The 57,671-nt window shown below is 61.5% G+C and carries 54 protein-coding genes (2 of these 54 cut by a window edge); 45 read left to right on the top strand and 9 right to left on the bottom strand.

Going from position 1 to position 57,671, the window contains the following annotated elements; translation table 11 throughout:
* Positions 1-727, bottom strand: partial view of a Stk1 family PASTA domain-containing Ser/Thr kinase gene (pknB, locus tag JMA46_RS05325; RefSeq protein ID WP_207344276.1) — the 5' end (the start) only. It extends 1,316 nt beyond the left edge of the window; 727 of the gene's 2,043 nt are visible here — the first part of the coding sequence; it begins with the start codon at positions 725-727; the stop codon falls past the left edge of the window.
* Between the two features lie 319 nt (positions 728-1,046).
* On the opposite strand from pknB, the gene JMA46_RS05320 reads away from it, so the two are divergent.
* The 8 genes from JMA46_RS05320 (at position 1,047) to JMA46_RS05285 (ending at position 8,720) form a co-directional block, all read left to right on the top strand.
* Positions 1,047-1,481: a hypothetical protein gene (locus JMA46_RS05320; RefSeq protein ID WP_207344274.1), complete on the top strand. Its 435-nt coding sequence runs from the start codon at positions 1,047-1,049 to the stop codon at positions 1,479-1,481.
* Positions 1,478-2,404 carry a hypothetical protein gene (locus tag JMA46_RS05315; RefSeq protein WP_207344272.1) on the top strand — a complete coding sequence of 309 codons (927 nt, stop codon included), beginning with the start codon at positions 1,478-1,480 and terminating at the stop codon, positions 2,402-2,404. The genes JMA46_RS05320 and JMA46_RS05315 overlap by 4 nt, the downstream gene beginning before the upstream one ends.
* Before the next feature lie 64 nt (positions 2,405-2,468).
* Positions 2,469-3,692 (top strand): V-type ATPase 116kDa subunit family protein, encoded by a 1,224-nt coding sequence (locus JMA46_RS05310; protein WP_207344270.1) that lies wholly within the window; start codon positions 2,469-2,471, stop codon positions 3,690-3,692.
* On the top strand, positions 3,689-4,117 hold the full coding sequence (locus tag JMA46_RS05305) for an ATP synthase subunit C (protein WP_207344268.1): 429 nt from the start codon (positions 3,689-3,691) through the stop codon (positions 4,115-4,117). The genes JMA46_RS05310 and JMA46_RS05305 overlap by 4 nt, the downstream gene beginning before the upstream one ends.
* Before the next feature lie 253 nt (positions 4,118-4,370).
* Positions 4,371-4,892: a V-type ATP synthase subunit E family protein gene (locus tag JMA46_RS05300; protein WP_207344266.1), complete on the top strand. Its 522-nt coding sequence runs from the start codon at positions 4,371-4,373 to the stop codon at positions 4,890-4,892.
* Entirely contained in the window at positions 4,880-6,628 is a 1,749-nt protein-coding gene (locus JMA46_RS05295) for a V-type ATP synthase subunit A (protein WP_207344264.1), read from the top strand. The genes JMA46_RS05300 and JMA46_RS05295 overlap by 13 nt, the downstream gene beginning before the upstream one ends.
* Entirely contained in the window at positions 6,625-8,076 is a 1,452-nt protein-coding gene (locus JMA46_RS05290) for a V-type ATP synthase subunit B (RefSeq protein WP_247647067.1), read from the top strand. The genes JMA46_RS05295 and JMA46_RS05290 overlap by 4 nt, the downstream gene beginning before the upstream one ends.
* Positions 8,073-8,720, top strand: coding sequence for a V-type ATP synthase subunit D (locus tag JMA46_RS05285; RefSeq protein WP_207344258.1), 648 nt, complete (start codon positions 8,073-8,075; stop codon positions 8,718-8,720). Before JMA46_RS05290 ends, JMA46_RS05285 begins: the two co-directional genes overlap by 4 nt.
* 138 nt (positions 8,721-8,858) lie before the next feature.
* Here the strand turns inward: JMA46_RS05285 and JMA46_RS05280 are convergent, their stop codons facing one another.
* Positions 8,859-10,181, bottom strand: coding sequence for a LysM peptidoglycan-binding domain-containing protein (locus tag JMA46_RS05280; RefSeq protein ID WP_207344256.1), 1,323 nt, complete (start codon positions 10,179-10,181; stop codon positions 8,859-8,861).
* 174 nt (positions 10,182-10,355) lie between these two features.
* Between JMA46_RS05280 and JMA46_RS05275 the strand changes: the two genes are divergently transcribed.
* Positions 10,356-10,709: an Rv2175c family DNA-binding protein gene (locus tag JMA46_RS05275; protein ID WP_207344249.1), complete on the top strand. Its 354-nt coding sequence runs from the start codon at positions 10,356-10,358 to the stop codon at positions 10,707-10,709.
* A gap of 94 nt (positions 10,710-10,803) precedes the next feature.
* Here JMA46_RS05275 and JMA46_RS05270 read toward each other — a convergent pair whose 3' ends face one another.
* Both JMA46_RS05270 and JMA46_RS05265 read right to left on the bottom strand, forming a co-directional pair.
* Positions 10,804-11,898: a polyprenyl synthetase family protein gene (locus JMA46_RS05270; RefSeq protein ID WP_207344300.1), complete on the bottom strand. Its 1,095-nt coding sequence runs from the start codon at positions 11,896-11,898 to the stop codon at positions 10,804-10,806.
* A 97-nt stretch (positions 11,899-11,995) separates the two neighbouring features.
* Entirely contained in the window at positions 11,996-12,580 is a 585-nt protein-coding gene (locus tag JMA46_RS05265; RefSeq protein ID WP_207344247.1) for a hypothetical protein, read from the bottom strand.
* Positions 12,581-12,800: 220 nt separating this feature from the next.
* Between JMA46_RS05265 and dinB the strand changes: the two genes are divergently transcribed.
* From dinB to nrdR, 26 genes are all read left to right on the top strand, one after another.
* On the top strand, positions 12,801-13,958 hold the full coding sequence (gene dinB / locus JMA46_RS05260) for a DNA polymerase IV (protein WP_207344299.1): 1,158 nt from the start codon (positions 12,801-12,803) through the stop codon (positions 13,956-13,958).
* 243 nt (positions 13,959-14,201) lie between these two features.
* A complete protein-coding gene (locus JMA46_RS05255) occupies positions 14,202-14,579 on the top strand; it encodes a DUF3040 domain-containing protein (protein WP_207344298.1) in 378 nt (125 codons plus the stop codon).
* 402 nt (positions 14,580-14,981) lie between these two features.
* Positions 14,982-15,413, top strand: a complete 432-nt coding sequence (mraZ, locus tag JMA46_RS05250; RefSeq protein ID WP_207344245.1) for a division/cell wall cluster transcriptional repressor MraZ — start codon at positions 14,982-14,984, stop codon at positions 15,411-15,413.
* Between the two features lie 366 nt (positions 15,414-15,779).
* Positions 15,780-16,778 carry a 16S rRNA (cytosine(1402)-N(4))-methyltransferase RsmH gene (gene rsmH / locus JMA46_RS05245; protein ID WP_207344243.1) on the top strand — a complete coding sequence of 333 codons (999 nt, stop codon included), beginning with the start codon at positions 15,780-15,782 and terminating at the stop codon, positions 16,776-16,778.
* The gene (locus tag JMA46_RS05240; protein WP_207344242.1) at positions 16,775-17,521 is read left to right on the top strand and encodes a hypothetical protein; all 747 of its coding nucleotides are present in this window, start codon (positions 16,775-16,777) and stop codon (positions 17,519-17,521) included. The genes rsmH and JMA46_RS05240 overlap by 4 nt, the downstream gene beginning before the upstream one ends.
* A gap of 61 nt (positions 17,522-17,582) precedes the next feature.
* Positions 17,583-19,433: a penicillin-binding protein 2 gene (locus JMA46_RS05235; RefSeq protein WP_348770062.1), complete on the top strand. Its 1,851-nt coding sequence runs from the start codon at positions 17,583-17,585 to the stop codon at positions 19,431-19,433.
* A gap of 16 nt (positions 19,434-19,449) precedes the next feature.
* On the top strand, positions 19,450-21,135 hold the full coding sequence (locus JMA46_RS05230; protein WP_348770061.1) for a UDP-N-acetylmuramoyl-L-alanyl-D-glutamate--2,6-diaminopimelate ligase: 1,686 nt from the start codon (positions 19,450-19,452) through the stop codon (positions 21,133-21,135).
* Positions 21,128-22,657 (top strand): UDP-N-acetylmuramoyl-tripeptide--D-alanyl-D-alanine ligase, encoded by a 1,530-nt coding sequence (gene murF / locus JMA46_RS05225; protein WP_207344241.1) that lies wholly within the window; start codon positions 21,128-21,130, stop codon positions 22,655-22,657. Before JMA46_RS05230 ends, murF begins: the two co-directional genes overlap by 8 nt.
* On the top strand, positions 22,654-23,766 hold the full coding sequence (mraY, locus tag JMA46_RS05220; protein ID WP_207344240.1) for a phospho-N-acetylmuramoyl-pentapeptide-transferase: 1,113 nt from the start codon (positions 22,654-22,656) through the stop codon (positions 23,764-23,766). The genes murF and mraY overlap by 4 nt, the downstream gene beginning before the upstream one ends.
* Positions 23,748-25,277: a UDP-N-acetylmuramoyl-L-alanine--D-glutamate ligase gene (murD, locus tag JMA46_RS05215; RefSeq protein ID WP_207344239.1), complete on the top strand. Its 1,530-nt coding sequence runs from the start codon at positions 23,748-23,750 to the stop codon at positions 25,275-25,277. The genes mraY and murD overlap by 19 nt, the downstream gene beginning before the upstream one ends.
* Positions 25,277-26,548, top strand: a complete 1,272-nt coding sequence (gene ftsW, locus JMA46_RS05210; protein ID WP_348770060.1) for a putative lipid II flippase FtsW — start codon at positions 25,277-25,279, stop codon at positions 26,546-26,548. Before murD ends, ftsW begins: the two co-directional genes overlap by 1 nt.
* Entirely contained in the window at positions 26,545-27,693 is a 1,149-nt protein-coding gene (gene murG, locus JMA46_RS05205; RefSeq protein WP_207344238.1) for an undecaprenyldiphospho-muramoylpentapeptide beta-N-acetylglucosaminyltransferase, read from the top strand. The genes ftsW and murG overlap by 4 nt, the downstream gene beginning before the upstream one ends.
* Positions 27,690-29,132, top strand: a complete 1,443-nt coding sequence (gene murC / locus JMA46_RS05200) for a UDP-N-acetylmuramate--L-alanine ligase (RefSeq protein WP_207344237.1) — start codon at positions 27,690-27,692, stop codon at positions 29,130-29,132. Before murG ends, murC begins: the two co-directional genes overlap by 4 nt.
* Before the next feature lie 241 nt (positions 29,133-29,373).
* The gene (locus JMA46_RS05195; protein WP_207344236.1) at positions 29,374-30,234 is read left to right on the top strand and encodes a cell division protein FtsQ/DivIB; all 861 of its coding nucleotides are present in this window, start codon (positions 29,374-29,376) and stop codon (positions 30,232-30,234) included.
* A 332-nt stretch (positions 30,235-30,566) separates the two neighbouring features.
* On the top strand, positions 30,567-31,739 hold the full coding sequence (gene ftsZ / locus JMA46_RS05190; protein ID WP_207344235.1) for a cell division protein FtsZ: 1,173 nt from the start codon (positions 30,567-30,569) through the stop codon (positions 31,737-31,739).
* Between the two features lie 74 nt (positions 31,740-31,813).
* Positions 31,814-32,563: a polyphenol oxidase family protein gene (locus tag JMA46_RS05185; protein WP_207344234.1), complete on the top strand. Its 750-nt coding sequence runs from the start codon at positions 31,814-31,816 to the stop codon at positions 32,561-32,563.
* Positions 32,564-32,626: 63 nt separating this feature from the next.
* Complete coding sequence (locus JMA46_RS05180; RefSeq protein ID WP_207344233.1) at positions 32,627-33,409, top strand: alanine racemase; 783 nt, start codon at positions 32,627-32,629, stop codon at positions 33,407-33,409.
* Positions 33,410-33,505: 96 nt separating this feature from the next.
* Positions 33,506-34,027, top strand: a complete 522-nt coding sequence (sepF, locus tag JMA46_RS05175; protein WP_207344232.1) for a cell division protein SepF — start codon at positions 33,506-33,508, stop codon at positions 34,025-34,027.
* A gap of 190 nt (positions 34,028-34,217) precedes the next feature.
* Positions 34,218-34,508: a YggT family protein gene (locus tag JMA46_RS05170; RefSeq protein WP_207344231.1), complete on the top strand. Its 291-nt coding sequence runs from the start codon at positions 34,218-34,220 to the stop codon at positions 34,506-34,508.
* 141 nt (positions 34,509-34,649) lie between these two features.
* Complete coding sequence (locus tag JMA46_RS05165) at positions 34,650-35,369, top strand: DivIVA domain-containing protein (protein ID WP_207344230.1); 720 nt, start codon at positions 34,650-34,652, stop codon at positions 35,367-35,369.
* A gap of 166 nt (positions 35,370-35,535) precedes the next feature.
* Positions 35,536-36,090, top strand: coding sequence for a signal peptidase II (gene lspA, locus JMA46_RS05160; protein WP_207344229.1), 555 nt, complete (start codon positions 35,536-35,538; stop codon positions 36,088-36,090).
* Positions 36,083-37,006, top strand: coding sequence for an RluA family pseudouridine synthase (locus JMA46_RS05155; protein ID WP_207344228.1), 924 nt, complete (start codon positions 36,083-36,085; stop codon positions 37,004-37,006). The genes lspA and JMA46_RS05155 overlap by 8 nt, the downstream gene beginning before the upstream one ends.
* Positions 37,007-37,241: 235 nt before the next feature.
* Positions 37,242-40,805, top strand: a complete 3,564-nt coding sequence (gene dnaE / locus JMA46_RS05150) for a DNA polymerase III subunit alpha (protein ID WP_207344227.1) — start codon at positions 37,242-37,244, stop codon at positions 40,803-40,805.
* On the top strand, positions 40,805-41,341 hold the full coding sequence (locus JMA46_RS05145) for a hypothetical protein (protein WP_207344226.1): 537 nt from the start codon (positions 40,805-40,807) through the stop codon (positions 41,339-41,341). Before dnaE ends, JMA46_RS05145 begins: the two co-directional genes overlap by 1 nt.
* Positions 41,342-41,447: 106 nt before the next feature.
* Positions 41,448-42,776: a histidinol dehydrogenase gene (hisD, locus tag JMA46_RS05140; protein ID WP_207344294.1), complete on the top strand. Its 1,329-nt coding sequence runs from the start codon at positions 41,448-41,450 to the stop codon at positions 42,774-42,776.
* A gap of 93 nt (positions 42,777-42,869) precedes the next feature.
* Positions 42,870-43,346 carry a transcriptional regulator NrdR gene (nrdR, locus tag JMA46_RS05135; protein ID WP_207344225.1) on the top strand — a complete coding sequence of 159 codons (477 nt, stop codon included), beginning with the start codon at positions 42,870-42,872 and terminating at the stop codon, positions 43,344-43,346.
* Here the strand turns inward: nrdR and ppgK are convergent.
* The gene (ppgK, locus tag JMA46_RS05130) at positions 43,336-44,130 is read right to left on the bottom strand and encodes a polyphosphate--glucose phosphotransferase (protein ID WP_207344224.1); all 795 of its coding nucleotides are present in this window, start codon (positions 44,128-44,130) and stop codon (positions 43,336-43,338) included. The two genes, nrdR and ppgK, sit on opposite strands and share 11 nt — an antisense overlap.
* A gap of 46 nt (positions 44,131-44,176) precedes the next feature.
* A complete protein-coding gene (map, locus tag JMA46_RS05125) occupies positions 44,177-45,055 on the bottom strand; it encodes a type I methionyl aminopeptidase (protein ID WP_207344223.1) in 879 nt (292 codons plus the stop codon).
* A 114-nt stretch (positions 45,056-45,169) separates the two neighbouring features.
* Between map and JMA46_RS05120 the strand changes: the two genes are divergently transcribed.
* Complete coding sequence (locus JMA46_RS05120; RefSeq protein ID WP_207344222.1) at positions 45,170-45,343, top strand: SPOR domain-containing protein; 174 nt, start codon at positions 45,170-45,172, stop codon at positions 45,341-45,343.
* 27 nt (positions 45,344-45,370) lie between these two features.
* On the opposite strand, the gene panB is transcribed toward JMA46_RS05120, so the two are convergent.
* The gene (panB, locus tag JMA46_RS05115) at positions 45,371-46,303 is read right to left on the bottom strand and encodes a 3-methyl-2-oxobutanoate hydroxymethyltransferase (RefSeq protein ID WP_207344221.1); all 933 of its coding nucleotides are present in this window, start codon (positions 46,301-46,303) and stop codon (positions 45,371-45,373) included.
* Positions 46,304-46,467: 164 nt separating this feature from the next.
* On the opposite strand from panB, the gene glnA reads away from it, so the two are divergent.
* Together glnA and JMA46_RS05105 are read left to right on the top strand one after the other, a co-directional pair.
* A complete protein-coding gene (gene glnA / locus JMA46_RS05110; protein WP_207344220.1) occupies positions 46,468-47,808 on the top strand; it encodes a type I glutamate--ammonia ligase in 1,341 nt (446 codons plus the stop codon).
* An 8-nt stretch (positions 47,809-47,816) separates the two neighbouring features.
* Complete coding sequence (locus JMA46_RS05105; protein ID WP_207344219.1) at positions 47,817-50,930, top strand: bifunctional [glutamine synthetase] adenylyltransferase/[glutamine synthetase]-adenylyl-L-tyrosine phosphorylase; 3,114 nt, start codon at positions 47,817-47,819, stop codon at positions 50,928-50,930.
* On the opposite strand, the gene JMA46_RS05100 is transcribed toward JMA46_RS05105, so the two are convergent.
* A complete protein-coding gene (locus tag JMA46_RS05100; protein WP_207344218.1) occupies positions 50,927-52,408 on the bottom strand; it encodes an arylsulfatase in 1,482 nt (493 codons plus the stop codon). The genes JMA46_RS05105 and JMA46_RS05100 overlap by 4 nt on opposite strands.
* Before the next feature lie 132 nt (positions 52,409-52,540).
* The gene (locus JMA46_RS05095) at positions 52,541-52,750 is read right to left on the bottom strand and encodes a hypothetical protein (RefSeq protein ID WP_207344217.1); all 210 of its coding nucleotides are present in this window, start codon (positions 52,748-52,750) and stop codon (positions 52,541-52,543) included.
* A 121-nt stretch (positions 52,751-52,871) separates the two neighbouring features.
* Between JMA46_RS05095 and JMA46_RS05090 the strand changes: the two genes are divergently transcribed.
* The 7 genes from JMA46_RS05090 to JMA46_RS05060 form a co-directional block, all read left to right on the top strand.
* Complete coding sequence (locus JMA46_RS05090; RefSeq protein ID WP_207344216.1) at positions 52,872-53,030, top strand: hypothetical protein; 159 nt, start codon at positions 52,872-52,874, stop codon at positions 53,028-53,030.
* 280 nt (positions 53,031-53,310) lie between these two features.
* Positions 53,311-54,774 (top strand): amino acid ABC transporter substrate-binding protein/permease, encoded by a 1,464-nt coding sequence (locus JMA46_RS05085; protein WP_210768565.1) that lies wholly within the window; start codon positions 53,311-53,313, stop codon positions 54,772-54,774.
* Positions 54,771-55,511: an amino acid ABC transporter ATP-binding protein gene (locus JMA46_RS05080; RefSeq protein ID WP_207344215.1), complete on the top strand. Its 741-nt coding sequence runs from the start codon at positions 54,771-54,773 to the stop codon at positions 55,509-55,511. Before JMA46_RS05085 ends, JMA46_RS05080 begins: the two co-directional genes overlap by 4 nt.
* 138 nt (positions 55,512-55,649) lie before the next feature.
* Positions 55,650-56,561: a glutaminase gene (locus JMA46_RS05075; RefSeq protein WP_207344214.1), complete on the top strand. Its 912-nt coding sequence runs from the start codon at positions 55,650-55,652 to the stop codon at positions 56,559-56,561.
* Positions 56,558-57,157 carry a GNAT family N-acetyltransferase gene (locus JMA46_RS05070; RefSeq protein ID WP_247647066.1) on the top strand — a complete coding sequence of 200 codons (600 nt, stop codon included), beginning with the start codon at positions 56,558-56,560 and terminating at the stop codon, positions 57,155-57,157. The genes JMA46_RS05075 and JMA46_RS05070 overlap by 4 nt, the downstream gene beginning before the upstream one ends.
* A 125-nt stretch (positions 57,158-57,282) precedes the next feature.
* The gene (locus JMA46_RS05065; RefSeq protein ID WP_207344212.1) at positions 57,283-57,468 is read left to right on the top strand and encodes a CsbD family protein; all 186 of its coding nucleotides are present in this window, start codon (positions 57,283-57,285) and stop codon (positions 57,466-57,468) included.
* A gap of 121 nt (positions 57,469-57,589) precedes the next feature.
* Positions 57,590-57,671, top strand: partial view of a hypothetical protein gene (locus JMA46_RS05060; RefSeq protein WP_207344302.1) — the 5' portion only. The gene runs 77 nt beyond the window's last position; the window shows 82 of its 159 coding nt (coding positions 1-82); its start codon is at positions 57,590-57,592; its stop codon lies off the right edge, out of view.

The raw sequence follows: 57,671 nt of genomic DNA, 5'->3' as shown, positions 1-57,671 counted from the left end.
GGAGCCCTGGAACAACCAAGGACGGGGATGGCACCTGGTCCTGTACATGGGACATGACCACAGCCACGGGAATGGTGCTGCGGAAGGGCTGCACCCCGGTGAGCAGCTCATACAGCATGATCCCAGCGGAGTAGATGTCACTACGCGCATCCCCACCGTGGCCCTGGGCGAGCTCCGGGGCGATGTAGGCGACCGTACCGAGTAAATTTCTGGTGTTGGTGGACGTGGTGACAGTCCGGGACAGTCCGAAGTCGCCAATCTTCACCCAGCCCTGGTGCGAAATCAGCACGTTTTCGGGTTTGACGTCCCGGTGTATCAGGCCCGCTTCGTGGGCGGCAGCCAAGCCTTCCACCACGGGTTCGAGAAGATCAAGGGCTTGCCGCGGACTCAGCGGGCCATCTTGGTTGATGACGTCGCGCAGCGTGTACCCATCAATAAATTCAAAGACCAGGTAGGCGTGCTGCGGGCCCACGCCGTGGTCGTGGATTTGGACCACGTGCGGGTGGGAAAGACTTGCGGCACTTTGGGCTTCCCGGCGCAGCCGCCCAATGAAATCTGCATCCGTGGCTAGGTGCGGGGGAAGGATCTTCAGCGCAATATTACGGTCGAGGCGAAGATCCTTCGCCAAATACACCGTAGACATGCCACCGTGCGCCACCTTGGACAGTACCAAGTAGCGTCCATCGACCGTTGAGCCGATCAAAGGGTCGGCGGATTCATCATGCACGCCTCCAGCTTATGTGAGCAGAAACGAAAAGGAACCGTCGGCAACACCGTGCCGGGGTTCCTTTTCGTTCAGGGCGAGCTTTCGCCTTGCCGCTTAGCGTAAATCCCTTTCCAGGCCTGAACCGGCGTCTGGTCCACCGCTCCTACGAATGTGGCGTCGATCAGGTTATTGTTGCGTGTCGTCACCCGGCGCTCCAACAGGCCCTGAAAAAACCAGGAACGAGGCCAATCGTGCCTTTGCAAATCATGAGGCCGCCGCCCCCAATTTAGACAACTGCAGGACTAGAATGGGGCCCTGTGGACCTTTCAATGGAGGTGTCGTGGCGCGATTGGGTATATTGGACCGCTTCAGGCCCGTGGGAACGCCCGGGCCAGCCGGACCAGTAGGGGTTCCGGCCACTGATGTTCAGGGACCGACTGCTGAATTGGTGCCGGTCTTCGCCGCACTTGATGCTGACGTGGAGGCTTGCGCAGTGATCGTGGAGGAAGCCCGGATCAAAGCTGCACGTGATGTAGCCGCTGCTCGCACCCATGCGGCGGCTGTCCTGGCGCGAGCCCGACTTGAGGCTGGTGCTGCACGGGCTGATGCAGCCGCAAGGGTTAGGCGAGACGCCGCGGAGCGGGACACACTGGCCATTGAGCAGGCACGCCGGGACGGCGCCGCAATTGAAGAGTCCGGCCTGGCCCGCATTCCTGCCTTCGTCGGCAAAATCATCGACACCATGCTCAGTTCACGGATTACTGGACAGAAATGAAAACAGACTGGGTTGCGTCTTCCGTGCGGGCCCGGGCCATGGCGCGACGCCGGCTAGGGGCCGGTGCGAGTCGCTCGATTGCCGCGGAACTTACTTTGGATGCCGCCCTGTCGTCACTGCAAGGGTCGAGCTACGCTGACTGGCTGGGCCATGCGTCAGGACTTGCCGAGGCCGAACGGGGAATTCAGGAGTCGGTGTTGTGGCAGGTGAGGGTGCTCGCCGGCTGGCTTCCTGCGTCGGGTACGGCGCTTGCACGGGTTGCGGCGGGGACTTTTGAAATCGAGAATATTGTAGCGTTGGCCCGCCAGCTCGAGGGCGGGCCAACTGCCCCGGCCCCCTACTACCTTGGTGCACTTGCGACAGCATGGCACAACGTCAGTGAGGCCGGTTCCAGCGAACAACTTACCGCAATCCTGCGCACCACGCCTTGGGGTGACGTCGGCGGCCTCGCCGCAGGCCCGTTGGGAGCAGCGCTGAGGGTGGCTTGGGCGCGGCGACTGCTGGCGCTGGCGCCCGCTGCACGGCCATGGTGCGGTGCCATGTGCGTCCTCACCGCGGCGCGGAGCCTGACGGTTGATGGCGCCACCGCGGCCCCGCCGCTCCTTCACCTGTTGCGCCCCGTTATTGGGCGTTCATGGGAGTCCGCTGGCAGCATCGGAGAGTTTCGGGACTCTCTTGCGCCGTCCCTGCAAAAGGTGGTCTTGGACATTGCCTCGCCAATGGAGCTGTGGCGGGCGGAAGCCCAGGCACACAGCACGGTGGAGAAGGACGGCTTCCGGCTGCTTCGCGGCTCCCTGCCCGGACCTGATGTTGTTCTAGGGGCCATTGCCGTGTTGTCGGTGGATGCATGGCGTGTACGCGCCGCCCTTGCTGCTGCGGCCGCCGGTGCAGGGTCAAGCGAGGTACTCGATGAAGCTTCGTGAATCGTTGGCTCCCGCCCGGATGCAGCGGGTTGCCCTAGTGGCTCCCCAACAGCAGCTAAGGAGCATGCTGGCGGAAATTGCACGCACTGCACTCGTCGAGCTGGATCTCCCATACGAAACAGGCAATGGTGCTGAGGAATTGGAGAGGGCGGCTGCCGCGGCCGTCGAGTCCGGGCCCACGGCCGCCCTGGTTGGCTGGGCGCCCCAAAGCGAGATCCCTGCGCTTGCGAGAGTGCTCGCACCGTTGGGGGCGGCTGTTGTTCCCCTTCCCCGGCCCAAGTGGATCCAACCTCCAACGTTGCTGGGCGGACGCGGAAAGCCCAGAACGTCCCGGACGCTCGTGGATACCTACGGAACCGTTCCCTATGCAGACCTTGACCCTTCACGCATCGCGGGAATGGCCTATGTGCTTATGTTCGGGATGATGTTTGGCGACGTGGGACACGGAGCCGTCCTGCTGGTCTGCGGACTGGTTTTGCGAAGCGGCCGCATCAAGAAGGCTGCCGCGCTGCAACGAACGTGGCTTTTCGTCAGCGGAGCAGGCCTAGCCGCAATCGCCTTCGGCTTCCTCTACGGGGAGGCTTTCGGCCCCACCGGCCTGGTGCCCGTGTTGTGGTTGGATCCTTTGGCGAACCCGGTGCCGTTGCTGCTGGCCGGCTTGGGAGTAGGGGCATTCCTACTCGCAGGCGCCTACGCCATCGGTACGATCAATCGTGTGCGGGAGGGCGGCTGGGGTTTGGCGCTTTATGCCCGCTCCGGTGCCGCCGGTTCACTGTTGTTTGTATCCGTTGGGCTTCTTGTTTGGGGGCTCACCGCAGGCATAGGAATGATGATCGCCTCAGCCATCATCATCGCCCTTGGGGCGCTGGTTTTCATCTTTATAGGCCTTTATGTTGAAGCGGGGGGAGGAGGAACTGCGGTCATCCAGGCGTTCATCGAACTCGTGGACACCGTTATCCGGCTGGGCTCAAATATCGTCTCCTTCGCACGCCTCGCCGCATTCGGGTTGACCCATGCCGCGCTCTTGATGGTGGTTTGGAACGGCACGACGTCGTTGTGGGCTCCTGGGTGGCGTGCCGGGGCGGCAGTCCTGTTGTTCCTTGTAGGCAATATCGTCACCTTTGCGCTGGAGGCCCTGGTGGCGGGAATTCAGGCACTTCGCCTGGAGTACTACGAATTGTTCTCCCGAATCTTCCAATCCGAGGGCCGTCCGTTCAAACCGTGGACAATAGACTTGGACACCGTAACTGCCTCCACAGGCACACGAGCTGAAAGGCCTCTGCCATGAATCTTTGGTTAGGCACCCTCCCCGTCTTTTTAGTTGCTGCGACTTTAGCGATCCTTCTCGTCAAACGCTGGAGAAAATCGGCGTTGAAAATATTCACGGCCCTCAACATCGTGATGATGGCCGGCGCCTTGGCCTTGCTGGCTGGCGCATTGAGTGCGGCTCCTGCAGCCGCAACGGGCAGTGTTGCGGCTGCCGCCGCCACACCTGCAGGCGCCGGAGGGGCGGCCCTGATAGCGGCAGCCATTGCAGTCGCAGGTTCCTCGATCGGTGCAGCTTTTGCCGTTGCCTACACAGGATCCGCTGCACTGGCGGCGATGAGTGAGCGCCCAGAAATTTTTGGGCGGGCCATGGTGGTGGTCGGCCTCGCCGAAGGAATCGCTATTTATGGCCTCATTATTTCCATCATTTTGATCGGTAAGGCATGAACGTGGGAGCCTCCACAAGGTCTGAACATGCAGCTGCCAATACGGTCGCGGCGATCGGAGAGCATGCCCTTGTGGAAGGGTTCCGGCTTGCCGGTGTATGCATCCATGCATGCCGTAGCGACCAGAAAATCCTCAGCGCCTGAAACGCACTTCCGAAAGCCACGTCCGTGGTGATCCTTACGCCACGCTCGGCCCGGGTGCTGGAATCAGCGCTTTCCGATCCCAAGTCACCCATGACGGTGGTGCTTCCTTCATGACCATGCTGTCGCCGGAAGCTGACGGTGCCCTCGCCCCCATTCGGGAGGCCCTCCGGTCAGCGGCAGATGAGGAGGCCTCCGAACTTAGGGAGGCGGCCCGCCAGCAAGTCATTGCCCTGCTGGCTGACTCGCGGGAACAAGCCGCCCTCATCGTGGCTGCAGCTGTAAAGGACGGCGAGGCGGCGGCTCGGTCCGAGGCAGCTCTTCGGTCGTCCAGGGTACGCCGGGAGGCCAACGAACTTGTCTTGGCACAGCGCAGCAGACTGCTGCAGGAACTCCGCCAGCAGTTGCGGACCAGAGCCCTTACGCTGCAACACGACCAACGATACCCGGCACTGGTGAATGCGCTGACGCAGCACTGTCTGGACCTGCTGGGAGCGGCAGCCAGCGTGTCCATGAGTCCTGACGGAGGCGTCATCGGAGAGGCAGGCGCGCGTCGACTGGATCTTTCCCTTCCCATTCTGGCGGGGATGACCCTGGAGTCCATGCCCGAGGCGCGTGAGCTGTGGAATCTTTAGCAGCCCGGCAGGATGGCCGGGTCGTGCGGGTCAGCGGACCCTTGGTGGAGGTTGAGGGCGTGGAAGGTTTATCCATGCTTGAACTGATCACAGTGGGACCCCAGCGGATCATCGCGGAAACGGTGGCCATCGTGGGCAACAAGGCCACACTTCAGGCCTATGAATATACTGGCGGGTTGAAAGCGGGCGATGTTGCCGCCGCCACCGGCGACGAGCTGTCCGGGCTCATGGGTCCGGGTCTGCTCGGCCAGGTCTTCGACGGCTTGATGCGGCCCCTATCCTCGGCGCCTATGTGGCTGACACCGGAACGATCGGGTTCCTTGGCAGACCCCGTGGTCCTGGCACGCGAATGGACCTTTAATCCCACGGCAGTTGCCGGCACCAATGTTTCGCCCGGCGATATTCTCGGCACTGTGCCGGAATCAGGCTCGGTTGAGCATCGGGTTCTGGTGCCTGCCGGTGTGTTCGGCGAGCTGAGCTGGTTGGCCCAGGAAAGCCGCGTGCGGGGGGTTGACCCGATAGCCGTGGTGGCTGGCACCAGCGTGACCCTCGCCGAACCCTCACCGATACGACGGGCCCGTCCGTTCCGTTCGCGAAACACTGACGCAGTGCCGCTGCATACCGGCCAACGAGTCCTCGACCTGATGTTTCCGGTGGCACGTGGGGCTGCCGCGACGGTGCCTGGAGGCTTCGGAACTGGGAAAACGATGATGTTGCAGCAGATCGCCAAGTGGAGTGATGCCGACGTCATTGTCTACGTGGGCTGTGGGGAGCGAGGCAACGAAATGGCTGATGTGCTGGCCGGTTTGTCGCAGCTCGAGGACGCCAGAACCGGGGGCAAGCTGATCGACCGCACCGTCATCATCGCCAACACCTCAAACATGCCCATGATGGCTCGCGAGGCGAGCATTTTTACCGGTATCACGGTGGCAGAGTACTACCGTGATATGGGATATGACGTTGTCGTGATCGCCGACTCCACGTCGAGGTGGGCCGAAGCGCTGCGGGAATTCGCCAACCGGAACGGCGACCTTCCTGCGGAAGAAGGCTATCCCGCCAACCTGTCCTCCGAACTGGCCTCTTTCTACGAGCGGGCTGGCCGTGTCACAACTCTCGGCGGGCAGACCGCCTCAGTTACCGTGATCGGCGCCGTTTCTCCGCCCGGTGGGGACATGACGGAACCCGTCACCACCGACTCCCAACGTTTTGTGCGGTCACTGTGGATGTTGGACAGGGACCTGGCCTATTCCCGGCACTATCCTGCCGTCAGCTGGACCGGCTCCTTTGCCAGGGATGCTGAAGAACTTGGAGCGTGGCATGCGGCCAACGGCCGACCGGATTGGGCAGCCCGCAGGGAACGGGCAATTGCCCTGCTGGCGGAGTCGGACCGGCTGGCCGAACTGGCAGAGATTATCGGCAGTTCGTCGTTACCGGCCCAGGAACGTGTGCTGTTGCTCGGAGGCAGGCTGCTCAGGGACGGAGTGCTGATGCAGAACGCACTGAATGCCAACGATGCCTTTTGTTCGACGGGAAAAGCCGCCGCACTGCTGGACCTGGTGCTTGATGTGGTGGATGCCTGCCAACGGCTCATTGAGCGTGGCGTGTCAGCAACGACCATTGAGCAAGTCGACCTCGGACCGGTGCTTCGAGCCCGCGAAGAATGCGGCCCTGCGGATGCAGCGGCTGTCAGGGCCCGCGGCGTTGAGTTTCTCATGGAGCTGGAGACCCTGAAATGATGGACTTGCGTGGAGCTTCGCCGGGCCAGGGCGAAGCCGCAGCGCCAGCCCCAGCTGTTCGCTTTGCTCCGCAGGTCTCTCACGGAGACATTCGTGAGCTTCGCGGTCCGCTGCTCGTGGTTGGCGGTGTCCATGGCGTCGGGTGGGACGAATTTGCCACCGTTGACATGGCACGCGGCGAGTGCAGACACGGACTTGTACTTGAAGTGGATCATGACCTTGCCACCTTGCAAGTGCTGGAAAGCACTGACGGCATGTCTCTGGAGGGAATTCGAATCCGTTTCGATGGCCGCCCACTGCACGTTCAAGTGGGAACGGAATGGCTTGGGCGGGTCTGCAATGGTCGTGGAGAACCACTCGATGGTGGACCACCTGTGACGGGTACGGCGACGCTGCCTGTCAGCGGGTGGCCCCTGAACCCAGTTTACCGGGATCCTCCACAGGAGCCCGTCCTGACCGGCATCTCCGTCATCGATGGGCTGGCCACGCTTGTCAGGGGACAAAAACTGCCTATTTTCTCGGTGCCGGGCCTACCTCATTTGACGCTGGCAACGCAGATCGCGGCGCAGGCGACCGCTGGCGGCCAGACGTTTCGCGTGGTGTTCGCTGCCATGGGGTTGACCCATGCCGACATTGCGTATGTCAGGGACCGTCTTGAAGAACGGTCTGCAGGAGGCGAGCTGACACTACTCCTCAATGCCGCAGACGATCCGGTCATTGAACGGATACTCACCCCGAGAATTGCACTGACCATAGCGGAACATCTGGCATACACCGAAGGCCATGATGTGCTTGTGATCATGTCGGACATGACCAGTTACGCCGAAGCCGTTAGAGAAGTATCTGCGGCCCGGCGGGAAATACCGGCCCGGCGGGGGTATCCAGGCTACCTCTACAGCGATCTTGCAACCCTGTACGAGCGCTGCGGACGGGTCAAGGGCCGCGACGGTTCGGTGACAATCGTGCCTGTGTTGACAATGCCCGGCGGGGACATCACGCACCCTGTGCCCGATTTGACTGGCTACATCACTGAGGGTCAGATTGTCCTTTCACAGGACGTGGCAGCCCGGGGCATCTACCCGCCGGTGGATGTCCTTTCCTCGCTGTCGCGCTTGATGCGCAGCGGGGCAGGCAAGGGACGCACCAGGGAGGATCATCTTGACGTGGCGGCCCAGGTGCTGGCCGCCCTGGCCCGTGCTCGGCAGGCAACTGAGCTGGCCGAGCTGGTGGGAGAGGCAGCTTTGAGCGAAACCGACCGCAGCTACATCAAGTACCGAACCCTGGTGGAGGAGGGACTTTTTGACCAAGGACGGGACGAAGTGAGGTCCTTGGCGGATACGCTTGACCGGGCGTGGGCTGCTCTGGCAGCTCTTCCGAAACAGGAATTGACCATGCTGTCGACCGCGCTCCTGGAGAAATACTTGCCCAAGGGGGATGACGGTGAATGAGCAGCATGGGGCGGGCGGCTAAGGTCCAGATCGAGCGCCGGTTGGAGACAGCCCGCCACGGGGCACGCCTCCTGGATCGTAAGCAGCACCTCTTGGGGGACCAGCTTGAACAGGTTCAACTCAACGCTGAACTGGCCTGTAAGGAATGGGAGTCCCTTGCCAGGGAGGCCGCCCTTTGGATGCGCCGCTGCGCCGCCCTGGATGGAAGCGCCAGGATAGAGTCAGCGGCACCATTGGAAGCCTCCACAGTCGTGTTGACGTGGGGCAACGCGATGGGCGTGCGGTTTCCCGAAGGCTCGGAATGCCGTCTCCCGGAGCTGCCGCCGATGGGGGGAAGCTCAGCCTTGTCCTACACGGCTTCAGCACATCGCAGGGCACTTGTTGCGGGAGTTCGGTATGCGGCTCTCAAGCGTGCGGCAATGCAGCTGTCTGCCGAGCTCGCAGCAACAAGGACCCGCCAGCGGGCAGTTGAAAACCGTTGGATTCCCAGACTCGAAAATAACCTGCAGACTATCCGACGACTCCTGGACGCGCAAGAACTTGAGGAAAGCCTGCGTCTTCGCTGGGCTGCCGACCGAAAACCGGGAAATACGGCCAAAGTGGCACAGACTTTCGACACGACGGAACGACATGTTCGTCAGTGATCCAACAACCTCATAGGCAAGGGTCAACCCAACCTTGTACTACAACGGCGGATGTGCCCGGCCCCATGCAACACCCCCGGCCAAGCCATCCGCCGTTCACTCACCGCCTCAGCGCGCCGGTCCCTTGCAAATCGCTTTCTAGCGGAAAAGCTCGCGGTTGGCCTTGATGCCAGCCACATAGTTCACCGTGTCACCGAACATGCCGTAGATACTCACTGAGTACTGTCCCTGGTAATACCCCGCAATGGCAATGTCCTCGCTTGCGGCGCCTCGGTGCAGTGCCCGAATGATGGCCACGCCTGCAGTGACATTGTCCTGCGGGTCGAGCAGGTTCAGCTGGCGTCCCACCAAGCCCGAGGCCCACTCGCCAGCCGAAGGGATGACTTGCATGGTGCCAATGGCGTTGGCGGGGGACACCGACTGGTGGTTGAAGCCGGATTCCTGCTGCGCGAACGCCATGGCCAGTGCCGGATCAACGCCCATGCTGGTAGCCGTGCTGGCTACCAGTTGCTGCATCTGGGACCGTGAAGGGGACGGCGCGGCCAGCAAGGCCGCCTTGTTCCGGTCGGCGTCATTGACCACGGCGTCGGGGTAGGTGTAGTGCAGGAAGGTGCTGGGCACGCGCTGATCGGCTCTCAGGGCTGGGGCTTCCGCGACAGGTGCTATGGCGGTCACGGAGCTTGAGGCAGCGTTGACGCCGGGAATGGAAAGCGTCTTGCCCGGGTAGATGGTCGTCTTCGGGTCCGCTCCGTTGGCGACCAGCAAGGAGGACAGGCTCACATTGTGCTTGGCGGCGATGGCTGAGAGCGTGTCACCGGCGCGGATCACGTATTTGCCCCCGCCGCCGGTGTTCTGTACCTGCTCCGAGGAGGCCGACGGCGAAGCCGCCGCAGCCTTCCCTCCAACCTTGACGCTCTGGCCGGGGTGGATGACGGAGCTGCCGCTGAGCCCGTTCAGCGAAAAGATAGTCGCCAGGGAGATGTTGTGTTGGGCTGCAATACCGCCCAAGGTGTCCCCAGTACGCACGGTGTAGTTGGCCTCGGAGGACGGAGCCGCTGGAGCTGCGCCCTGGCCCGCTGCGGCACCTGAAATTTTCAGGACCTTGCCGGGGTGAATGAGTGTGCTGGCCGTCAGGTTGTTGGCTGAGAGCACCGAATCCGTAGACACCCCGAAGCGGGCAGCAATGGCTGACACGGTGTCGCCTGCCACAACTGTGTGCGTGATGGCCCCCACGGGCTGAGCTTTCAAGAAAGCCTTGACCGCCCCGCCCGTGGCCATGATGCTCCGTGGTAGGGAGCTGGCCACCATGGCTGCCGGAATGCTGTTCCCGGCTGCGTATGCCTGGACGGCGGCGGCCGGGTGGGCCAACACCAGCGAAGAGAGTATGACCACCGGAATGGCGGCGGTGGCGACAGCCACCAGCTTTTTACTGCCGGAGGTCAAAAGTTGTGATTGCGTCATGGGTGCATACCTCAAGGTTTCGTTACGGATGGGGCTAATGATGATGGTGTTTCTAAAGCGACTAGAAGTGAATTTACACGAAAATACCCATGAGTAGGCTCTAACCGTCTCGCAGCCCTTTGCACACGTCACTAAATTTGTACAGGAACAGGAAAAATGTGGGAACCTTTCAGGGTGAGTAATGTTGAAACAGTAGTCAGCGAATGGTTGCCCCTGCCCGATGTCGCCGAGATGCTTGATGTCTCGGTCACCAAAGTCCATGCCCTTGTCAAGGACGGTTCCTTGTTAGCAGCGCGCGTAGGTGAGCGTTCCATCAGGGCCGTCCCTGCGGAGTTCATTGACGGTGACCACGTTCTTGATAGCCTGAAGGGCACCATCACGGTGCTTCACGATGCCGGCTTTGAAGATGAGGAAGCCATCACCTGGCTCTACACCGCAGATGAGTCACTGCCCGGACGCCCCATTGACGCCCTACGTGAGGGCCGCAAAACTGAAATTCGCCGTCGGGCTGCAGCCCTCGGCTGGTAGCACGCCAGCAAGAAGCCAGAGCAGGAAAAAGCCTGCCAGCAGCCCCGGAACTGAGAACCTCAGCGTGGGAAGCTGGCAGGCTTTTTGATGCCGTCTAGGCCGTTCTGGACACCGCAGCATTGCCTAGGGCGGCTAGGGCAGCAGCCGCATCGGCGCCAATCGGCAGCTGGGCCAATGCGCCAAAGGCTGCTTCTCCGAACTGTGTGATCAGTGCTTCCGTGCTCGCCAGTGCCCCGGAGTCCACCATGATGGCGCACATGCGCGCCACTTCCTCTTCGCTGAGATCTTGACGGCCCAAGTTCTCATCCACAAAGTCCCGGTCTTCGGAATCCGCCGCATCGATGGTCATGCCCACAAGAACTGTGCGCTTGCCTTCGCGGAGGTCGTCGCCAGCAGGCTTGCCGGTTTTTACGGGATCCCCAAACACCCCCAAAACGTCGTCGCGCAATTGAAAGGCCTGTCCAAGCGGCAAGGCAAAATCACTGTAACCGGTGAGAAGTTGCTCGTTTGCTCCGGCGAGGGCCCCGCCCAACACCACGGGGTGCTCGGAGGAATACTTGGCGCTCTTGTACAAGATGATGGAGGAAGCCCGGGCGACGGCGGTCTCATGCGGCTTGGATGGTCCGGACACCTCTTCCAAGATATCCAGGTATTGCCCGGCCATGACCTCGGCCCGCATGAGGTTGAAGACAGCACGGGCGCGGCTGTGCGCCCCGGAACCAATACGGGCGAACATCTCTTCGCTCAAGGACAGACACAAATCCCCGGTTAAGATGCCGGCGGCTTCGCCAAAGCGCTCTGCATCCAGAGACCAACCAGAATCGGCATGCAGAGTGCTGAATTGGCGGTGCACACTGGGACCGCCACGCCGGGTGTCCGACCTGTCGATGATGTCATCGTGGATGAGGGCTGCGGCTTGAAACAGCTCGAGGGCGGCGCCTGCCTGGATGATCACGGCGTCGTCGGGTGCGCCCCCGGCTCCACGCCAACCCCAGTAGCAAAGCAAGGACCGCATCCGCTTTCCACCAGTAACAAGGGTCTTGATGGCATCAACAAGAACAAGGGTTGCCGGTGAGATCTGCTCCAGCAACTCGCGTTTTTCGGCCAGGAAAACTTGCAGTTCGGCCGCAACTGCTGCAACGAAGGCTTCGTTTTCGGCAGCAAGGGCTGCGCCGTCGCGGACGGGCATTGCGTTCATGCTTGTGGGATTCCTTGCTGTGAGGGCGTGCATGGGGTTCGTGCTGTGGCAACAACGGTGAGCCGTGGTGCCGGTGGCGGGCAGGGGCCTACTTGAACGATGCAGGCAGCAGGGTGGCACCCAAAGTGAAGGTGGACGTTGCTGTTGTCTGGACAACGGAGACCGTCACGATCTCCTGCCCGCCAGCACGGACAAACGTCTTCAGGGGCACCCCATCAACTGCGTCACCGGGCTGTGCCTTGAAACCCTGAGCTGTCAGGACGGTCGTGTAGTTCTTCAAAACGGCCTCCGGAGTCGCGGTGATGGAGGCTGTCAGGGAGGCCGTGGACACGGGGCTGGCATGCACCAAGCTGGAAGCCTGTATTTCGGCACCCTTCATCAGCGGCAGCACAATCGAAGGGAACCCGGCCACGAGTTCCTTCACAGCGGACTCCGCCGATGGCTTGGCCGTGCCGGTGGCAGGTGCCGTGCTTGCGCGGGCTGTGCCTGCCGGCGTGGAGGTGGCTGTGGCGGACGCTGGTGCTGAAGAGTTGCTGGCCGTGGTGGAAGCAACAGGTGTTGCCGGGGCTGAACATGCGCTCATCAGTGCGACGGCGGACACTGCGGCGGCTGCCAGGAGGCTCCTGCGAGTCAATGGCCGGTAGGCTCCGTGGCGCGGGGTGGGGCTGGTCATGGTGGTTTCCTTAGCTGCCGGGGGCGGTGGCTTCGAACTCAGTTTACCCATGCCCGGCCCATGTCCTCCCGCACCTGTCGTCCAGCTCACTGGCAAGAAGCCCGTATGTCACTGGTCTGGACAGCTGGGTGTGGGTGCGGCTCACTAGACTTGAGGTGTGAGAGATCAACAGCAGGCATCCAGGGCAGGGCACGTCCCTGATCAAACGGGTTGCACCATTATGCACGTTGATATGGATGCGTTCTTTGTATCCGTGGAGTTGCGCGACCGTCCCGAATTGCTGGGCAGGAAGGTCATTGTGGGCCAGCCTGAAGGGCGTTCCGTGGTGCTCTCGGCCTCTTATGAGGCACGGGCCCTCGGCGTTCGTTCCGCCATGCCCATGGTGACGGCGCTGCGGATGTGCCCGTCCGCCGTCGTGATTGCCCCCCGGCAAAAGCTGTACCATCAGGTTTCGGTTCAGGTGATGGAGGTCTTTCGCTCCATCACCGACACGGTCGAACAGCTCAGTGTGGATGAGGCATTTCTTGACATCAGTGGCTCATTGCGCAGGCTTGGTACGCCGTTAGACATTGGGGCGCTGATCCGTTCTCGCATCGCAGCTGAACTGGGCATCACGGCATCGGTGGGCATTGCCGCCAGTAAGTTCGTAGCCAAGGTGGCTTCCACCCGGTGCAAGCCCGACGGCATGCTGCTGATTGAGAAGGGGCAAACAGTGGATTATTTGCACACTCTGCCCGTTGAGGCGCTGTGGGGCGTGGGAGCCAAGACGAGGGAAGTGCTCGCCCGGCTGGGTATCTTCACAGTGGCCGATGTAGCTGCGACCCCGAGTGCGTCCTTGCAAAAGGCGCTGGGCAGCACCGGTGCTGCGCTGCATGCACTGTCTTGGGGCATCGATCCGCGGCCCGTGACCACTGTCCACCAGGAAAAGAGCATGGGGGCGGAAGAGACCTTTGCGGTGGACACGTTTGAGAACGCGGTGCTCACCCGTGAACTCTTGAGACTCTCGCACCGGGTGGCTGGGCGGTTGCGGGAAGCCGGGCTGAGCGGGCGAACCTTGTCGATCAAGATCAAGTACAGCGATTTCGCCACCATCACGCGGTCGAAGGCGCTCAGTGCCAACACCGACAGCGCAACGCAACTCTATGCTGGTGCCGTGTCATTGCTGCAGGCGCTTGGTCAACGGCCGCAAAGTGTGCGGTTGATTGGGTTGCGCATGGAGCGGTTGGAATCAGTGGAGAATGCACCATTGCAGTTCACCCTAGACCCACGTGATGATCACTCACGCAACGCCGAAGTGGTGGGGGATGCCATTGCTGCCCGGTTTGGGAACGCCAAAATTGTGCCGGCACGACTCTTAAAACCGCGAGGAAATCCCTAGTTGCACCCACTGCTCTACCTTGTGTCAACAGTATGTCGCTCGTGGCTTTCAGTTCAGCAAAATCAAGCCTATTGTTGATAGTAGGAGTTGGCTTATTGACGACTTCAAAGTTTGTTGGTGCCCGACGCCGTCAAGGCCGCACGCTGAAGCAGCATGTGTGGAACCGGAGGGTTGGGAACCATCGAAGCGATAAAGACGTTAACGAGCAAAGACGCCCATGGCCCTGACCTGAAGGAGGTCGTCATGCCCCTCTCTGAGCACGAGCAGAGGCTGCTGGATCAACTGGAACAGCAACTGCATGCCGAAGATCCCAAATTTGCCAACGCACTGTCAACGGCGCCAACACGGTCGTTGTCAACACGCAACATCGTGATTGGTGTCGTGGTGATGATTGCAGGGCTGCTGGTCCTGCTTGGTGGCGTGGCAACACACCTAATCCTGCTAGGTATTCTAGGCTTCCTGATCATGGGTGGCGGCGTGTACATCGCGGTCTCCAAACCGAAGTTTGGTGACGCAGAGCAAAGTGCGGGCAAGCCCGGCACGAAGTCGGGACCCAAACAAAAAAGTGGGTTCATGAACGGGCTGGAAGAAAAGTGGGAGGAACGCCGCCGCGACCAGTAAGCGCGCTACCAGAGCCCGCTCCCAAAAGAATTGAATATCTCAAGGCCACGGCGCGTTGCGCCGTGGCCTTCGGTGTTTTGGGCCTCTGTCTGCGTCTCTGTGGAAGCTGCGCTCCCGATCCCTCCACTTTTCACCACCTGAGTACTTGCTGTACGTTAAATCGTGCTTTTTGGCGTCCCAGCACGTGTTGCGAGCCGCTGGTAGCGGCTATCTGTACCAAATTCCCTCCACCAGCCTTCCTTCGGCGAGTGCCTTGCAACGGCGCGGATTATTCCTCCGACACGCTACGAGCACACCTTGATATTGGGTTGACGGTGGAGGATTGTGGAGTAATGTGGAGCGCGTGGGAGGGGATGGGGTCAGGGTGATCCCTCAGGCTCCACGAATGAAGGTGGTGGTGAGTTGTTTCTCGGAACACATTCGCCGCGCCTTGATGAGAAGGGAAGGATCATTCTTCCGGCGAAGTTTCGGGAGGAACTTGCCAGTGGACTTGTCCTGACCAAGGGCCAGGAAAACTGCATCTATGTATTTAGTGCACGGGAGTTTGAAAAGGTTCTCCCTCAGATGCAGGATGCGCCGCTGTCCAACATGGCAGCACGCGACTACATTCGAATCTTTCTTTCCGGAGCTTCCGATGAGGTCCCGGACAAGCAGGGAAGGGTGACCATACCGGCCACCTTGCGCTCCTACGCAGGTCTTGAGAAGGAACTGGTCGTCATTGGCGCGGGCAGCCGGGCGGAGATCTGGGATGCCACGGCTTGGCGGGACTATTTGGCAGCAAAGGAGGCGGCTTTCTCTGCGACAGACGAAGTCGCCATTCCTGGTATTAGCTGACAGAGAACTGCCAGTGAACACCCGCAGTTGCAGTACACGTTGTTGGAAACACCCGGAAAGCGTTGCTTCGCAGGACACTTTCCGGTGGCTCAGCCGGTGATCTTGAATGAGATCTCCAGCCGCCCAGCTCGTCCAATCCTGGCTCACCTTCCCCGGAGCCAGGCGTGGAGCGGCTTTGGGGCGGAGGGGGATCTGGTTCAAGAACACACTTCGCAAGGATGCGGAGCAGTGGCTCTGGGCCTGCACCACCTGACACACCGCAGTACAAACGTTGTTCGCAGTAAAAAGAGTTATTTGCCAGATTTGCACGCTCACCGCGGGAATGAATACCCCTCCCGGTTGATAACCAAGAGAAATGGAGTTGTGATGACGTCGGAAGTTCCCACGCCACCCACTTCTGAACGCCACACCCCAGTTCTCAAAGATCGCTGCATCAATCTCCTGGCCCCGGCATTTGAAAATGCCCGCCTGGCAGGGCGCACGCCGATCGTCATTGACGCCACTTTGGGCATGGGCGGCCATTCCGAAGCAATGCTGCAACGTTTTCCCGACCTCCACTTGATCGGCATTGACCGTGATATCGAGGCCCTCGGGCTGGCGGGGGAGCGCCTCACCCCTTTCCAGGACCGCACTGACTTGGTGCACGCCGTCTATGACGAGATCGCCGACGTCCTCGAAGACTTGGGTATTGCGAGCATTGATGGCATCTTGATGGATTTGGGTGTGTCTTCCCTCCAGCTGGATGAGCGTGCCCGTGGCTTCGCCTACTCCTTCGACGCACCCCTTGACATGCGTATGGACACCAGCCGTGGTCAGACAGCTGCCGACGTGCTCAACAGCTACTCCGAAGAGGACCTGGTGCGGATCATTCGCAAGTGGGGCGAGGAGAAGTTTGCCGGCCGCATTGCGAACCATATTGTTGCGGCCCGAGACAAGGCCCCCCTCACCCGCACTGGGGAACTAGTGGAGATAATCCGCAACGTTGTCCCCTCCGGTGCGGCAAAGACTGGCGGGCACCCGGCGAAACGCACGTTTCAGGCGCTGCGCATTGAGGTCAATGAAGAATTGAGCGTTTTGGAAACAGCCATTCCCGCCGCTGTTGAGGCGCTGGGGCTGCATGGACGCGCAGTCGTCATGTCCTACCACTCTTTGGAAGACAAGATCGTGAAGTCGGTGTTTGCCGCAGGATCAACGTCTTCTGCGCCGGCTGGGTTCCCAGTGGAACTTGAAGAGCATAAGGCCATTTTGAAACGTCTGACCAAGGGGACGGAAATCCCCACAGATGAAGAAATTGCAGAGAATCCCAGAGCCGCATCCGCGCGGCTGAGGGCAGTGGAAAAAATCAGAATCAGGAGTGCCAAATGAGCCAGCTTGCATCACGCTCCACGCCAGTGAGTGTGGGCAATAATGCCCGTTCACTGAATGTGGAGCCGGCTGACCCAGATCTACTTTTCACGGGTACCGGGGCGAAACCGCGCAAGCCACGCACCCCCCTGTCCCTTGTGGTGTCCACCCCTGCACGGAATCGTTCTTCGCTCGTGGTGATCTTGTTCCTGGTGGTTGTTGCAGCACTGACCGTGGTGCTTGTGATGAGCATCTCCCTCACCAAGGGACAGTACGAGCTGGTTGATTTGAAGAGCCAGCAGGCGGACTTGCATAAGTCGAACCAGGAGTTGGAGCAGAGCATCGCCTCCAAACAGTCGCCACAGGAACTTGTCGCACGCGCCGTAAGCCTGGGCATGGTCCCTGCGGGAACAACTGGACAGATTGATGTTCGCTCCGGCAAGGTCAGCGGATCCCCGCAGCCCGCCTCTGCGGACACCAAGGGTCTGGTGATTATTCCTCCAGCCAGCATCGACAAGCCGGCCGCAGACCTTACAGTTGCCGGATCGTCCACGGGGCCGCTCAGCCCGGCAGCCAAAGTCCAGAAGGCCGCCGCCGAGCAAGCTGCCATCCAGCAGGCTGCGGGCCAGAGCAGCACGGGCCAGAAGAGTGCAGGCTCCGTGCCGCCTGCGGCCGTGGTTCCACCAGCACCGGTTCCTGTGGAGGCCGCGGCACCAGAACTTAACGGCGGCACCATCCCCGCGCCAGCCCAGAAGGACAGCTAGGGTTTAACTAGGATCAGGCAGCCTCGACTGTCCCAGCAAAGAACGCAAGGAAAAAGCAGCAGTGGCACAAAAATCCACCCAGTCCGCACGTGGTGCAACTGCACAACAATTGAACAAGGTCGGGCGCACCCGCATGCGTATCGGCTTTGTCCTGATGCTCGCGTTCCTGCTGGTCATTGCCGGCAGACTCGTCATGGTGCAGGGACTGGACGTGGGCAACTTGGCTCAGGCTGCCGAGAATCAGCGAACTGTGGTGCAGAGCCTTCCCGCCGTCCGCGGAAAAATCGTCGATATCAATGGCAAGGTCCTCGCTGAGAGCATCATCCGGTACAACATCACCGTCTCGCAGATTAACCTGGCCGACTACACAAAGTACAAGCACCGGAATGTCGATCCGAAAACCGGTGATTCAACCGTCGTCGAGTACACGAAGGATGAAGGGCTGCAACAGCTGGCCAATGTCTTGAGCATGGACTTTGCGGACGTCAAGAAGAAGTCCACCGGAGAAGCGAACTTCAACTACATCACTCAGGATGTCAGCCCGCAGATTGAGAAGAAGGTTGCCGAACTAGGCATCCCGGGCATTTACTCAGAAGCTGTCACCAAGCGGGTCTATCCCATGGGAGCCGTTGGCGGGCCCATCGTCGGCTTTGTTGACACTTCAGGCAAGCCGTTGGCCGGCATTGAGCAGACTATGAATGACAAGCTCACGGGCACTGATGGCTCACGCACGTTCCAGGCAGGTAAGAATGGCATCATCATTCCTACGGCCCCTGTACGGACAGTGCCTGCAGTCGATGGGGAGACGGTGAAGCTGACCATTGACCAGGACATTCAGTACTATGCCCAGCAGGCGGCCCAGCAGCAGAAGGAACAGTACAGCGCACAGTGGGCGAGCATCACCGTCATTGAGGCCAAGACCGGCAAGGTCGTTGCCATCGCAGACAGTGATTCCTATGACCCCAACAATGTTGCTGCCTCCGATCCGAAGAACATTGGTTCACGCACCGTCAGTTCGGTGGTGGAGCCGGGATCCACCAGCAAGATCATGACGGCGGCAGCCTTGGTCCAAGAAGGCCTGGCCACTCCCATGAGTGAATACCTGGTGCCGCCGACGTTGACCATTGACGGGCAGAACTTCTCCGACTCGTTCGTCCACGGCACGGAAAAACGCACATTGGCCGGCATTATTGCCGACTCGATGAACACCGGCACCGTCATGGCCGGGTCGAAGCTGAGCCTTAAACAGCGTTATGACTACATGCGAAAGTTCGGCGTCGGGGAAAAGACCGGCATAGCACTTCCGGGTGAAAGCCCTGGCATCCTTGCAGACTGGAGCAAGTGGGACGGCCGCCAGCAGTACACGGTGCTGTTTGGCCAAGGCGTGGCACAAACACCCCTGCAGACCACCATGATCTTCCAAACGATCGCCAATGACGGCGTCCGGCTCAAACCCCAGATCATCGACTCCTTCACGGATGCCAATGGCAAGGTCGATACCGTTCCGCAAGCCCCCGGAGTTGAAGTAGTCAGCCCCAAGACAGCCCAGGAATCCCGCGACATGCTCGAGGGGGTGGTGACCATGACGGACTACAAGGTGGTGAACATTCCCGGCTACCGTACCGGCGGCAAGACTGGCACCTCCGAAGCGCCAGCAGACGACGGCGTCGGATTTGACGGTTACACCTCGTCCTTCATCGGCATGGCTCCCATGGATGACCCCAAGTATGTGGTGGGCATTACAGTCCAGCGCCCGCAGGGCAGCATCTACGGCGTCACCCAGGGGTATACCTTTAACCAGGTGATGGGACAGGTGCTGCGCACTTACGATATTCCGCCGTCCACCACGCCGCCTGTCATGCCGCCGAAGTTTTATAAGCAGCCTGGCCCGGATTGTGAAAATTGTGAATGAAAAGGATGTAGTGCCTGTGCCGCAAAACCATGCCCCTGCCCCGCTGCGACCGCTCCACCACCGTGGAGCGGAACTGGAGCAGCTGGCGCAATTGCTGGGTGCGGTCCTAGATGGCAGCCGGGCCAAGCTGCTGGCTGAAACGCCGGTGCATGTGAGCGGCGTCAGTCTTGATTCGCGCTCCATTGTGCCCGGGGACCTGTACACCGCCTTGCCGGGTGCCCACGCGCACGGTGCGGAATTTGCTGCCCAAGCCGTAGCGGCAGGTGCCGTGGCAATTTTGACGGACGACGCCGGAGCCCGCCTTGTGGGTGCAGCGCCGGCAGTGCCGGTGCTGACCGTGGCAGACGCCCGTGCCGCCGTGGGAACCGCCTCAGCTGCCGTTTACGGAACGGGCGGGAAAACGCACGGGAGCGGGCTGGACTTGTTTGCCGTGACCGGGACCAATGGCAAGACCACCACCACATATTTTCTGAACTCGCTGCTGCGGGCGCTTGGCAAGACCACCGGGCTCATTGGCACCATCGAGATCCTGGCCGGCAGCGACGCCATTCCGAGCAAGCTCACCACGCCAGAATCCACGGATGTGCATGCGCTGCTGGCGGTCATGGCCGAGAAGGGTCTGGACTGCGCGTCCATGGAAGTTTCCTCCCATGCGCTGGCCTTTGGCCGGGTTGACGCCGTCGTCTTCAACATGGCCGGCTTCACGAACCTAACCCAGGACCACCTGGATCTGCACGGCAGCATGGAAGAGTACTTCGCCACGAAGGCGGCGCTCTTCACACCCGCTCACGCGCGGGCCGCGGTGGTCAGCGTTGATGATGACTGGGGCAGGCGCATGGCCGCGGCCAGCACGGTGCCAGTTGTCACGTTGGCCACTTCCAGTCAAGAACAAGGGAAGCGAGCCGCCGATTGGCAGGTACGCGAGGTGCGCAGGGATGGGGTCGGCTCGCGCTTCAACGTGCGCGGACCAAACGGCGCCCTGCTGCGCGTGCACACCGGCTTGCCGGGTGACTTCAACGTGGCAAACGCGGCCCTGGCGCTGGTCATGGTGCTGAGCGAGTTGCAGTTGGCCCAGCAGTCCACGGAGCAGTCCGCACCGGAGAATCAAGACGTGACGGCCCTGCTGCAGGCTGTGCTTGACGCGCACGACCCCTTCACTGTGGAAGTGCCCGGACGCATGCAGCTTATTGGCACGGCCCCCGTGGCCGTCGTTGATTTCGCCCACAACCCGGATGCGCTGGCACGGGCCTTGGAAGCCGTCAGACCCGACACCCCCGGTGCCCGCGTGATCGCCGTCTTTGGCGCCACGGGTGAACGTGACGCCACCAAACGGCCCATCATGGGAGCCGTCGTGGCCCGCGGGGCTGACGTGGTCATTATTACCGATGACGATCCCCACGACGAGGACCCGTCAGTCATCCGCGCAGAGGTCCTGGCCGGTGCCCTGGCGGCCAATGAGGACGAACGGTTGGGTTGCGTGGTGGAGGAAGTCGGCCACCGCGCAGACGCCATTGCCCGTGCGGTGGAGCTGGCATCCGCGCAAGATGTCATCCTGGTCGCCGGACGCGGGCATGAAGTTTTCCAAGAAGTCAAAGGGGTCAACCTTTCCCTCGATGACAGGGTCGAACTGCGGTCGGCACTGTCAGCCCGCGGATTCCCGCTCACCGAGGCAATCACGATAGAGTCCACAACTAATGATTGAATTTACTGCGGCCAAGATCGCCGAACTGACCAGCGGAACCCTCTCACCAGGCACCGATCCCCACACGCTTGTTGACGTGGCCCTCATTGCCACCGATTCCCGGGACGTAGAGCCTGGCAGCATGTACGTGGCCAAGTCGGGGGAGCACGCCGATGGCCACGATTTTCTGGCGAACGCCTTCGCTGCCGGTGCCGTTCTGGCGTTGGCGGAGCGCGAGGTGCCCGCGGACGACGCCGGCACCTGGTTCCCGGCTGTCATCGTTGCCAATGCGGTGCTGGCCATGGGGACGCTTGCAGCTGAGGTGGTGCGGCGCATCCGTGCGCACTCACCGTTGAGCGTCATCGGCATCACCGGTAGCGCAGGCAAGACCACCACAAAAGACCTTTTGGCGGGCATTTTGTCCCCGCTGGGTGAAATGGTGGCGCCGGTGGGCTCCTACAACGGCGAAGTCGGAGTTCCACTGACAGTCTTCCGCGCCGTGGAAAGCACCCGGTACCTCATCATTGAAATGGGTGCCACCAAGATGGGCCAAATCGCCTATCTGGGTAACATGGTCCACCCCGACGTTGGCGTTGTGCTGTGTGTCGGAAGCGCCCATGCAGGCGAATTCGGCTCCATCGACAACATCGCCGTGGCCAAGGGCGAGCTTGTGGAGTCACTGCCCCCTGAAGGCTCGGCCCTGCTGAACTTCGACGATGCACGCGTCCGTGCCATGGCCAGCCGCTCCGGCGCGCCTGTCACGTTCTTTAGCAGCGCTGATGCCCCCGTCACTGCCGCAGCGCAGAAAACGACAAGTGCGCCGGAGCAACTTTTCATGCAGGCTCGCAATGTGCACACCAATGCCGACGGCCAGCCGGAATTCGACCTGATCTTTCCTGGAAGCACCGAAGCCCTACCGGTGCGCAGCAAGCTCCTGGGCCTGCACCACGTGGCGAACCTGCTTGCCGCAGCGTCGGCTGCGCATGCCGTCGGTGCATCGCCGGAACATATTGTCGCCTCGCTGAACGAACAGCGCGCAGCGAGCCGCTACCGGATGGAACGCACGGACCGCAGCGACGGGGTAAGCATTATCAACGACGCCTACAACGCCAATCCGGAGTCCATGCGGGCAGCCCTGCGTACCTTGGCAGAACTTGGTGGCAGCGGGAGAAGACGGACCTGGGCCGTGTTGGGGGAGATGCTCGAACTAGGCGAGGACTCGGTGCTGGAGCACGACGCCGTGGGTCGGGTGGCCGTGCGATTGAACATCTCCCGGCTGCTGGTCGTCGGCGCTGGTGCCCGTGCCATGCACGTCGGTGCGGTCATGGAAGGGTCGTGGGGGAACGAATCCATGTTCGTCCCTGACGCAGACGCCGCCTTTGACGTGCTGGAGGCCGAATTGGCCTCGGGTGACATTGTCCTGCTGAAATCTTCCAATGGCGCTGGCCTGCGATTTCTGGGCGATCGGATAGCATTACCCACGGGGAACGCCCCAACCAACACCTCAGATGCCTCCTCCAGCGAAAGGACTGCCCAGCCATGATCGCATTGCTCATCGGTGCAGGCTTGGCCCTGGCCTTCGCCATGATCGGCACCCCGTTGTTCATCCGCTTCCTCGTGAAGAAGGGATACGGGCAGATCATCCGCGAGGACGGTCCCACCACCCACCAGGTCAAGCGCGGCACACCCACCATGGGCGGGACGGTGGTGGTCGGCTCCGTGGTGGCTGCCTACTTCATCACGCACCTGATCGTGTGGCTGCTGAACGACAACTCACCAGGGCCCTCCGCATCCGGACTGCTCATGATCTACCTCATGGTCGGCATGGGCCTGGTGGGCTTCCTTGACGATTTTTTGAAAATCACCAAGCAGCACAACACAGGGCTGAACCCCAAGGGAAAGCTGATTGGGCAGGCCGTGGTGGGCATTTCCTTTGCCGTCATGGCGTTGGGCTTCCCCAATGAAAACGGGCGAACCCCTGCCAGTACGTTCATTTCCTTCGCCCGTGACATTCCCAGCCTGAACCTGGCCTTTGCGGGGGCGGCGTTGGGCGTGGTGCTGTTTGTGATCTGGTCCAACCTGATCATTACGGCGGCCACGAACGGCGTGAACTTGACCGACGGCCTTGACGGACTGGCCACCGGAGCAGCCATCCTCGTGTTCGGTGCCTACACGCTCATGGGCATGTGGCAGAGCAGTCAGGCCTGCGGGTCGCGCAAGGTGCCCTCGGAAGCGGTGTGCTACGAGGTCCGTGACCCGCTGGATCTGTCGCTGCTGGCAGCCATCATGTTCGCCGCCCTCATCGGTTTTCTGTGGTGGAACACGTCCCCTGCGAAAATTTTCATGGGAGACACCGGATCGCTGGCTATCGGTGGGGCCATGGCAGGCTTTGCCATCTTGTCCCGAACCGAAATCCTGCTGGCCATCATCGGTGGACTGTTCGTGCTGATCACCTTCTCGGTGATCATTCAGGTGGGCTTCTTCAAGCTCACCAAGGGCAAACGTGTCTTCCTCATGGCGCCGTTGCAACATCACTTTGAGCTCAAGGGCTGGCGGGAAGTGACCGTCGTGGTCAGGTTCTGGATTCTGGCCGGGCTGATGGTCGCCGTCGGACTTGGAGCTTTTTATGCTGAATGGATTGTTCGATTGTGAGTACCCAAGAAAATCGGCTTGACGCATTGCGCAGTTGGGACGCTGACTGGTCGGGGCTGCGCGTGGTGGTCACGGGTATCAGTAAAACCGGCTTCTCTGTGGCAGACACGCTGGCCGAGCTGGGCGCGCGCGTTGTGGTGGTTGCCGCTTCGGACGACGACGACGCCCGGGGCCACGCCGACACCCTGCGGATAGTGGGCGTCAGCGAAGTCATCCTGGGGGAGGCCACTTCCACTGTGCTGCCTCTCGTTGACGGGCAGCAGGCGGAGCTTGTTGTCACCAGCCCCGGTTTCAAGCCCACCCACCCGCTGCTGGCCGCCGCAGCGGACGCCGGCATCCCCATTTGGGGCGATGTTGAGCTGGCTTGGCGTGTGCAAACCAAGGCCGGGCGCAAAACGGCTCAGTGGATCACTATCACGGGAACCAATGGCAAGACCACCACCACCACCATGGTGGAATCCATGTTGCAGGGTGCCGGGCTGCGTGCAATTGCGGCAGGGAACATTGGCACCCCCATCCTCGACGCCGTCCGCGATCCCCAAGGCTATGACGTGCTTGCCGTGGAACTTTCCACCTTCCAGCTGCACTGGACGCAATCCTTGGAGCCGGTCTCCAGCGTCTGCCTGAACCTGGCCGAAGACCATGTGGACTGGCACGGCAGTTTCGCCGCGTATGCTGCGGACAAAGCGAAAATTTACGAAAACACGCGGGTTGCCTGCATCTACAACGCCGAGCAAATTGAAACCGAGCGCATGGTTCAAGAAGCCGATGTGTTGGACGGCTGCCGTGCCGTGGGCTTCACCACCGGCTTGCCCTCCATCAGCATGGTGGGGGTGGTGGAGGGTCTGCTGGTTGACCGCGCCTTCATCGCTGAGCGCAAGGACTCAGCCGTAGAACTGGCGAACGTCAGCGACATTGGCGATCTTGTCCCGCGTCATTTGGTGGCCAACGCCGCCGCCGCAGCTGCCCTTGTCCTGGCGTATGGGCTGAGCCCGGCGGACGTACGCAAGGGTCTCCAAAATTATCACAACGGCGAACACCGGATCCAGCCGGTAGCCAGCTCCGAAGGGGTCCTGTGGGTCAATGACTCCAAAGCCACGAATCCGCACGCGGCTGCAGCCTCGTTGGCGGCGTTCAACCCTGTCGTCTGGATCGCCGGGGGTCTGTCCAAGGGTGTCGACTATGACGAGCTTGTCCAGGCACAAGCCGCCAGGCTGAAGGCCGTGGTTCTCATTGGCGCCGACAGCAGCGCCTTGGCAGCGTCTTTGGCGCACCACGCACCCACGGTTCCGGTTATTGCCGTGAGGGAGCCCCTCTTGGACGGCGATGCCGTTATGGCTTTGGCCGTTGCCGAGGCGGCGGCCCTGGCAGCCGACGGTGACACCGTGCTGATGGCACCGGCGTCGGCCTCCATGGATCAATTCACTTCCTATGCCCACCGCGGCCAGGCGTTCATGGACGCGGTCCGGGAACTCATGGAGTCACGGGCAAGCGCCAAAAAGGAGTCATAGTGGCCAAGACCTCCACGAAGCAAAGCAAGTCCGTGGCAGGGGCCGCCCAAACCAAGGCCTCCGCGGAGCCGGCCGGGCAGACTCCCACCAGCGGCTGGAAGCGTTTGCGTGGCCGGCTGTACGCATTCTCCGGGCACCCCACAGCTGCTTACTACTGGATCATTGCCACGACCGTGACGTTGACGTGCATCGGTTTGATGACGGTGCTCTCCGCGTCAGCGGCAGAGTCGATCTCGGCAGGGATTGACCCATATTCGCTGTTCCTGAAGGCGGCCATGTTTGCCGGTGTCGGATTTGTTCTGATGATGGTGCTCTCCTTCGTCACACCGTCGTTGCTGAAGAAGCTGGCATGGCCCGCAGTGGGGCTTTCCTTCGTTCTGCTGGTTGCCGTTTTTACGCCGCTGGGTAAATCCGTCGGTGGAAACCGCAACTGGCTCAACTTGGGCGAATTCAGCTTTCAACCATCCGAGGCGGCCAAACTGGCGCTGGCGTTGTGGATAGGCATGGTCCTGGCCCGCAAGGGCCGGTTGGTGGGGGACTGGCGCCACACCCTGCTGCCGGTGGTGCCCGTGGGCATGATCCTTGTGGGCTTGATTCTGCTGGGGCACGACTTGGGCACCGCTGTCATCGTCATGGGTGTTGTGGGCGCCGGGCTGTTCTTTGGTGGTGGCAGCAAGCGGGTGCTGATGGGTGCTGTGGGCATCGGTCTGGTTTCGGCCATCGTGATGGCGGCCATCAGCGGAAACAGAACTGCCAGGCTGTCTGGGTGGCTGGGTAATTGCAACGACGGACAAGGTTTGTGCGACCAAGCCCAAAACGGCTTGTACGCCCTGGCCTCGGGCGGCTGGTTTGGGGTTGGGCTCGGCCAGAGTCGGCAAAAGTGGAGCTGGATTCCAGAAGCCCACAACGACTTCATCTTCGCCATCATCGGTGAGGAACTGGGCCTGCTGGGCTCCCTGGTCATCATTGCCCTCTATGCTGTGCTGGCTTTCGCCGTGTTCCGTGTGATCATGACACGCAATGACACGTTTGCGCGCGTGGTGTGTGGTTGCATCCTGACCTGGATCATTGGCCAGGCATTTGTGAACATCGCCATGGTGGCAGGACTGCTTCCGGTGATCGGCGTTCCACTGCCCTTCATCTCCTATGGGGGCAGTTCACTGGTGATGGTGCTTGGTGCCATTGGGATAGTCCTGTCCTTTGCCCGCACCGATCCAGCCCGCACCGATCCAGCCCTGACTGAACCAAAAGGAACTTTGAAGACCACATGACGCAGAACGTAAACCAGACATTGCCGGAACTGCCCCAACCGGAAGCCCCACTGTCTGTGGTCCTGGCCGGGGGCGGCTCGGCAGGGCACGTGAGCCCGCTGCTGGCCATCGCGGCTGCCATCCTCCTGCGCGTACCCGAGGCAGCCATCAAGGCCGTGGGGACTAGAGACGGTCTGGAGACCACGCTGGTGCCTGCCGCCGGGCACGAGCTAGTTTTCATTGACCGGATCCCCCTGCCGCGCAAGCCCTCCCTGGACTTGGCGAAACTGCCGTGGCGGATGCGTCGGGCCGTCGCCACGGCCAAGAAGATTCTCCAAGATGCCAGGGCGGACGTCCTAGTGGGGGTGGGTGGCTACGTATGCACCCCGATGTACCTCGCCGCCAAGTCGCTGCGGGTGCCCATCGTGATACACGAAGCAAATACGAAGGCGGGACTGGCCAACAAGGTCGGGGCCAGGTACACCACGTATGTGGGGACAGCCTTTGCCGCCACTGCGATCCGCCACGCACATGTTGTGGGCATGCCCATGCGCCGGGCCATCGCAGCACTTGACCGTGTCCAGGCCCAGTCCGGGGCCCGGGAACGTCTCGGACTTGAAGTCGGGCGGCCAACGCTCATCGTGACCGGCGGTTCCCTCGGTGCGCTGCGATTGAATAGAGCGGTGGCCGACTCGGTGGAAGCCCTGGCTGCTGCAGGCATCCAAACCCTTCACATCACCGGCAAGGGAAAAGCTGTCATGCGGGCAGACGGCTCGCTATTGACGGCTGCCCTGTACCGTCAGGTTGAGTACGTTGACGGAATGGAAGACGTGTACGCTGCAGCCGATCTTCTGCTGTGCCGTTCCGGGGCAGGGACGGTGTCCGAAGTGGCCGCGGTGGGGTTGCCCGCTGTCTTTGTTCCGCTGCCCATTGGCAATGGTGAACAGGCGCGCAATGCTGCCGACCTCGTTCAGGCCGGGGCAGCCCTTCTGCAACCCGATGCAGGCCTTGACGGGCCGTGGATCCAAGACAACGTGATCCCCTTGTGCCTTGATGAGTCACGGCTGACCCGGATGGCCGGCTCAGCCGCACAACTGGGTATCAGGGATGCTGCTGAGCGCATGGCCGACATGGTCCTTGCTGCAGCGGAAATGCCGAACCAATGACACAGGAAGAATCGACCGTGGCCTACATTCCCCCAACGTTGGCTGAACTGGGCCGCGTCCACTTCATTGGCATGGGAGGCGCCGGCATGTCTGCCATTGCCCGGATCATGTTGGGCCAAGGCGTGCCCGTCAGCGGTTCGGATGCCAAGGACTCGATTGGGCTGCGTGAACTGGGCGCCTTGGGCGCCACCGTCCATCTTGGCCAGATGGCAGGCAATGTAGCCACTGCGGACACGGTTGTGGTTTCCACGGCCATCCGTGAAAGCAACCCCGAGCTTGCCGCCGCACGTGCGGGCGGACTGCGCGTACTGCACCGCTCTCAGGCGCTGGCCGCCGCCATGGCAGAGGACATCGTCGTGGCGGTTGCGGGAACACACGGTAAAACCACCACCACCTCGATGATCACGGTCATGCTCAAGGGTGCAGGGGTGGATGCCTCCTTCGCCGTTGGCGGCACAGTCCAGGGACTCGGTGTGAATGCTGCGCACGGCACTGCTGGCGTGTTTGTGGCTGAGGCGGATGAATCCGATGCATCATTTTTGAACTATCGCCCGCACATTGCCGTCGTGACAAATCTTGAGGCCGACCATCTTGACCACTATGGCACGGCTGAGGCCGTATTTGCCGCGTTCGAAAAGTTCATGGACTTGCTGCCAGCCGAAGGTACGCTCGTTGCCTGCGCCGACGACCCTGGATCGGCCCACCTGGCCGCACAGGCTGCGGCCGCCGGAAAGCGGTGCCTGAGCTATGGATTTGCCGAGGGGTCGGATATTCGCCTTGTACCCGGGAGCCAGGACGGATTGCACTCCACGGCCAGCATCGAACTACGCGCGGATCTGCTCCCGGTGGGAGCTGCAACCACGCTGATGCTTGCCTTGCAGGTGCCCGGCAACCACAACCTCAGCAATGCCGCTGCCGCAGTGGCTGTGGCCCTTGCCCTCGGGGTGGACGTGGAGGCAGCTTTGGCAGCGCTTGCCTCCTTCAGCGGCGCCGCACGACGCTTTGAAGCCAAGGGTGAAGGCCGGGGAGTTGCGGTCTTTGATGATTATGCCCACCACCCCACGGAAGTGACAGCAGCGCTGCGGGCGGCAAGGACAGTCGCCGGAGAGCATAAGGTGCATGTCCTGTTTCAACCACACCTGTTCTCCCGGACACAAGAATTTGCCAAGGAATTTGCCCATGCACTTGACTTGGCGGACACCGTGGCCGTGCTCGATATTTATCCGGCCCGTGAAGACCCCATCCCGGGCGTCACCAGCGAACTCATCACCAAAGAATTGCAGAAGCCGTTCGGCTATGCCCCTGACAGTGCTGCCGCAGTGCAGCAGTTAACTGAAGGTGCCGTGGCCGGAGACATTATCTTGACTATTGGAGCAGGGGACGTAACTGAGTTCGGCCCTGCCCTGGTCGAAGCGTTGAACGGCCCTTTCAATGGTTGAACCACGCAAGCCACGAGTCATCCGAACCCGGCCGGGAACTGTCCCACCAGCGGCAGCCAAGTCAACCCCGGCGGAGCAAGGTTCCTCTGCCCCCACACCCGTGCGCAGCACCAGCTCCAAGGTCTCCGTTGAGCCGCTGCCCAGCGAGGAGCAATCTACAAAAGGCGCGCCGGTCAAGGACAAATCTGCGGTGGATACTGCTCCAACGGAAAGCCGACGGAAAGTCCCACGGATACCATCTATGCGGCGGCGCACTGAGAGCGGCGGCAGCGACAACGCAGTTGGCCCAGAAACTACTGGTCACGTCAGTGCTGGAAAAGTCACTGCTGGGGACGCGAGCGACAGGGTTGAACATGGCGCCAAGGTGTTGGCTTTCCCGGTCTCCAGTCACAAGCGCCGCCACCGCAATATTTTGTTGGCAGTGGCAGGCATTGTTGCCACGCTTGCCCTGGTGATGGGGGTGGCCATGTTCTCACCCGTTTTGGCCGTTCACAAGGTCGTTTTTGAGGGCAATAAGCTGATCGGCGCAGACGTCTTGCAGAAAGCTGTTGCACCGATACTGTCCAAGCCGCTTCCCCAAGTGACTGAAAGGGAGGTGCAGGACTTGCTGGCCCCGGTTATTCAAGTCAAGAGTGCCCGGATCGAGGCCAGGCCGCCGTCGACGCTGCTCGTGCACATTATTGAGCGCGTGCCGGTTGCCCTGATTAAAAGTGCTGACACGTACCTGTTGGTTGATCAGTATGGTGTGGAACTCGGTTCCACCCCTGATCTCGAAGCGGCAGCGCTTCCGTTGATCGATGGTGGCAAGGCGGCCATTGGTCAGGACACGTTCCGGGCCATCACGGCCGTGCTGGCGAATCTACCGCAACCCATTGTGGCGCAGCTGGCCAATGCGACAGCTAAATCCCCGGATGCAGTGGAACTGAAGTTGACGGACGGGCGCACCGTGATTTGGGGCAACGCCAGCGACATGGAACTCAAGGCAGAGGTGCTGACGGCGCTGCTGACCGCTCCGCCGCCCACCCCTGAACCCGGCAAGCCCATACCTGCGCCTGCGCAGGTCTTCGACGTCAGTGCCCCGCGTCACCCGGTGACACGTTAACTCGGCGACTGTAGGACAATGGTTTGTGGACAATGTGAGCCAAGCGAACCCAATCGAGGGTAGGCGTGGCTGATTAAATGGTTTTTCGGCGTATTCGGGCGACACGCGGCAGCAGAAATTGCATGCGGCGCCGATGCACCGTAGCGTCATTGACACGAGTTAGTTGACATAACTATAACCTTCAACTTGAGGGTTAAGCCTCCAAGGTTTCAAGTACTGCTTCAAGGTTGCTCCTACGAGCAATGCCGGCACCTTGAAACAGCAGCATTTCCTCGGCGGCAAAGCGCAATTCTTTAGATCTTTCAGCAACATACGAACAAGGGACACGTAACGTGGCAGCACCCCAGAATTACTTGGCAGTCATCAAAGTCGTCGGCATCGGCGGTGGCGGCGTAAATGCAGTGAACCGCATGATTGACGTGGGTCTTCGCGGTGTGGAGTTCATCGCCATTAACACGGACGCCCAGGCGCTGTTGATGAGTGACGCCGACGTCAAGCTCGACGTCGGCCGAGAGCTGACACGCGGACTCGGCGCCGGAGCCAACCCGGATGTTGGCCGTCAGGCAGCCGAAGACCACGCAGAAGAGATCGAAGAGGTCCTGCGTGGGGCCGACATGGTCTTCGTGACGGCAGGAGAAGGCGGCGGCACCGGCACCGGCGGCGCCCCCGTCGTGGCCCGCATCGCCCGCACGCTGGGCGCGCTGACCATTGGCGTTGTCACGCGCCCCTTCACCTTTGAAGGGCGCCGTCGCGCATCAAGCGCCGACAACGGCATCGAAGCATTGCGCGATGAAGTCGACACGCTCATTGTGATCCCCAATGACCGCCTCCTGTCCATCAGCGACCGCAACGTCTCAGTGCTTGACGCCTTCCGTTCCGCCGACCAGGTGTTGCTGTCAGGTGTCCAGGGCATCACCGACCTCATCACGACCCCCGGCCTGATCAACCTTGACTTTGCGGATGTGAAGTCAGTGATGCAGGGTGCCGGTTCGGCCCTGATGGGCATCGGCTCCGCAAGGGGCGAGGACCGTGCCGTGAAGGCGGCAGAACTCGCCATCGCCTCACCGCTGCTCGAAGCGTCCATCGATGGCGCACACGGCGTGCTGCTGTCCATTCAGGGCGGCTCGGACTTGGGCTTGTTTGAAATCAATGAGGCGGCCCGCCTGGTGCAGGAAGTAGCGCACCCCGAAGCCAACATCATCTTTGGTGCCGTCATTGACGACGCCTTGGGAGACGAGGCCCGTGTAACAGTCATCGCTGCAGGCTTCGATGCCCCTGACGCCGAACCCGACAAGGCAGAGCCCGCAGCCGCAGTCGCACCGCCGGTACCTTCCTCGGTGCCCGCAAGCGCCAACAACGTGACGAACCTGAACCAGTGGGGCCACCAGTCCGGTTCCCAGGTTCCGGCTGACGGCGGCTTCGACGTGGAGCTTCCGGCCATCGTGGAACCAGATCTCACCGGGCACCGCGCCGATGACCTGGATGTTCCCGACTTCTTGAAGTAGGAACAGCCTTTAGTAAAAGCACATCCAGCCAGCGGCAACAGCCGCCGGCACCCTTGAATGGTCAGGTTGTTTGCATGTGGTCCTCGATGCAGGTGCGCCCAGGCGTAGTCCTTGGTTTCACTGACACCACAGCAGGCAACCTGGCCTTTCACGTAGGAGATGACCCCAGCCTCGTTGCAAAGCGCCGGGTAGCCGTGGAGCATGCCCTGGCCCACGGCGTCGGCGCACCCCCTGCCCACGCCACAACCTTGGCCTACATGGAGCAAGTGCATGGTGCCGACGTGGCAGTACTTGACGCTGGAGCCCAAACGCCAACACCAACGGCAGATGCCATGGTGGTCACCCTGGACGTCGGGACGGAGGCCGGGCTGGCCGTGATGGTCGCTGACTGTGTCCCGGTTTTACTGCTCGGAGAAGCGCCCCGAGGCAAGATGGTACTGGCAGTGGCCCACGCAGGACGGCCCGGTGTTGAAAAAGGTGTCATCACCGCCGTCGCTGATCAAATGCGCCGCAGCGGCGCGCTGGCCATCGAGGCTTGGCTTGGCCCCAGTGTGTGCGGGCGCTGCTACGAAGTACCAGATGCCATGCGGGAAGCTGTGGCAGCGCAGGTACCGGAATCCTGGTCGACCACCACTGCCGGAACGCCCGGGCTTGATCTGCCAGCGGCTGTGCTGGCCCAGTTGGCTGCATCCGGCGTGGAAGCGCACCCCTCCGGTATTTGCACGCTGGAAGACGAACGGTATTACTCGCACCGCCGTTCGCAGCGTGACGGCGTGGACGAAGGTCGCTTCATCGGTTTCATCGTTGCATCCGCGCCTGCCTAGCGCCCTACCTTGGCTCCCTGTTCGAGCACCTAACGGTGCCCTTTTTGAAAGCACCTTCGTACAATGACTTTGCCGGACCCCCGCACCACAGAACTCGCCCAGCACCTGGGTGCTGTCAGGGAGCGAATCGAAACTGCCATGGCAGCCCGCCAAGCTTCAACTGTGGCAGATGCGGCTGCGGCGCCCCCAACCCTCATTGTGGTGACGAAGTTCCACCCCGCCGCTGATGTGCTGCGGCTGCGCAGCCTTGGGGTGGCGGACGTTGGCGAAAACCGCGATCAGGAGGCGGCAGCGAAGGCCGCTGAAGTGGCGGTAACTGACCTGCGCTGGCACTTCATCGGGCAGTTGCAAAGCAACAAGGCCAAGTCGGTGGTTGGCTACGCACATTCTGTTCACTCAATCGACAGGGTCTCCGTTGCCACTGCGCTGGGCAAGGCCATGGCCCGGCAGCAGGAAACGGATGGCCGCGCGGACCTTCAATGCTTCATCCAGGTTGAACTCACTGATCCCTACGCATCATTGGCGGCGGAGGGCCACGACGTCCCAGCTGGGCCCAGCGGCAGGGGAGGGGCATCGCCGTCGTCCGTCCTGCAACTCGCCGAGCACATTGCCGGCACACCCGGCCTGATGCTGGCCGGTGTCATGGGTGTGGCGCCACTGGGCGTCACCCCGGGACCGGCGTTCGAACTACTGGCGAACGTGTCGGCCCAACTGCGCTCTACACACCCCGGCGCAACCGGAATTTCAGCCGGTATGAGCCACGATCTTGAAGCCGCACTGGCTGCAGGAGCGACACACCTGCGTGTCGGTTCCGATATCCTCGGTCCCCGTCCTGCCGTGCTGTAGCGTTTTATATGACGGCAACTGCACAATCTGCCAAACAACCATCCGGATGAAGAATTTTGTGCTTTGCAGATTTAAGTAGACTAATGAGGAGCTACCATGGCTGGCGCTATGCGCAAGACAATGATCTTTCTTGGGCTCGCCGACGGTGACGAGCACTACGACGCCGAGCATGCCCCGCCCTTGACCAAGGACGACGACTATGCCGAGGTGTCTGAGCGCGCAGCAGCGCCTGCACCTGTCGTAGAGCCTGCCGCGCCCAAGGCCGGCGACGAGGAATACAGGGCTCCGGTGACCCCCATCAAGCGTGCCGCATCAACTCGGGAAGAGGCTGAAAGTTTGCGCCAGATCACCACTGTCCACCCCCGCTCCTACAATGACGCAAAAATCATTGGGGAGAGCTTCCGGGATGGGATTCCAGTCATCATGAACGTCACTGACATGGGTGAGGCAGATGCCAAGCGCCTGGTGGACTTTTCCGCCGGCCTGGTGTTCGGGCTGCGTGGTTCCATAGAGCGCGTCACCAACAAGGTGTTCTTGCTCTCACCGTCTTACATTGAGGTTCTTGGTGATGACAAGAAGGTCTCCGACACACAGGCGAGCTTCTTCAACCAGAGCTAACCGCCAAGAGCGACGGGCTCTGCAACGCTTCGTTTTAACTGCCCGGGCACTTTGTGTCCGGGCAGTGCGTTGTACGGAGTACTGAATGGATCTGCCAGCCAACGGGGAATCACTAAAACTGTCCTGGGGCTGGTCTATCCTTGTAGTCAAGGTTTCCATTTCCGCCACCTAACGGATTGAGTGCACGCGCGTGACAATAGTTTTTGCCCTTCTCTACCTGCTGCTGCTGCTGTACTTTCTGACACTTCTGCTGCGCATGGTGTTTGACTGGATACAGGTCTTTGCACGTGAATGGCGCCCCAAAGGGGTCGCTTTGATCGGTGCCTCGGTTGTCTACCGACTCACGGACCCGCCGCTGCGCAAACTGCGTGCCATGATTCCACCGCTGCGAATCGGCTCCATGGCCTTAGATATCGGCTTCCTTTTATTGCTGGTGGCCGTTGGCATAGGCATGAGTGTGACAAAAAGTTTAGTCAGCTAGCGCCGCGCCGTTCGTTTTCGCCAGAGAAAAGCTATATTGTAAAAAAGAGACCCCGGTGCGTGCTGACAGACATGTATTCGGTACCGCAGTCGGTAGGGCCTAGGCCGGTTCCAGACTCACTTAGACCAATGAGGTGACTAGATGGCGCTTACGCCAGAAGACGTTGTCAACAAGCGGTTCCAGCCGACCAAGTTCCGTGAAGGCTATGACCAGGACGAAGTCGACGATTTTCTTGACGAAATCGTCGTAGAGCTCCGCCGCCTGCATCAAGAAAATGACGAACTGCGCAAGCAGCTCGCAGATGCAGACACAGCAGGTGCTGCCGCTTCGGCGCCGGCGCCGGCTGCTGCTGCCGCTTCGGCGCCGGCCAAGGGCAAGGCGTCACCTGCAGCAGGCAAGTCCGCCAAGGTTGTTGCAGAGCCGAAGAAGGCCGAGCCCAAGGCTGTAGTGCCTGAGGCCAAGCCTGAGCCGGTCGTGGAGAAGGCTGCTGCACCAGCACCCGTTCCTGCCCGAGCATCCGCTGGCACCTCGGCTGAGACAGCCTCAGGCGTCATCGCGTTGGCCGAGCGCCTGCACGACGAATACGTCAACGCAGGTGTTGAACAGCGCGACAAGATCATTGCCGAAGCGCAAATCGAGGCCAGCACGCTGGTCAACGACGCCCAAGAAAAGAGCCGTAAGACGCTCGGTGCTCTGGAGCAACAGCGGTCGGTGCTCGAACGCAAGGTGGAGCAGCTGCGCGGCTTCGAGCGTGACTACCGTTCACGCCTGAAGACGTACATTGAAGGTCAGCTACGCGACCTGGATGCCCGCGGTTCGGTGGCAGCACCGGACGTCTCCGAGACCAACTCGGGCTCCTAGGCAAATACAGGAAGCCGGTGGTGCAAGGAAACTTGTCCCACCGGCTTCTTGCTGCTTAAGGCAGCCCCGAACTTCCAGCCGCTGACATGCCGGCCCCTGTGGTTGGTGCCGCAGCCAGCGAGCTTATGATGGAGGCTATCCCTTTGCCGCAACTACTGAAAGCACCATGAGCGAGAACTCTCTGCCGGACACGCAATCTGCCCCCGCCTCCAACCGCCGCACCTATTGGATCCTGTGGGCAGGTCTTGCCGCATTCGCCTACAGCTGTGACCAACTGACGAAGTGGTGGGTGACGTCCACCATGGTTGAAGGACAGAGCACCCCCGTGATCCCCGGCGTCCTGCAGTGGTATTACATTCGGAATTCTGGTGCAGCCTTCTCCATCGGGGAGAATTTCACCTGGTTCTTTACCTTGATCATGGCGGCGGTGTCCGTTGCCATCATCGTGCTGGCACGGCGCATCCGATCGGCCTGGTGGGCCATCGGACTGGGCCTTGTCCTAGGCGGCGCCCTAGGCAACCTGACGGACAGACTGTTCCGTCCGCCGTCGTTCGCCATGGGACACGTGGTGGATTTCATTTCCTTCCCCAACTTCGCCATTTTCAACATGGCGGACATGGCCGTGGTGGGCGGCGTGATTACCATCTGTTTGTTGACCCTGTTGGGCGTGCCGCTGACCGGGGCCAAAGCTGCTGTGAAGGATGTAAGTCTCGATGACTGAAACGTTCAACGTGCCCCACGACGTCGCCGGACGACGGGCTGACGCCGCACTTGCTGTGCTGCTGGGCATCTCACGCTCTGCAGCTGCACTGCTCTGCGTGGAGGGCAATGTCCTGCAAAACGGTGTGCTGTTGGGCAAGAGTGAAAAACTCACTGCCGGCGCCAGTGTGCAGGTCACCATACCCGAGCGCCGCGATCCGCTTGCCGTCGTTGTGGAACCCGTGGAAGGCCTCGACATCCTCCTCGACGACGATGACTTCGTGGTGGTGGACAAACCAGTCGGCGTGGCTGCACATCCGTCACCGGGATGGGTGGGGCCCACTGTGGTGGGCGGGCTGGCTGCCGCCGGGTACCGCATTTCAACATCCGGCGCCCAGGAGCGGGTCGGTATTGTGCACCGCCTGGACGTGGGCACTTCCGGTGCCATGGTGGTGGCCAAGACTGAGCACGCGTACACCGTCCTGAAGCAGGCTTTCCGCGAACGGACGGTGGAGAAGATCTACCACGCCGTGGTGCAGGGACTCCCGGACCCGTTGAAGGGCACCATCGACGCGCCCATCGGCCGCCACCCCGGCCACGACTGGCGCTTCGCCGTCATCGAGGACGGGCGTCCCTCGGTGACCCATTACGAAGTTCTTGAGGCGTTCGGGAAGGCGTCGCTGGTGGAAGTCCACCTTGAAACCGGGCGCACACACCAGATCCGTGTTCACTTTTCGGCGCTGCGCCATCCTTGCGCCGGTGACTTGACGTACGGGGCAGACCCGAAACTGGCTGCCGAGTTGGGCCTGACTAGGCAGTGGTTGCACGCCCACCAGCTGGGCTTCACACACCCGTCATCGGGGGAATGGGTGTCAGTGACAAGCCCCTACCCGCAGGATCTGGAGTACGCACTGGACCACCTGCGCGGCGAACACTAACCCCTACCGACGCTCCCGCACCTTCCGGGGTATTTCCTCTGACCCTCCTGCACCTTTTGGGGTGTTTTTCCCGGCGCTCCAGCACCTTCGCGTTGTGAGCTAGATCGTTGCCTCACGACCTGCAGAAGGGTCCGTGTTTTGACCCCGGAAACTGAAAGAGCGTCAGGGTTTGCTGCCCCGAAAGTGCAGGAGCGTTGGTGGGGGGAGGGTTTGGATTGGGGACTAGACTGGTCGGGTGGCTAGCTCATCGACTGACAGTTTTGTCCATCTTCACTCACACACCGAATACTCCATGCTGGACGGTGCTGCGCGCCTAACGGAATTGTTTGACGAGGCCAAGCGGCTTGAAATGCCCGCACTGGCCACCACCGACCACGGCTATCTATTTGGGGCCTTCGACTTTTGGCAAAAGGCTACCGACGCTGGCATCAAGCCCATCATCGGCGTTGAAGCCTACGTCACCCCAGGCACCGCCCGCACCGACAAGACCAGGGTGAAGTGGCGTACCGACGAAAGTCAGCGGAAGGACGACGTCTCCGGCGGTGGGTCCTACACGCACATGACGCTGCTCAGCTACAACAACCAGGGCATGCGGAACCTGTTCAGGGCGTCCTCGCTGGGCTCCCTCGATTCACCCATGGGCAAGTACCCGCGCCTGGACCGGGAACTGCTCAACGAATACCACCCGGGACTCATCGCCACCACCGGCTGCCCCTCGGGTGAAGTCCAGACGCGGCTGCGGCTGGGCCAGTACAACGAGGCCAGGGCGGCCGCCGCCGAGTTCCAGGACATCTTCGGGACGGAAAACTACTTCTGCGAGCTCATGGACCACGGGCTGGACATTGAACGCCGGGTCACGAAGGACCTGATGCGCCTGGCCAAGGATCTAAACATTCCGCTGGTGGCCACCAATGACCTCCACTACACCCACGAGCATGACGCGAAGGCCCACGAAGCCCTCCTGGCCCTGCAGTCCGGCTCCACCCTTGCCGAACCCACCTATGACCAGGGTGGCAAGCGTTTTGCGTTCAGTGGCAGCGGCTACTACCTGAAGTCGGCAGCGGAAATGCGCTCCCTCTTCTCCGAACTGCCCGAAGCCTGCGACAACACGCTGCTCATCGCCGAGCGCTGCGATGTCTCCTTCAACACCAACGCCAACTACATGCCGCGGTTCCCCTGCCCGGAAGGTGAAGACGAAACGTCCTGGCTGGTTAAGGAAGTGGACACGGGCCTGAAGTACAGGTACCCGGCGGGCATCCCCGACGACGTCCGCAAGCAGGCGGACTACGAACTGGACGTCATCATCAAGATGGGCTTCCCCGGCTACTTCCTCGTGGTAGCCGACTTCATCAACTGGTCCAAGGACCACGGCATCCGGGTTGGCCCCGGGCGTGGCTCCGGTGCTGGCTCCATGGTGGCCTACGCCATGCGCATCACCGACCTTGACCCGCTGCGCCACGGGCTGATCTTTGAACGTTTCCTGAACCCCGAGCGCGTGTCCATGCCCGACTTCGACGTGGACTTCGATGATCGTCGCCGCCATGAGGTCATCAAGTATGTGACGGAAAAGTACGGTGACGAGCGTGTTGCCATGATCGTGACGTACGGCAGCATCAAGACGAAACAGGCGCTCAAGGATGCCTCCCGCGTCCTGGGGCACCCCTTCAGCATGGGTGAAATGCTGACCAAGGCGCTGCCGCCGGCCGTCATGGCCAAGGATATTCTCCTCAATGACATTGAAAACCCGGAGGCCAAGCGTTACAGCGAAGCAGCTGACTTCCGCAACCTGATGAACACCGACCCCGAGGCGGCGAAGGTCTTTGAGCTGTCCAAGGGACTGGAGGGGCTGAAGCGCCAGTGGGGTGTGCACGCAGCCGGTGTGATCATGAGCTCGGATCCCATCATCGATGTCATCCCGATCATGCGCCGCTTCCAGGACGGGCAGGTCATCACCCAGTTCGACTACCCCACCAGCGAAGGCCTCGGCCTGATCAAAATGGACTTCCTGGGGTTGCGAAACCTCACGATCATCACCGACGCACTGGAAAATATCAAGGCCAACAAGGGCTTCGACCTTGACCTTGAGCGCTTGGAGCTCGACGACGCACCCTCCTATGAGCTGATGGCGCGTGGGGACACGCTGGGTGTCTTCCAGCTCGACGGCGGCCCCATGCGCTCCCTGCTTAAGCTGATGCGCCCCGATAACTTTGAAGATATTTCCGCCGTCCTGGCGTTGTACCGGCCAGGTCCCATGGGTGCGGACTCGCATACGAACTATGCGCTGCGCAAGAACGGCCTGCAGCCCATCACCCCCATCCACCCGGAACTGGAAGAGCCCCTCGCGGACATCCTGGGCGGTACCTATGGCCTGATCGTGTACCAGGAGCAGGTGATGTCCATCGCCCAGAAGCTGGCGGGATACTCGCTGGGCCGGGCCGATATTTTGCGCCGTGCCATGGGCAAAAAGAAGAAGTCGGAGCTGGATAAACAGTATGCCGGCTTCCACCAGGGCATGCTGGACAACGGCTATTCCGATGCCGCAGTCCAAACACTCTGGGCTATTTTGCTGCCGTTCTCCGACTACGCCTTCAACAAGGCGCACTCGGCTGCATACGGAGTCATCAGTTACTGGACCGCTTACCTGAAGGCGCACTATCCTGCCGAATACATGGCGGCCCTGCTGACAAGCGTTGGCGACGACAAGGACAAGCTGGCCCTGTACCTCAACGAGTGTCGCCACATGGGCATCACGGTGCTGGCCCCCGACGTCAATGAATCGGCGTTGAACTTCACCCCGATCGGCCATGACATCCGCTTCGGCATGGGCGCCATCCGCAACGTGGGCGCCAACGTGGTCAACGCCTTGGTGGAAGCCAGGACGGGTGCGGGCAACTTTGAGAACTTCCCCGACTTCCTCATGAAGGTCCCGGCCGTGGTGTGCAACAAGCGCACCATCGAATCCTTGATCAAGGCCGGTGCCTTCGACTCCCTGGGCCATCCTAGGCGGGCCTTGGCCATGATCCATGAAGAAGCCGTCGACTCGGTCATCACCATCAAGCGCAACGAGGCAGTGGGCCAGTTTGACCTCTTCGCCGGCCTTGGTGACGCAGAGCCTGAATCGGCGCTGGCCACGGAGATTCCCGACCTGCCCGAATGGGAAAAAAAGGACAAGCTGGCGTTCGAGCGGGACATGCTCGGGCTCTACGTCTCAGACCACCCGCTGCAGGGCCTTGAAGGCATCCTGAGCCAAAACGCCGACATGTCCATCACCCAGGTGCTCGCCGACGACGGCCCCTCAGACGGGCACATCTTCAGCATCTCCGGCATGATCACCAACCTCCAACGCCGCATCGCCAAGAGCAGCGGCAACCCCTATGCCCGCTGTGAGGTTGAAGACCTGGGCGGCTCGATCGAAGTCATGTTCTTCGGGCAGGTCTATGGGCCCATCGCTACAGTCCTGGCAGAGGACTTGATCGTGGTGATCAAGGGAAGGCTGCAAAAGCGCGACGACGGTGCCATCACCCTGAACGCCATGGAACTCTCCGTCCCCGACCTGAGTGAAGGCCTTGCCGGGCCGCTGGTGATCTCCATGCCGGAACACAAGGCCAATGAGCAGGTGCTGGGGGCGTTGAAGGATATCCTTGGTGACCACCGCGGCAACACGGAGGTCAAGATGTATCTCGCCGGAAACCGCGCCGTGAAGGTCATGAAGCTGCCGCTGCACCACCGGGTCAACCCCACCCCGGCGCTCTTCGGCGACCTGAAGGTCCTGCTGGGCCCCACCTGTCTGGAGGGCTGATGGCTGAGCACAGCGCTCCCAACCCTTCTACCGACCAAATCCGGAGCGGTGCCATGTGGCGCCGCGGCTTGGGCGGTTCGGCCATCGCTGGTGCAATAGGCGGGATCGTGTGGTGGCTCGCAGCCCCCACCGGTGCCTTCTATGGTGACGGCAAGGACTATGCCACCTGGTTTCCGCGTGATGCCACGCTGGCACTGATACTGATACTTGCAGGGGTGGTGACTGCCCTCGCAGCGCTTCGTGCCGAGCGCACCCGACGTCAAAAGGGCGACGGTGCGGCGGTGTCAACGGGCGCGTTTGTCCTGCTTCTGGCGTTGTGCGGCTTGGTGGGTTCCGTCATTGCCTGGCGCATGGGCGTCTTTGCGGGCGACCTCTTTGGAAATCCACCGTCGCCGCTGCCCAACCCCAGCATGGTGTTCTCGCTGCGGTCCGGCTCGGTGCTGTTGTTGTGGCCACTGGTGAGCGTGCTGATTGTATTCCTGCGCACCATGTACGCCTACAGCTTCATCCCGGCACGCGTAGAGGAACGCCCGTAGACACCGGCGTGGGCAGCAGCAGGTAAACTCAACTGTTGTGAGCAACCTTGAATCCACAGTATCCAGCCCGGAAAACGATGTAGCTGCGCAGAGTGCCGTTGTTGCCCTGCGCCGCACGGATTTGCGCGGGCGCACCTTGAGCCTGGCAGAGTTGAAGAACGCTGTGCCCCGCACGGCGCAGTCCACCGTCACCACGGCCGAAGCAGCCGTCCAAGGCATCATCGCCGACGTGCGCGGGCGTGGCCATGCCGCCTTGGCAGAGCTGGCGTTGAAGTTCGACGGCGTCGCCCAGGACCATCCACGGGTCCCGGCCGTGGCACTCGCCCATGCCCTTGACTCTCTTGACCCGCAGGTTCGCGCCGCTTTGGAAGAATCGATTGCCCGGGCCAAAGCCTTCGCCCAGGCCCAAAAGCCTGCCAATGTCGATTTCCAGGTCGCAGACGGGGCCGTGGTTTCCTCGCACTGGATCCCCGTGCGCCGAGTGGGCCTGTACGTGCCCGGCGGCTTGGCTGCGTACCCATCATCGGTCATCATGAACGTTGTCCCGGCCTTGGCTGCCGGCGTCCAGTCCGTTGCCTTGGCTTCACCGCCGCAAAAAGACTGTGGCGGGCTGCCCGATCTCACTGTTCTTGCAGCAGCGGCCCTCTTGGGCGTTGAGGAGGTCTATGCCATGGGCGGGGCCCAGGCCATTGCGGCGTTCGCCTACGGCGTGGCTGCCGGCAGCAGCGCCAACGGTGCCGGGGAGGCCATTGAGCCCGTTGACGTGGTCACCGGCCCTGGCAATATTTTCGTGGCCACCGCCAAGCGCCTCGTCAAGGGTGTGGTTGGCATTGACTCAGAAGCCGGCGCCACCGAAATTGCCGTGCTGGCCGATGAGACTGCCAATCCTGTCTATGTTGCAGCAGATTTGATCAGCCAGGCTGAACATGATCCCAACGCTGGCTCCGTCCTGGTGAGCACATCTGTGCAACTGGCTGACGCCGTCGAACGTGAAGTGGTGCGCCAGGCGGCGCTGACCACCCACCGGGAGCGGGTGACAACGGCGTTGAATGGCCCGCAATCCGGCATTGTTCTGGTAGATGACGTGGATCAGGGGGTGGCCGTATGCAATGCCTACGCCGCCGAACACTTGGAAGTCGTCACTGAAAACGCCGCAGCCGTGGCTGCGCGGATCACCAACGCCGGGGCCATCTTCGTGGGGGACTACAGCCCGGTGAGCCTGGGCGACTACTGCGCCGGGTCAAACCATGTGCTGCCCACCAGCGGAACCGCGGCTTTCTCCTCCGGGTTGAATGTGACGACGTTCCTGCGCGCAGTACAGCTCGTCAACTACAACAAGGAAGCGTTGGAGCAAGTTGCCGGGCACGTGATGACGTTGGCCAAGGCTGAGGGGCTGCCGGCCCACGGAGACGCCGTGGCGGTGCGCTTCCCCTGACGGCGACCCGCCGCGCACGCATAATTACACAATTGTTATTTGCTGTTTTCCCAGCCTAGACTGGGAAAACTACGACCCGAAGGGAGCATCTGAATGTATTGCCCGTTTTGTCGCAATCCCGACTCCCGTGTAGTTGACTCCCGTCTGTCCGACGACGGCTCGTCCATTCGACGCCGCCGGCAGTGCACAGACTGCGGCCGCCGCTTCAGCACCATGGAGACGGCCAGCCTCTCAGTCAGCAAGCGCTCCGGAGTTGCCGAGCCGTTCAGCCGCAGCAAGATCATCAGCGGTGTGCGGAAGGCCTGTCAGGGCCGTCCCGTGACCGACGACGACCTGGCCAAGCTGGCTCAGGAAGTCGAAGAGAGCATTCGGGCCAGCGGCGCTGCTGAAATCGAGGCCAATGAGGTGGGCTTGGCCATCCTCGAGCCACTTCGCCGCCTCGATGTGGTGGCGTACTTGCGCTTTGCCAGTGTGTATCAGGGGTTTGAGTCGTTGGAAGACTTTGAAGCGTCCATCGCCCGGCTGCGCAGCGGGAGTGCTGCACAGCCGGCTGTGGACGCTATTTCGTAAGTTTGAAGTGCACCGCTGCTTGAAGCGCGCCGCCCACAATGCCTGCATTGTTCTTTAGCTGCGCCGTGATGATCTTGGTGCGCAGGTTCAGCTTGGGCAGGTAGTCTTCGCTGCGCTTGGAAATACCGCCGCCAATGATGAACAGTTCCGGTGAGAACAGGAACTCCACGTGCGAGAAGTAGCGTTGCAATCGCACTGCGTATTCGTCCCAGTCCAACCCATCGCGTTGACGGGCGCTGGCGGAGGCCCTGCTTTCGGCGTCGAAACCGTCGATCTCCAAGTGGCCCAACTCGGCGTTCGGAACGAGCTTGCCGTCGTGGATGAAAGCTGAACCGATGCCCGTGCCCAGCGTGATGACCAGGACGGTGCCGTTGACACCCTTGCCGGCACCGTAGCGGGCTTCAGCCAATCCTGCGGCGTCGGCGTCATTCATGACTTGAACGTCGCGGCCAAGTTCCTTCGTGATGATCGCGTCCACGTCGGCGTCAATCCATGACTTGTCAATGTTGGCAGCCGAGAGTGCCACGCCGTGGGAGATGATCGCCGGGAACGTAATACCGATGGGGGAGTCCTTGCCGGGTGCCTCCGGGCGCGTCATCAGCTCGTCCACAATCTCCTTGACCACCCTCGCCACGGCTTGAGGAGACGAAGGGCTGGGGGTGTCGATGCGAAAACGACTGCCGAGCATCTCACCGCTGCTGATCTCGACTATTCCGCCCTTGATGCCGGTGCCGCCGATGTCGATGCCAATGACGTTTCCGCTGAAAGGGTGCTTCTTTGACATGAGTGCTCCAGTGGTAGAGGGATGGTTGTGGAAGAACAGGGAAGTGTTACGGAAGTGTCAGGACTTCTGCGCCACTGGCAGTGACCACCATGGTGTGCTCAAACTGTGCGGTGCGCTTGCGGTCGCGGGTGACAACCGTCCAGTCATCGGCCCACATGTCCCACTCGATGGTGCCAAGTGTAAGCATGGGCTCAATGGTGAACACCATGCCCTCTTCCAACACGGTGTTGTAGGCCGGGGCTGCGTCATAGTGCGGAATGATAAGGCCCGTGTGGAACGCTTCGCCGACGCCGTGGCCGGTGAAGTCCCGCACCACGCCGTAGCCGAAGCGCTTGGCGTAGGAGGCAATCGTGCGCCCGATGACGTTGATTTCACGCCCCGGCGCGACGGCGCGGATGGCCCGGTTCAAGGACTCCTGGGTGCGCTCCACCAGCAGCCGCGATTCCTCGTCGACGTCGCCGACGGTGAACGTCCAGTTCGTGTCGCCATGCACGCCGTTCTTAAACGCGGTGATGTCAATGTTGATGATGTCCCCGTCCTGAACGACGGTGGAGTCGGGGATGCCGTGGCAGATTACTTCATTCAGCGAGGAGCACAGGGACTTGGGGAAGCCCCGGTAGCCCAGTGTGGACGGGTAGGCTTGGTGGTCCAATAGGAACTCGTGACCAATCCGGTCCAGCGCATCCGTGGTGACACCGGGAACGATGTTCTTTCCCACTTCCACGATGGCCTGGGCCGCAATTTTGGAGGAAATGCGGATCTTCTCCAACGTCTCGGCGTCCTTCACCTCGGACCCCTTGAAAGGGGCTGGGCCTGCCTTGCCCACATATTCGGGGCGGGCAATTGAGTGTGGAACGAATAGCTGCGGGCTGATGGTGCCGGGAACAAGCGTGCCGATGGGTGCCGTAAGTGCTGTGGAAGACATGAAACCATCCTATAAGTTTTAGTCGGCGCTTGTGGTGTACCGGGCGCGGACCGGCCGGTCGGCCTAGGATGTCAACAGGCGAACAAGGAACCCTGCGCAGAGATGGAGAGCACCATGGCACAGTATTGGTACAACGTGGAAACGCACGAAGTGGAAAAGAACGCCCAGTCAGGATGGAAGTCCCTCATTGGCCCGTACGACAGCCGCGAAGAGGCCGAAGCGGCCCTGGCGAAGGTGCGTGAACGCAATGAAGTCGCCGATGCTTTCGACGAAGAAGATGACGCCTAACCAAGCGTACCTGGCAGGCCGGACGGGCTAGAAAGTGTGCTCGGGGCCGGGGAACACGCCGCTGCGCACTTCCTGGCCGTACTCCTTCGCGGCGTCAGCAAGAACAGTGCGCAGTTGTGCGTACTGCTTGACGAACTTGGCCATCTTTCCGGTCCGCAGCCCTGCCATGTCCTGCCACACCAACACCTGGCCCGTGGTGGAATTCCCTGCCCCAATACCCACCGTGGGCACGTCAATAGCGGCCTCCACGGCAGCGGCAGTCGTGGCCGGAACCATTTCCATCAACACACAAAACGCGCCGGCATCAGCCAACGCCACGGCGTCATCAATCATTGCCTGGGCCATGTCGCCGCGGCCCTGCACCCGGTAGCCGCCCAGCATGTGCTCGCTTTGCGGTGTGAAGCCGATGTGGGCCATGACGGGGATGCCGGCTTGGGTCAGCGCGCGCACGGTGGGGGCGTAGTAGGCGCCGCCCTCCATTTTCACGGCGTGCACCAGGCCCTCCTTCATGAGACGCACACAGGAAGCGACGGCCTGCTCCGTGGATGCTTCATAGCTGCCAAAGGGCAGATCAGCAACTACGAGGGCCCGCTTGGCGCCAGCTGTGACGGCGCGGCAAAAGATGATCATTTCATCGAGCGTGATGGGCAGCGAGGTTTCATTGCCCAAGACGTTGTTGGAGGCCGAGTCGCCCACCAACAGCACCTCAATGCCGGCTTCGTCGAAGATCTGCGCCGTGTACTGGTCGTATGCGGTGAGCATGGCAAACTTCTCGCCAGCCTGCTTCGCCGCGTGCAGGTGGTGCGTGCGGATCCTGGCCGCCGTGGCAGGAATTCCCGCAGCCTTGGCAGTAGCAGCGCCGGCGCCGTAAGGGGCTGCCAGTTCAGCAGGCTCTGCCGCTGCATCGGGAACTGCCGTTGCTTTGGACAGGGGGGAATCAGGGGTGCTCGTCGGTGACATGCCCTCCAGCCTATTACGAGTCCGGGTGCGAAGCGGGCAATGCACCGGGCACCGGGTTGAGTAGAGTATTCACAGTAGGAAATATTCCTGTTCGCAATCTTGCCCACCGCTTGTCCGGTATGCGGCGGCAGGGGGCCGGGCGGCAAAGAGAAGAGGCAGCGAGAATGAACCGTCAGCAAGAATTTGTGTTGCGCACCATTGAAGAGCGTGACGTGCGGTTTGTGCGGCTCTGGTTCACCGACGTCGTGGGCAGCTTGAAGTCGGTGGCGTTGGCCCCGGCTGAAGTTGAAGGCGCTTTTGAGGAGGGCCTGGGCTTTGATGGTTCCTCCATTGAAGGCCTGGCCAGGGTTTTCGAATCGGACATGCTGGCCATGCCGGACCCTTCAACGTTTCAGATCCTGCCGTGGCGCGGGGCCACGGATCAGACATCGCGCATGTTTTGCGACATTCTCACGCCCGACGGCGAGCCCTCCACCGCTGACCCGCGCAACGTTCTCAAGCGCACGCTGGAGAAGGCCGCGGACATGGGCTTCACCTGCTACACCCACCCGGAGATTGAGTTCTACCTGCTGAAGTCGGACCAGCCGGGGCCGGACGGCATCCCAGTGCCCGTTGACCATGCCGGCTACTTTGATCACGTGCCCGGTGGTGTGGCGCAGGATTTCCGCCGCACTGCGGTGACGATGCTTGAAAATGTTGGGATCTCCGTGGAGTTCAGCCACCACGAGGGCGGTCCGGGCCAGAACGAGATCGACCTGCGCTACGCCGATGCCCTGCAGACGGCGGATAACATCATGACGTTCCGCACGGTGATCCGGGAGGTGGCCATCCAGCAGGACACGTACGCCACGTTCATGCCCAAGCCATTCTCCGATCATCCTGGTTCAGGCATGCACACCCACTTCTCCTTGTTTGAAGGCGACAGCAACGCCTTCCATGAGCCGGGGGCCGAATACCAGCTTTCCAAGACGGCCCGGCAGTTCATGGCCGGAATCCTCCGCCATGCACCGGAATTCACGGCTGTTACCAACCAGTTTGTGAATTCCTACAAGCGACTGTGGGGTGGCGGGGAAGCACCCAGTTATGTGTCGTGGGGACACAACAACCGTTCGGCACTGATGCGCGTGCCACTGTACAAACCGGGCAAGGGCCAGGCTGCCCGGCTTGAATACCGGGGCATTGACTCCGGCGCCAACCCCTACCTCGCCTATTCCGTGCTGCTGGGGGCCGGTTTGAAGGGGATCGAGGAAGGGTACGAGCTTCCAGAAGCGGCTGTAGAGGACATCAGCGCCCTGACCAGCGCTGAACGCCGAGCACTGGGGCACGACCCGCTGCCGTCCAGCCTGCACGACGCCGTGCGCCAGATGGAGGAATCTGAACTAATGGCGCAAATTCTCGGTGAGCAGGTCTTTGAGAACTTCCTGCGCAACAAGCGTGAGGAATGGCAGGAATACCGCCTCCAAGTCACGCCCTATGAAATCAACCGCTACCTGGGAGTGCTCTAGGACCTGCCATGAGCTCGCTGACCCGCACCCTCATCTCCCGCGGCTTCTCCGACCTGGAAACCTGCGAGAGGTTCCTGGGGTTTTCCGAACTGGCGGGGCTGGACCAGGCCTGGCTGCTTGATGCCTTGTCCGTAGCTGACAACCCCGACCTGGCGCTGCAATCGCTAGTGCGGCTGCTCAGCGCCGTGCCCACATGCGCTGACCGGTTGAGGGTCCTTGATCCGGACACGGGTAAGCAGGTCCCCAATGAGGCGCTGTTCAGGCTCTTGGGTGCCTCGGAGGCGCTGGCGGATTTTTTGATGCGCCACCCTGAACACCTTGACGTGCTCGACGCCGTGGCGTCGCCCGAGCCGGTTCCTCTCGATGGCGAGGTGCTGCGGGAGTCGCTTCTGCGCGCGGTGGGTGCGGACCCGGAGTCGGATCAGCCGGTTGCGGCACTCTGCGGAACCGAGGCGCGCATCGCCTTGCGGACCAAGTACCGCCGCCACCTGTGTGAGCTGGCGTTGCGGGACCTCGGCGCAGCTTCACCGCAGGCGGCCATGCCCATGGTAGGGGCCGAATTGGCGGATCTTGCCGCCGCCGCCGTGGAAGCCGCCCTGGCTGTGGCCCGCACCGAAGTGGGTGCTGCGGCAGGTGTGGAGAACGTGGCCGCCGTGCGCCTGGCCGTCATCGGCATGGGCAAGTGCGGGGCGCGGGAGCTGAACTATATTTCCGATGTGGACGTCATGTACGTTGTCGCCCTCAGGCACGACGGCGCACCCTCCACTGAGGGTGCCGACGGCCCGGGTGCGGGCCCGGGTTCGAATGCGAGACCAGCGGAAGGCATGGATGAGTCACAGGTGGCACGTATTGGCAACGCATTGGCCGGAGCCATCTCGCGCACCATCTATGCGGCCGAACGCGAGCCGGGCCTGTGGGAGGTTGACGCGAACCTGCGCCCGGAAGGCAAGGACGGGCAGATGGTACGGACGTTGGAGTCCTACCTGGCCTATTACCACCGCTGGGCACAAAGCTGGGAGTTCCAGGCACTTCTCAAGGCACGGGCCATGGCGGGGGACAAAGAATTGGGCGATGAGTTCGAGCGGGCCGTCGCACCACTGATTTGGTCCTCTTCGGAGCGGGACGGCTTCGTGGCAGCTGTCCAGGCCATGCGGCGGCGGGTCACGGCCCACATCCCAGATGCCGAATCGGCCCGCCAGATCAAGCTTGGCAGGGGAGGGCTGCGGGATGTGGAATTCACTGTCCAGCTGTTGCAGCTTGTCCATGGCAAGACTGACACGAGTCTGCGTGTGCGCTCCACGACGGCCGCCATTGACGCGTTGGTGAAGGCCGGGTACGTGGGCCGCACCGACGCCGCGCTGCTGCGTGAGCACTACACGTACCTGAGAGTGTTGGAGCACAGAATCCAGCTCGTGCAGATGCGCCGCACCCACACCATGCCCACCGCTCCCGATCAGCTTCGGGCGCTGGCCCGGGCATTGGCCGGTCCGCTCAGCGTGAAAAGGCCCAGTGCGGAGTCGCTCTTGGCGGATTGGGCCAAAGTGAAGCGTTCCGTCAATTCATTGCACAAACAGATCTTCTACCGCCCCATTCTGGCCAACGTGGCGAACCTCAGTGCAGAGGACGCAGCCTTGACCACCGATGCTGCAAGGGCACGCTTGGCGGCGCTCGGGTACCGGGACACGGAGGGAGCCGTTCGTCACCTCGAGGCCTTGACGGCAGGGGTCAGCCGCCGCGCAGCACTGCAGCGGCAGTTGCTGCCGGTTTTGCTCGGCTGGCTGGCCGACGGCGTGGATGCCGACGCCGGACTGCTCGCGTTCCGCCGGGTCAGCGACGCGTTGGGGACTTCACACTGGTACCTGGGCATGCTGCGCGATCACCAGGCGGCTGCCGAGCGGCTGTGCCACCTTCTCTCAAGTTCGCGGTTGGTCAGTGACCTGCTGGAGGTGTCCCCGGAGGCCACGGCGTGGCTGGGAAATTCCAAGGAACTGGTGCCACAGAGTTTCGCAAGCCAGTGGGCGGAGATTCAGCAAACGTTTGTGCGCCATGGGGAAACCCTCGAGTCCATCCGGTTGATCAGGCTCCTGCGGCAGCGCGAAATCCTGCGGGTGGCCATTGCCGACTCGTGCGGTCTGCTGGGTCAAGACCAGGTTGCCGAGGCGCTCAGCGACACGGACCGGGCCGCCATCCTGGGCAGCCTGATGGTCGCTGAAGCTGAGGTTCAAGCTGGTGGCCCTGCCTTGACGAAGATGCTGGTGGTGGCCATGGGGCGCCAAGGCGGGCGGGAAATCGGCTATGGCTCGGACGCGGATGTCTTGTTCGTGCACCGTCCGGTGGATGGCCTGCCGGAAGACCTGATGGACGAGGCGGGGAAACAAGCCAAGGCCATTGCGCAAAAACTGGTGTCGTTGCTGACGTCCCCGGTTCGCCCGGCCATCCAAGCTGAACGGGTGCTCAGTGTCGATGCTGATCTGCGCCCTGAAGGGCGCCAGGGACCTTTGGTTCGCTCGCTGGAAGCCTACCGGGAATACTACGCCCGCTGGTCATCGCCCTGGGAAGCGCAGGCGCTGTTGCGTGCCAGGCCCCTGGCCGGCTCAGACAGCCTGGCTGAGGACTTTGTGGAAATGGCCGACCCCATCCGTTATCCGAAGAATATTTCCGAAACGGACCAGCGTGAGATCAAGCGCATCAAGGCCCGCATGGAGGGTGAGCGGCTGCCTCGCGGTGCCGATCCATCCCGTCATGTGAAGCTGGGCCGGGGCGGACTCAGCGATGTTGAATGGCTGGTCCAACTGTGGCAGCTGCAGCACGCCCATGCCCATCCGGAGCTGCAGACCACGCAAACCCTTCCCGCCTTGCATGCGGCTGTCTCCATAGGCCTGGTGGAGGCTGCCGATGCGGAAATCCTTGAGTCAGCTTGGCGGTTGGCAGGAAAAATCCGCAACGCCATCGTCATGTGGACGGGGAAGAACTCCGACGTGCTGCCGTCTGCCCGGCATGACCTGGAAGCAGTCGCGCGTTGGTGTGGCTACGAACCAGGCCAGGCAGCCACTTTTGAAGAGGACTACCTGAGCCTGACCCGCCGCGCCCGCGGTGTCTTTGAGCACTTGTTCTATGGTTAGCCGGCCATACGGGCCCGGGCATGCGCGAGGATGGTGGTCACCGGCACCCCGGTGACCAGTTCGCCGTCGTGCACGAAGCCTTCCTCGCGATCCGTGAGGTCAGCGATGAGACGGCCTTTCCACAGGGCCAAAAGCTCTGTGTGCTCCGGCAGCGGGGCAAGGTTGTGCATTTCCTCCGGGTCGTCGTCGAGGTTGAACAGTTCCTCGGTTCCCCATGCCGAAGCCCACAGGTATTTTGTGTGGCCGTCGGTCACCCATTGCAGTGACTGGCCGAAGTAGACGTGCTCGCCATGCAGCCACTCCCTCCACGGCTCGGGTGATTCCCCTGCAGCTGAGCGCACAAATCTGGCCAGCGACTTTCCATCACAGGACTCGGGCACGGGGACCCCTGCCAAGTCCAGCAAAGTCGGCATGACGTCGCGCAGTTCCACCACTTCATCCACCACGGCCCCACGCAGGGCGGCTTCGTCGTTGGGTGCCGGGCATACAATCAAGGGCACACGGGCAGAGCCCTCATAGCCGACGGACTTGCGGTAGAAGTCGTGGTCACCGAGCATTTCGCCGTGGTCCGAGGTGAACGCCAACACCGTATTGTCCGCAAGCCCAAACTCGTTCAGGGCCTCAACGAGGCGCATGAGTTGGAAATCAATCTGGGTCATGAGGCCGTAGTATCCGGCGCGGGCCCGGTGTGTGACCGCCTCCGAAAGCTTGCCGAAGGCCAGCTGGTGGTTGCCGTCGGTGCGCACGGACTCATAGTGGTGTTCCCAATCGCCCAAGCGACGCTTGAAGGCGGGCAGGTCAACGTACATGTCCATTGCCCAGGCGGGCGGATCGTACGGCGGATGCGGGCGGTGGAAGGACAGATACAGGAAGAACGGGCGGGTGGGGTCACGGCGGTACAGCCACTCGACGGCCTGGCTCCCTGTCCACGAGGTGGGATGTAGCCTTTCTGCCTTGTCCCATGGCCTGGCCACAGTCGAATTGCAGCCTGCACCGTGGTCAAAGTACTCCTCGTCGGCGGTGACGCCCGGTTGGCGGCGCAGCCACGGGACATAGTCGTCAAAGAACTTGAAGTCTCGTTTGTGCTCCTTGCGGGCGAAGTGCAGGAAGCCGTCGTGCAGGATGACATCGTCAAAGCCCACCCGGCTGCGTTCAGGATAGACATGCAGTTTGCCGATGGTCTGGGTTTGGTAGCCGGCCTTGCGGAACTCGCCCTGCAGCGTGACGGGATGGACGTCGTTGAAGTTCACGCCTTCCTGGTAGCCAACCCGACCGTGGCGTTCCTGGGATTGGCCGGTAAACAAGGCCACGCGGGCGGGGACACACGTGGGTGTGGCTGAATAAGCGTGGCGGAAGCGGGCGCCCTTGCCGGCCATCTCGTCCAGATGCGGTGTCTGCACATACGGATGACCTTCCGCACCCAGCGCGTCGCCGCGCCATTCATCGGCACAAATAAGGATCACATTGGGCTTGTCCATTGGCTGCTTTCTTCGGGCCGCCACACAGCGGACATCATTCCGGAACACCTCCACGTTACTAGAGACGCAATTTCGAAGGGTGAAAACGGAGGGGCAAGTGGCTATGGATAGTGCAGAGCGCCAAATGTAACGTCAAGAGCCACTCAGGAAGAAGTTCCAATAGCACAAGAAGACGAGTTCCATGACGGGTTCGGCCAGTGGCCGGTGGCGTACATCCCGGCGGGTGGGGCGGACATGGTGGACATCGTCGCCGTGGCAGATGAGGTGGCCGCCGGGCATCGGGCCAGCGCCCGCGCCATGGAACTGTCGGTGGTGCCCGTACAGCCGATCAGCACCTCCCATGAGGGTACGGAGCTTCCATGGTGGCTGCGCTGGAGCGCGGCTATCGCGTGCTCATGCTCGACGGTCCCGGCCAAGGTGAGATGTTGTACAAGCGGGGGTGCCAGTGCGCCCGGATTGGGAGGTGGTGATCTTTGCAATCGATGACTATGCCATGAGCGTGGAGATCGTCGACCCGAAGAAGATCGTGCTCAGCGGCTGGACCCTTGGAGGCTATCTGGCACCCCCGGGCGGCGTCGCAGACTGCGGGCATTCATTCAGGCGTCAGCCCAGTTCACGCTGAAAGACCAGGTTGCCGACATTCGCTGCCCGGCCCTGCTGACATCGGCTGGACCGGACCCGCTGGGGGCAGCGACGAGGGCATTGCGAGATGGCGAATCGGTCATTGCTCAACCAGCGTGTACTTGATTGGCTCGATGACACGCTTGCCAATTCGTAGTGTCGGGATATGTGGCGCCTATCGCATGGTGGAAGCAAAACCTGTAACGTCGAGGAGTACTTAAAACGCCCCTCGTGGCACGAAACTCCATAACAAGGGAAACTTTATGCTAAGACGCCCACCCATGTGGCGGCGCAGAGGCGGCACGTTTGCCGCCCTCGCCGCCTTTTTCACGGTCGCCATCATGTTCTTCGGGATCGGCGGAGCGTCCGCGCTGGCAGTCCCCACCGCCCCCACAGATGTCAAGGGCAAGACGTTCGCCATCGCCACGGACACCACGTTCGCTCCGTTTGAATTCCGCGACGGCAGCGGCGAACTCGTCGGCATTGACATGGACCTGTTGCGGGCCATCGCCACGGAGCAGGGCTTCCAGGTTGACATCAAGTCCCTGGGTTTTGACGCGGCCTTGCAGGCGGTGCAATCAAACCAGGTGGCCGGCGTGATCGCCGGCATGTCCATCACGGACGAACGCAAGAAGGTCTTTGACTTCTCCGAACCCTACTTTGACTCCGGCGTGCAGATGGCCGTTGCCAAGGACAACGAGGACATCAAAACCTACAAGGACCTCAAAGGCAAAACCGTCGTCGCCAAGCGGGGTAGTGAGGGCGAGACCTTCGCCAACTCCATCAAGGACGAGTATGGCTTCACGGTCAAGGCGCTTGCCGACTCCGCCACTATGTACGACGACGTCAAGGCTGGCAATTCCGTGGCCGTGTTCGACGACTACCCTGTGCTCGCCTACGGTGTCAGCCAAAACAACGGGCTGAAGATCGTCACCGCGAAGGAACAGGGTAGTTCCTACGGTTTTGCCGTGAACAAGGGCCAAAACCAGGATCTGTTGAAGGCTTTTGATGCGGGCCTGGCCAATTTGAAGGCCAACGGCGAGTACCAGAAGATCCTTGACAAGTACCTGGCCAAGTCCGAGGTGCAGGAGCAGGGCGGCTTCTTCCAGCTCGTCAAGGACAGTTTCCCGGCCCTCATGAAGGGCCTGTGGCTAACCATGGTCGCCACGGTGCTGTCACTGGCCATCGCGCTGGTGCTCGGCGTCGTCTTTGGGTTCTTCAAGGTGGCCGAAAGCAGGATTCTGCGTGGCATCGCCACCACCTATGTGGCGATCTTCCGCGGCACGCCGCTGCTGGTGCAGGCGTTCTTCTTCTACTTTGGCCTGCCCCAGATGACGGGACAGCCCCTGAGCGTGCTCGCGGCCGGTGTCATCACGTTGAGCTTGAACGCCGGTGCGTACATGACCGAAATTGTCCGCGGCGGCATCCAGTCTGTCGACGCCGGCCAGTTGGAAGCCAGCCGCAGTCTGGGCTTGGGTTACGTCACCTCCATGCGCCGGGTGGTGGTGCCACAGGCGATCAAGATCATGACGCCGTCGTTCATCAACCAGTTCGTCATCACCTTGAAGGATACCTCTTTGCTGGCCGTCATCGGATTTGCGGAGCTGACCTACCAGGGCCAGCAGATCTACGCTACGAACTTCCGCACTGGTGAGACCCTGCTGATTGTGGCGGCGTTGTACTTTATTGTCATCACCGCCTTGACCCAGCTTTCCAACCTCGTGGACAGGAAGTTCAACAAATGAGCGAAAGCAACGCAAAAATCAGTGTCAAGGGCCTGAAGAAGTCCTTTGGTGCCAATGAAGTGCTCAAGGGGCTGGATGTTGACATTGCCGAGGGCGAGGTGGTGTGCGTTATTGGCCCCTCGGGTTCGGGCAAGTCAACGTTCCTGCGCTGCCTGAACAAGCTGGAGGACATCAGCGGGGGGACGGTGGCGGTCAACGGTTTTGACCTGACGGACCCCAAGGTTGACCTGAATGCCGTACGCCAGAACATTGGCATGGTGTTCCAGCACTTCAACCTGTTCCCGCACATGACGGTGCTGCAAAACATCATGCTGGCGCCAGTGGAGCTGAAGAAGCTGGACAAGGCCGCCGCCCGGGCCAAGGGCATGGAACTGCTCAAGCGTGTGGATCTCGTTGAGAAGGCCGATGCCCGTCCCGGTTCGCTCTCCGGCGGGCAGAAGCAGCGTGTGGCCATTGCCCGTGCGTTGGCCATGAACCCCGGCATCATGCTCTTCGACGAGGCCACCAGCGCCCTTGACCCGGAGATGGTGGGCGAGGTGCTCCAGGTCATCCGCGACCTGGCCGCCGAGGGCATGACCATGGTGGTGGTGACCCACGAGATGGGATTTGCCCGTGAAGTGGCAGATCGTGTCATCTTCATGGATGCGGGATACATTTGCGAGGAAGGCACCCCGGATGCCATCTTCTCCAATGCGCAGCAGCCGCGGTTGCAGGAGTTCCTGGCCAAGGTTCTGTAGCGTTTTTGGCAGGGGCCGGCACGACGGCTGGCCCCTGCCTTTTTTGACACACATTTTTTCAGATGAATTTTTTAGTACGGTTTTTTTGTTGGTACAGCTTTTGAGTACGACGCCGGCACAACAGTTTTGGAGCGCGCGATGGACATACAGGGGATCCTGGACGAGATAGTGGAAGACATTGGCCTGCTGGGCCGGCACGGCGAGGTGGCCTCCTACATTCCCAGCCTGGGTGAAGTTTCCCCGGACAAGTTCGGCATCTGCGTGGCAATGGCCGATGGTTCCGTGTATGGGGCGGGGGACTGGCTCACACCATTCTCGATTCAAAGTATTTCGAAGATCTTTTCGCTTGCCTTGGTGATGTCATACGACTATGACTCCATCTGGAAGAGAGTTTTTCGTGAACCCTCAGGCACCCCTTTCAACTCAATGATCCAGCTGGAGGCGGACCTGGGCATTCCCCGTAACCCTTTTATCAATGCGGGTGCGTTGGTGGTGACCGACAGGCTGCTGACCTTGACGGGGGACGCGGCAGCTTCGGTGCGCGGACTGTTGCGCAGCGAGTCCGGGAATCCCGAAGTCGACGTGGATGACGTGGTTGCCGCTTCCGAGGCGGACCACGGGCACCGTAACGCCTCCATGGCGCATCTGCTGGCCAGTTATGGCAATCTGGAGAATCCGGTGGAGGATGTGCTGTCGAACTACTTCAAGCAGTGCGCCCTTGAAATGTCGTGTGAGGACCTTGCCCAGGCCTCACTGTTTCTGGCCCGCCATGGTGTTTCATCAGGCGGCACACCGTTCCTGAGTCCGAACCAAAGCAAGCGCGTCAACGCGGTGATGCTGACGTGCGGCACCTACGACGCAGCGGGGGAGTTTGCCTACCGGGTGGGTGTTCCCTGCAAGGGCGGTGTGGGCGGAGGCATTGTGGCGATCGTCCCCGGTATTTGCTCGGTAACCGTATGGGGACCGGCGCTGGGACCCAATGGGAACTCCATGGCCGGCATTGCAGCCCTGGACCAGTTCACTGCCAAGACAGAATGGTCCATCTTTTGAGCACTTCGTTTTCGAACGGCAATGTTCATCTGGTGCCGTTGAAGTCCGTTGGCGAGGACGAACTTCAACGGCTGGTGGTGGCAGTGGCAGGGTTGTCGCTAGCGCCTGGCCAGGACGACTTTGTGGGGGAGCCTGCCGCCATGCTCGCAACAGCGCTGGAGGATACTGCTCGGCACCCCTTTGCCATCGTGACTGCAGCACCTCCCTCCACCGGCGTTGCGGAGAACGCGTTCGACGGCGGAACAGTGGTTGGTTTGGGGGTGCTCCACCTGGGTGCCGCCCTGGAGGCTGGCTGGCCGAACGCTGGTGGTGCAGTGCTCCTGCGTGGCTTCCTCATTGACAAAAACCGCCAAGGACGAGGGTATGGCTCGGGGGCCGCGGTGGCTGCCGTCGAACTGGCGCAAGAGCTGGTTCGAGCGTCCGGGCTGTCCGCCACAGGCCTTGTGCTGAGCGTCAATGAACGCAACCCCGCGGGTCTGGCCGCGTATTTGATGGCCAAATTTGTGGACCGCGGCCAGCATCTGGGCGGTCGATCCGGCTCGCAACGGATCCTCTACCGCGCCTTCGATGCGGAGACGATTGCCCATAACGGTTGAAATGCGAGGCAGTCTTCACTGTTCTGGCAATGTGGCCAGTGGGTCAACGCACGTTCAGGTTATTCTCAGGTTCGTTCAGTATCTTCGACAATGCAACCAGTTGGATTCATATTGAAGGAGGTCCCATGGGACTCGGAGATAAGATCAGCAACAAGGCAGAAGAACTCAAGGGCAAAGCCAAGGAAGCTGCTGGCGATGCAACAGACAACACCAAGCTTCAAGCAGAAGGTGCTGCCGACCAGGCCTCGGCGAAAGCCAAGCAGGCCGGAGAGCACGTCAAGGACGCTGCCAAGGATGTTTTTGACAAGTAGGCACTAAGAGCTGTTTGGCACCACTCAGGGGCCGGAACAAATTGTTCCGGCCCCTGAGTCGTTTAACGCGGTCGTTTAGCAGGTCTTGGAGTTTCCCCGTTGTGCATGTATATTTTTCGGCATGATGGGATTAATAGTTGCCTTACTTGTTATCTGGGTCGTCTTGGCCGTCTTGGGCTTTGTGGTCAAAGGCCTTGTCTGGC

This window comes from Arthrobacter sp. E3, assembly GCF_017353415.1.
Classification (GTDB): Bacteria; Actinomycetota; Actinomycetes; order Actinomycetales; family Micrococcaceae; genus Specibacter.
Note: the sequence above shows the minus strand (reverse complement) of the source record. Positions and strands in the feature narration are given on the sequence as shown.

Coding starts and splice junctions, on each gene's coding strand:
- JMA46_RS05315 (WP_207344272.1), top strand. CDS start 1,478: ATGAAAACAGACTGGGTTGCGTCTTCCGTGCGGGCCCGGGCCATGGCG.
- JMA46_RS05310 (WP_207344270.1), top strand. CDS start 2,469: ATGCTGGCGGAAATTGCACGCACTGCACTCGTCGAGCTGGATCTCCCA.
- JMA46_RS05305 (WP_207344268.1), top strand. CDS start 3,689: ATGAATCTTTGGTTAGGCACCCTCCCCGTCTTTTTAGTTGCTGCGACT.
- JMA46_RS05300 (WP_207344266.1), top strand. CDS start 4,371: ATGACCATGCTGTCGCCGGAAGCTGACGGTGCCCTCGCCCCCATTCGG.
- JMA46_RS05290 (WP_247647067.1), top strand. CDS start 6,625: ATGATGGACTTGCGTGGAGCTTCGCCGGGCCAGGGCGAAGCCGCAGCG.
- JMA46_RS05285 (WP_207344258.1), top strand. CDS start 8,073: ATGAGCAGCATGGGGCGGGCGGCTAAGGTCCAGATCGAGCGCCGGTTG.
- JMA46_RS05280 (WP_207344256.1), bottom strand. CDS start 10,181: ATGACGCAATCACAACTTTTGACCTCCGGCAGTAAAAAGCTGGTGGCT.
- JMA46_RS05270 (WP_207344300.1), bottom strand. CDS start 11,898: ATGCCCGTCCGCGACGGCGCAGCCCTTGCTGCCGAAAACGAAGCCTTC.
- JMA46_RS05265 (WP_207344247.1), bottom strand. CDS start 12,580: ATGACCAGCCCCACCCCGCGCCACGGAGCCTACCGGCCATTGACTCGC.
- dinB (WP_207344299.1), top strand. CDS start 12,801: ATGCACGTTGATATGGATGCGTTCTTTGTATCCGTGGAGTTGCGCGAC.
- JMA46_RS05255 (WP_207344298.1), top strand. CDS start 14,202: ATGCCCCTCTCTGAGCACGAGCAGAGGCTGCTGGATCAACTGGAACAG.
- rsmH (WP_207344243.1), top strand. CDS start 15,780: ATGACGTCGGAAGTTCCCACGCCACCCACTTCTGAACGCCACACCCCA.
- JMA46_RS05240 (WP_207344242.1), top strand. CDS start 16,775: ATGAGCCAGCTTGCATCACGCTCCACGCCAGTGAGTGTGGGCAATAAT.
- murF (WP_207344241.1), top strand. CDS start 21,128: ATGATTGAATTTACTGCGGCCAAGATCGCCGAACTGACCAGCGGAACC.
- mraY (WP_207344240.1), top strand. CDS start 22,654: ATGATCGCATTGCTCATCGGTGCAGGCTTGGCCCTGGCCTTCGCCATG.
- murD (WP_207344239.1), top strand. CDS start 23,748: ATGGATTGTTCGATTGTGAGTACCCAAGAAAATCGGCTTGACGCATTG.
- murG (WP_207344238.1), top strand. CDS start 26,545: ATGACGCAGAACGTAAACCAGACATTGCCGGAACTGCCCCAACCGGAA.
- murC (WP_207344237.1), top strand. CDS start 27,690: ATGACACAGGAAGAATCGACCGTGGCCTACATTCCCCCAACGTTGGCT.
- JMA46_RS05195 (WP_207344236.1), top strand. CDS start 29,374: ATGCGGCGGCGCACTGAGAGCGGCGGCAGCGACAACGCAGTTGGCCCA.
- JMA46_RS05185 (WP_207344234.1), top strand. CDS start 31,814: ATGTGGTCCTCGATGCAGGTGCGCCCAGGCGTAGTCCTTGGTTTCACT.
- JMA46_RS05180 (WP_207344233.1), top strand. CDS start 32,627: ATGACTTTGCCGGACCCCCGCACCACAGAACTCGCCCAGCACCTGGGT.
- sepF (WP_207344232.1), top strand. CDS start 33,506: ATGGCTGGCGCTATGCGCAAGACAATGATCTTTCTTGGGCTCGCCGAC.
- JMA46_RS05165 (WP_207344230.1), top strand. CDS start 34,650: ATGGCGCTTACGCCAGAAGACGTTGTCAACAAGCGGTTCCAGCCGACC.
- lspA (WP_207344229.1), top strand. CDS start 35,536: ATGAGCGAGAACTCTCTGCCGGACACGCAATCTGCCCCCGCCTCCAAC.
- JMA46_RS05155 (WP_207344228.1), top strand. CDS start 36,083: ATGACTGAAACGTTCAACGTGCCCCACGACGTCGCCGGACGACGGGCT.
- JMA46_RS05145 (WP_207344226.1), top strand. CDS start 40,805: ATGGCTGAGCACAGCGCTCCCAACCCTTCTACCGACCAAATCCGGAGC.
- nrdR (WP_207344225.1), top strand. CDS start 42,870: ATGTATTGCCCGTTTTGTCGCAATCCCGACTCCCGTGTAGTTGACTCC.
- ppgK (WP_207344224.1), bottom strand. CDS start 44,130: ATGTCAAAGAAGCACCCTTTCAGCGGAAACGTCATTGGCATCGACATC.
- map (WP_207344223.1), bottom strand. CDS start 45,055: ATGTCTTCCACAGCACTTACGGCACCCATCGGCACGCTTGTTCCCGGC.
- JMA46_RS05120 (WP_207344222.1), top strand. CDS start 45,170: ATGGCACAGTATTGGTACAACGTGGAAACGCACGAAGTGGAAAAGAAC.
- panB (WP_207344221.1), bottom strand. CDS start 46,303: ATGTCACCGACGAGCACCCCTGATTCCCCCCTGTCCAAAGCAACGGCA.
- glnA (WP_207344220.1), top strand. CDS start 46,468: ATGAACCGTCAGCAAGAATTTGTGTTGCGCACCATTGAAGAGCGTGAC.
- JMA46_RS05105 (WP_207344219.1), top strand. CDS start 47,817: ATGAGCTCGCTGACCCGCACCCTCATCTCCCGCGGCTTCTCCGACCTG.
- JMA46_RS05100 (WP_207344218.1), bottom strand. CDS start 52,408: ATGGACAAGCCCAATGTGATCCTTATTTGTGCCGATGAATGGCGCGGC.
- JMA46_RS05095 (WP_207344217.1), bottom strand. CDS start 52,750: ATGGGAGGTGCTGATCGGCTGTACGGGCACCACCGACAGTTCCATGGC.
- JMA46_RS05085 (WP_210768565.1), top strand. CDS start 53,311: ATGTGGCGGCGCAGAGGCGGCACGTTTGCCGCCCTCGCCGCCTTTTTC.
- JMA46_RS05080 (WP_207344215.1), top strand. CDS start 54,771: ATGAGCGAAAGCAACGCAAAAATCAGTGTCAAGGGCCTGAAGAAGTCC.
- JMA46_RS05075 (WP_207344214.1), top strand. CDS start 55,650: ATGGACATACAGGGGATCCTGGACGAGATAGTGGAAGACATTGGCCTG.
- JMA46_RS05065 (WP_207344212.1), top strand. CDS start 57,283: ATGGGACTCGGAGATAAGATCAGCAACAAGGCAGAAGAACTCAAGGGC.